The organism is Clostridia bacterium (assembly GCA_034926675.1).
Lineage (GTDB): Bacteria > Bacillota > DTU025 > DTU025 > DTU025 > JAYFQW01.
On record JAYFQW010000006.1, the window covers coordinates 173,014 to 230,684 of the forward strand.

The 57,671-nt window shown below is 59.4% G+C and carries 48 protein-coding genes (1 of these 48 running past the window's edge); 10 read left to right on the forward strand and 38 right to left on the reverse strand.

The window, feature by feature from the left end; all coding sequences use genetic code 11:
- The first annotated feature begins 567 nt into the window (after positions 1-567).
- Positions 568-864: a zinc-ribbon domain containing protein gene (locus VB144_03110; GenBank protein ID MEA4882646.1), complete on the forward strand. Its 297-nt coding sequence runs from the start codon at positions 568-570 to the stop codon at positions 862-864.
- Positions 865-1,037: 173 nt separating this feature from the next.
- Here the strand turns inward: VB144_03110 and VB144_03115 are convergent, their stop codons facing one another.
- The 10 genes from VB144_03115 to VB144_03160 form a co-directional block, all read right to left on the reverse strand.
- On the reverse strand, positions 1,038-1,946 hold the full coding sequence (locus VB144_03115; protein ID MEA4882647.1) for a radical SAM protein: 909 nt from the start codon (positions 1,944-1,946) through the stop codon (positions 1,038-1,040).
- 2 nt (positions 1,947-1,948) lie between these two features.
- Positions 1,949-3,202: a peptidase T gene (gene pepT / locus VB144_03120; GenBank protein MEA4882648.1), complete on the reverse strand. Its 1,254-nt coding sequence runs from the start codon at positions 3,200-3,202 to the stop codon at positions 1,949-1,951.
- Between the two features lie 17 nt (positions 3,203-3,219).
- On the reverse strand, positions 3,220-3,723 hold the full coding sequence (locus VB144_03125; protein ID MEA4882649.1) for a hypothetical protein: 504 nt from the start codon (positions 3,721-3,723) through the stop codon (positions 3,220-3,222).
- Between the two features lie 186 nt (positions 3,724-3,909).
- Positions 3,910-4,056, reverse strand: coding sequence for a hypothetical protein (locus VB144_03130; protein MEA4882650.1), 147 nt, complete (start codon positions 4,054-4,056; stop codon positions 3,910-3,912).
- A 21-nt stretch (positions 4,057-4,077) separates the two neighbouring features.
- Positions 4,078-6,027 (reverse strand): type I pullulanase, encoded by a 1,950-nt coding sequence (gene pulA / locus VB144_03135; GenBank protein ID MEA4882651.1) that lies wholly within the window; start codon positions 6,025-6,027, stop codon positions 4,078-4,080.
- A gap of 91 nt (positions 6,028-6,118) precedes the next feature.
- Positions 6,119-7,936: an oligoendopeptidase F gene (gene pepF / locus VB144_03140; protein MEA4882652.1), complete on the reverse strand. Its 1,818-nt coding sequence runs from the start codon at positions 7,934-7,936 to the stop codon at positions 6,119-6,121.
- A gap of 55 nt (positions 7,937-7,991) precedes the next feature.
- The gene (locus VB144_03145; GenBank protein MEA4882653.1) at positions 7,992-9,440 is read right to left on the reverse strand and encodes an MATE family efflux transporter; all 1,449 of its coding nucleotides are present in this window, start codon (positions 9,438-9,440) and stop codon (positions 7,992-7,994) included.
- 22 nt (positions 9,441-9,462) lie between these two features.
- Entirely contained in the window at positions 9,463-11,133 is a 1,671-nt protein-coding gene (locus VB144_03150) for a Na/Pi cotransporter family protein (protein ID MEA4882654.1), read from the reverse strand.
- Between the two features lie 4 nt (positions 11,134-11,137).
- Complete coding sequence (locus VB144_03155) at positions 11,138-12,394, reverse strand: HD-GYP domain-containing protein (GenBank protein MEA4882655.1); 1,257 nt, start codon at positions 12,392-12,394, stop codon at positions 11,138-11,140.
- Between the two features lie 288 nt (positions 12,395-12,682).
- The gene (locus tag VB144_03160) at positions 12,683-13,351 is read right to left on the reverse strand and encodes a hypothetical protein (GenBank protein ID MEA4882656.1); all 669 of its coding nucleotides are present in this window, start codon (positions 13,349-13,351) and stop codon (positions 12,683-12,685) included.
- Between the two features lie 136 nt (positions 13,352-13,487).
- Here VB144_03160 and VB144_03165 point away from each other — a divergent pair, with 136 nt between their 5' ends.
- Genes VB144_03165 through VB144_03175 form a run of 3 tightly spaced genes read left to right on the forward strand, consistent with a single transcriptional unit; the run spans position 13,488 to position 16,670 of the window.
- Positions 13,488-14,810: an ectonucleotide pyrophosphatase/phosphodiesterase gene (locus VB144_03165; GenBank protein ID MEA4882657.1), complete on the forward strand. Its 1,323-nt coding sequence runs from the start codon at positions 13,488-13,490 to the stop codon at positions 14,808-14,810.
- Positions 14,811-14,815: 5 nt separating this feature from the next.
- Positions 14,816-15,817 carry a GNAT family N-acetyltransferase gene (locus VB144_03170; GenBank protein MEA4882658.1) on the forward strand — a complete coding sequence of 334 codons (1,002 nt, stop codon included), beginning with the start codon at positions 14,816-14,818 and terminating at the stop codon, positions 15,815-15,817.
- On the forward strand, positions 15,795-16,670 hold the full coding sequence (locus tag VB144_03175) for an HAD family hydrolase (protein MEA4882659.1): 876 nt from the start codon (positions 15,795-15,797) through the stop codon (positions 16,668-16,670). The genes VB144_03170 and VB144_03175 overlap by 23 nt, the downstream gene beginning before the upstream one ends.
- Here the strand turns inward: VB144_03175 and VB144_03180 are convergent.
- The 3 genes from VB144_03180 to VB144_03190 are packed head-to-tail and all read right to left on the reverse strand — an operon-like array spanning position 16,640 to position 22,775.
- Positions 16,640-17,452 carry a VanW family protein gene (locus VB144_03180; GenBank protein ID MEA4882660.1) on the reverse strand — a complete coding sequence of 271 codons (813 nt, stop codon included), beginning with the start codon at positions 17,450-17,452 and terminating at the stop codon, positions 16,640-16,642. The genes VB144_03175 and VB144_03180 overlap by 31 nt on opposite strands.
- The gene (locus VB144_03185) at positions 17,449-21,924 is read right to left on the reverse strand and encodes an MG2 domain-containing protein (protein ID MEA4882661.1); all 4,476 of its coding nucleotides are present in this window, start codon (positions 21,922-21,924) and stop codon (positions 17,449-17,451) included. The genes VB144_03180 and VB144_03185 overlap by 4 nt, the downstream gene beginning before the upstream one ends.
- A gap of 26 nt (positions 21,925-21,950) precedes the next feature.
- Positions 21,951-22,775 (reverse strand): AMMECR1 domain-containing protein, encoded by an 825-nt coding sequence (locus tag VB144_03190; protein ID MEA4882662.1) that lies wholly within the window; start codon positions 22,773-22,775, stop codon positions 21,951-21,953.
- Between the two features lie 293 nt (positions 22,776-23,068).
- Here VB144_03190 and VB144_03195 point away from each other — a divergent pair, with 293 nt between their 5' ends.
- The 6 genes from VB144_03195 to clpB all read left to right on the forward strand — a co-directional run bounded on the left by VB144_03195 (position 23,069) and on the right by clpB (position 31,688).
- Positions 23,069-24,829: an alkaline phosphatase family protein gene (locus tag VB144_03195; GenBank protein MEA4882663.1), complete on the forward strand. Its 1,761-nt coding sequence runs from the start codon at positions 23,069-23,071 to the stop codon at positions 24,827-24,829.
- Between the two features lie 212 nt (positions 24,830-25,041).
- Positions 25,042-25,383, forward strand: coding sequence for a MerR family transcriptional regulator (locus VB144_03200; GenBank protein MEA4882664.1), 342 nt, complete (start codon positions 25,042-25,044; stop codon positions 25,381-25,383).
- 49 nt (positions 25,384-25,432) lie between these two features.
- Positions 25,433-27,376 (forward strand): molecular chaperone DnaK, encoded by a 1,944-nt coding sequence (dnaK, locus tag VB144_03205; GenBank protein ID MEA4882665.1) that lies wholly within the window; start codon positions 25,433-25,435, stop codon positions 27,374-27,376.
- Positions 27,377-27,492: 116 nt separating this feature from the next.
- Positions 27,493-28,002: a nucleotide exchange factor GrpE gene (locus tag VB144_03210; protein MEA4882666.1), complete on the forward strand. Its 510-nt coding sequence runs from the start codon at positions 27,493-27,495 to the stop codon at positions 28,000-28,002.
- A gap of 47 nt (positions 28,003-28,049) precedes the next feature.
- On the forward strand, positions 28,050-29,081 hold the full coding sequence (locus VB144_03215) for a J domain-containing protein (protein MEA4882667.1): 1,032 nt from the start codon (positions 28,050-28,052) through the stop codon (positions 29,079-29,081).
- Between the two features lie 15 nt (positions 29,082-29,096).
- The gene (gene clpB / locus VB144_03220) at positions 29,097-31,688 is read left to right on the forward strand and encodes an ATP-dependent chaperone ClpB (GenBank protein ID MEA4882668.1); all 2,592 of its coding nucleotides are present in this window, start codon (positions 29,097-29,099) and stop codon (positions 31,686-31,688) included.
- Between the two features lie 271 nt (positions 31,689-31,959).
- Here clpB and gatB read toward each other — a convergent pair whose 3' ends face one another.
- The 25 genes from gatB to acpS form a co-directional block, all read right to left on the reverse strand.
- A complete protein-coding gene (gene gatB / locus VB144_03225) occupies positions 31,960-33,408 on the reverse strand; it encodes an Asp-tRNA(Asn)/Glu-tRNA(Gln) amidotransferase subunit GatB (protein ID MEA4882669.1) in 1,449 nt (482 codons plus the stop codon).
- Positions 33,405-34,964: an Asp-tRNA(Asn)/Glu-tRNA(Gln) amidotransferase subunit GatA gene (gene gatA / locus VB144_03230; GenBank protein ID MEA4882670.1), complete on the reverse strand. Its 1,560-nt coding sequence runs from the start codon at positions 34,962-34,964 to the stop codon at positions 33,405-33,407. Before gatA ends, gatB begins: the two co-directional genes overlap by 4 nt.
- Positions 34,961-35,269 carry an Asp-tRNA(Asn)/Glu-tRNA(Gln) amidotransferase subunit GatC gene (gatC, locus tag VB144_03235; GenBank protein MEA4882671.1) on the reverse strand — a complete coding sequence of 103 codons (309 nt, stop codon included), beginning with the start codon at positions 35,267-35,269 and terminating at the stop codon, positions 34,961-34,963. The genes gatA and gatC overlap by 4 nt, the downstream gene beginning before the upstream one ends.
- Before the next feature lies 1 nt (position 35,270).
- Positions 35,271-37,307, reverse strand: a complete 2,037-nt coding sequence (gene ligA / locus VB144_03240) for an NAD-dependent DNA ligase LigA (GenBank protein ID MEA4882672.1) — start codon at positions 37,305-37,307, stop codon at positions 35,271-35,273.
- 9 nt (positions 37,308-37,316) lie between these two features.
- Positions 37,317-39,617, reverse strand: coding sequence for a DNA helicase PcrA (gene pcrA / locus VB144_03245; GenBank protein ID MEA4882673.1), 2,301 nt, complete (start codon positions 39,615-39,617; stop codon positions 37,317-37,319).
- A gap of 4 nt (positions 39,618-39,621) precedes the next feature.
- Entirely contained in the window at positions 39,622-41,100 is a 1,479-nt protein-coding gene (gene gltX, locus VB144_03250; protein MEA4882674.1) for a glutamate--tRNA ligase, read from the reverse strand.
- 23 nt (positions 41,101-41,123) lie between these two features.
- A complete protein-coding gene (locus VB144_03255) occupies positions 41,124-42,479 on the reverse strand; it encodes a TldD/PmbA family protein (GenBank protein MEA4882675.1) in 1,356 nt (451 codons plus the stop codon).
- Positions 42,473-43,918 (reverse strand): TldD/PmbA family protein, encoded by a 1,446-nt coding sequence (locus VB144_03260; GenBank protein MEA4882676.1) that lies wholly within the window; start codon positions 43,916-43,918, stop codon positions 42,473-42,475. The genes VB144_03255 and VB144_03260 overlap by 7 nt, the downstream gene beginning before the upstream one ends.
- A 4-nt stretch (positions 43,919-43,922) precedes the next feature.
- Positions 43,923-44,834 carry a DMT family transporter gene (locus VB144_03265; protein MEA4882677.1) on the reverse strand — a complete coding sequence of 304 codons (912 nt, stop codon included), beginning with the start codon at positions 44,832-44,834 and terminating at the stop codon, positions 43,923-43,925.
- Positions 44,835-44,844: 10 nt separating this feature from the next.
- Positions 44,845-46,383: a glutamine-hydrolyzing GMP synthase gene (gene guaA, locus VB144_03270; GenBank protein MEA4882678.1), complete on the reverse strand. Its 1,539-nt coding sequence runs from the start codon at positions 46,381-46,383 to the stop codon at positions 44,845-44,847.
- Between the two features lie 7 nt (positions 46,384-46,390).
- On the reverse strand, positions 46,391-46,942 hold the full coding sequence (gene hpt / locus VB144_03275) for a hypoxanthine phosphoribosyltransferase (GenBank protein ID MEA4882679.1): 552 nt from the start codon (positions 46,940-46,942) through the stop codon (positions 46,391-46,393).
- 134 nt (positions 46,943-47,076) lie between these two features.
- On the reverse strand, positions 47,077-47,589 hold the full coding sequence (locus VB144_03280) for a 4Fe-4S binding protein (protein MEA4882680.1): 513 nt from the start codon (positions 47,587-47,589) through the stop codon (positions 47,077-47,079).
- Positions 47,582-48,325 (reverse strand): 2-phosphosulfolactate phosphatase, encoded by a 744-nt coding sequence (locus VB144_03285; GenBank protein MEA4882681.1) that lies wholly within the window; start codon positions 48,323-48,325, stop codon positions 47,582-47,584. Before VB144_03285 ends, VB144_03280 begins: the two co-directional genes overlap by 8 nt.
- Before the next feature lie 72 nt (positions 48,326-48,397).
- On the reverse strand, positions 48,398-49,300 hold the full coding sequence (locus VB144_03290; protein ID MEA4882682.1) for an LCP family protein: 903 nt from the start codon (positions 49,298-49,300) through the stop codon (positions 48,398-48,400).
- 70 nt (positions 49,301-49,370) lie between these two features.
- Positions 49,371-50,420 (reverse strand): tRNA (adenosine(37)-N6)-threonylcarbamoyltransferase complex transferase subunit TsaD, encoded by a 1,050-nt coding sequence (gene tsaD, locus VB144_03295; GenBank protein MEA4882683.1) that lies wholly within the window; start codon positions 50,418-50,420, stop codon positions 49,371-49,373.
- Positions 50,410-50,937: a ribosomal protein S18-alanine N-acetyltransferase gene (gene rimI / locus VB144_03300; protein ID MEA4882684.1), complete on the reverse strand. Its 528-nt coding sequence runs from the start codon at positions 50,935-50,937 to the stop codon at positions 50,410-50,412. Before rimI ends, tsaD begins: the two co-directional genes overlap by 11 nt.
- Positions 50,913-51,656 carry a tRNA (adenosine(37)-N6)-threonylcarbamoyltransferase complex dimerization subunit type 1 TsaB gene (gene tsaB / locus VB144_03305; GenBank protein MEA4882685.1) on the reverse strand — a complete coding sequence of 248 codons (744 nt, stop codon included), beginning with the start codon at positions 51,654-51,656 and terminating at the stop codon, positions 50,913-50,915. Before tsaB ends, rimI begins: the two co-directional genes overlap by 25 nt.
- On the reverse strand, positions 51,650-52,123 hold the full coding sequence (gene tsaE / locus VB144_03310) for a tRNA (adenosine(37)-N6)-threonylcarbamoyltransferase complex ATPase subunit type 1 TsaE (GenBank protein ID MEA4882686.1): 474 nt from the start codon (positions 52,121-52,123) through the stop codon (positions 51,650-51,652). Before tsaE ends, tsaB begins: the two co-directional genes overlap by 7 nt.
- A gap of 77 nt (positions 52,124-52,200) precedes the next feature.
- Positions 52,201-53,259: an asparaginase gene (locus VB144_03315; GenBank protein MEA4882687.1), complete on the reverse strand. Its 1,059-nt coding sequence runs from the start codon at positions 53,257-53,259 to the stop codon at positions 52,201-52,203.
- 1 nt (position 53,260) lies between these two features.
- Positions 53,261-53,986, reverse strand: coding sequence for a gamma-glutamyl-gamma-aminobutyrate hydrolase family protein (locus VB144_03320; protein ID MEA4882688.1), 726 nt, complete (start codon positions 53,984-53,986; stop codon positions 53,261-53,263).
- A gap of 83 nt (positions 53,987-54,069) precedes the next feature.
- A complete protein-coding gene (locus tag VB144_03325) occupies positions 54,070-54,420 on the reverse strand; it encodes a type II toxin-antitoxin system PemK/MazF family toxin (GenBank protein ID MEA4882689.1) in 351 nt (116 codons plus the stop codon).
- A 1-nt stretch (position 54,421) separates the two neighbouring features.
- On the reverse strand, positions 54,422-54,694 hold the full coding sequence (locus VB144_03330; GenBank protein MEA4882690.1) for a ribbon-helix-helix protein, CopG family: 273 nt from the start codon (positions 54,692-54,694) through the stop codon (positions 54,422-54,424).
- 120 nt (positions 54,695-54,814) lie between these two features.
- Complete coding sequence (gene alr / locus VB144_03335; protein ID MEA4882691.1) at positions 54,815-55,930, reverse strand: alanine racemase; 1,116 nt, start codon at positions 55,928-55,930, stop codon at positions 54,815-54,817.
- A gap of 32 nt (positions 55,931-55,962) precedes the next feature.
- Positions 55,963-57,606, reverse strand: coding sequence for an NAD(P)H-hydrate dehydratase (locus tag VB144_03340; protein MEA4882692.1), 1,644 nt, complete (start codon positions 57,604-57,606; stop codon positions 55,963-55,965).
- Between the two features lies 1 nt (position 57,607).
- Positions 57,608-57,671, reverse strand: partial view of a holo-ACP synthase gene (gene acpS, locus VB144_03345; GenBank protein ID MEA4882693.1) — the final stretch only. The gene runs 344 nt beyond the window's last position; the window shows 64 of its 408 coding nt (coding positions 345-408); its start codon lies off the right edge, out of view; the stop codon is at positions 57,608-57,610.

Genomic DNA, 57,671 nt, shown 5'->3' on the forward strand with positions numbered 1-57,671 from the left:
TCTGAGCACATGTGGGGATTCGCGCGGGTTCTGTATGACGGCAGCGAGTGACGATGCAAGGCCTGGGTAGATGAACAGTTTGAGCTACTGGGCAATGGTCAGGTTGAAGAACTTGTGAGTCGGCTGAGCGCCTTGACGGACTTGGCCGACGAATCGGCAGCAGCGTGGTGGAGAGCGCATGCAAGAACGTGGTGCAGATACGGCACAAGAGGCCAGGGATGCGCTGGAGCGCGGAGGGAGCACAGGAAGTCCTGAACTTGAGAACAAGCATCTTGAACAGCAAGTGGGACGAATTCTGGCAGAGGCGAAGGCAGAGAACCAATTCGAGCATACAGAATCCAGTAAACATCCTACGGGCAGCCTGATGCGCCACCCACGAGGAAGAGATGCCAATCCTTGAGTGCTACAATCCTTACACGCACCCTCCGTGAACCGTGAACCCACATATTGCGTTTTGCGCCGCATCGTGGTAGTCTATTTGTGGCTGTTGTTCAAGGGCGAATATGCGCATCTTCCGCCGACTTGATCAAGAGTCTACTACCTACCTAGCAAAGGAGCGCGATCAAGTTGGCGTTTGAAGACAAGACCCTTGTTTGCAAAGACTGTGGCCAGGAGTTCGTATTCACCTCCGGCGAGCAGCAGTTCTACGTCGATCACGGTTTTCAGAACGAGCCTTCCAGGTGCAACGATTGCAGGCGCGCCCGCAGGAGCAACGCCGGATCAATGGGTGGCCCCCGCGAGATGCATGAGATAATCTGCTCGTCATGCGGCAAGCCAGCGCAGGTGCCCTTCCTTCCCAGCGGCGACAGGCCTGTCTACTGCAGCGAGTGCTTCGCAGCATCCAGGTCGGAAGGCCGCCGGTAGGCGCCTGAACCAAGGTCATCGACCTTATCGATTAAGGTCTGCGAGTTCAAATGCGCGGAACACCAAGCCCCGGGTTAACCCCGGGGCTTTCGCTTCTCTCATCAGGCAGCCAAATCGAATAGCCCTGCCAATCATCATTCACGCGTACGAAGGACCGGCTTCCTCCACTCAGATCACTTTGCCCCTAGCCCTGCAAGATCGAATGCAGGCACATAATCCCGCTCTCTCACGGCTCTCTCGCCTGACTGGCAGTATCCGTTGTGTAGCCCCAGCTCATCCAGGCGATCCGCCACCCAGCTATACTCGCGCGGATCGACTGGCTCGGATATCTCCGGGAACTGCCACGCCCGGTGAGTCGGGAAGTACTGTGACATAAGGCTGACCCAGGTGTCACGGCCCAAGTGAGTCCTCATCCATATCAGCACCTCGTAGGAATCCTGCGACAGCCCGGGAAGAACCAGATGCCGTATGAGAAGTCCTCTCCTGGCCAGGCCATCAGCGCCGATCACAATATCTCCCACCTGGCGCTTCATCTCGGTGATCGCTCGGGTCGCCACATCAAAGTAGCCTGGAGCATTGGAGTAACGCACCGCTGCAGAGTCAGAGCAGTATTTGAGATCCGGCAGGTATATATCCACCAGTCCATCCAGTAGCCGAATGGTCTCCACGTTCTCGTATCCGTTCGTGTTATACACCACTGGCACTCCTAGCCCCCTAGATCTAGCGATCTCAAGAGCGAGCCCGATCTGCACGGAATAGTGAGTCGGCGACACCAGGTTGATGTTGGCAGCGCGGGCGCCGAGGTCGAGGAAGATGTCGGCAAGCTCCTCGATAGAGACTTCCCTGCCAAACCCTCCCCAGCTGATGTCGTGGTTCTGGCAGAACACACACGCAAGGTTGCAGTGGGAAAAGAACACCGTTCCGGAACCCGCAGCCCCACTGATGCAGGGCTCCTCCCAATGATGCAGAGCTGCGCGAGCCGCTTTGGGCAGGGCCGCCGCCCTGCACCAGCCCGTCTCGCCCGAAAGCCTATCTACACCGCATTGCCTGGGGCATGCAACGCAGTGCGCCAAGGCATCCATACTCAGGCGGAGCATGCCTGCGAGGCCCACAGCCCAGCGAGGTTCACCATAACCTGCGCCGCCCTTTCCATTCCCTGAACCGAAACCCACTCACCTCTCGAGTGTGCATCGCCGCCCCCAGTGAAGATGTTCGGGGTGAGTATCCCTCCGAAACTCAGGCGCGCTCCATCGGTGCCGCCCCTGATCGGAATGGTGCTGGGCCTCATGCCGGCCAACCGCATTGCCTCGCGGGCAAACTCCACGGTTCTAGGATCGCGATCAAGCGCCTCCTTCATATTCCGATACCCGCCAGTGCGGGTCCACTTGATCTCAGCGCCTGTATTGTGAGCCCGCAAAGCCTCGATACTCCGAAGAAGAGCCTCCTCGCGCGCCTGGGCCAGTGTGGCATCGAAATCCCTTATTATCAGCTTGATCGCGACGTGCTCGACATTCCCCTCGATATCGTTGGGATGGATGAAGCCCTCTCTGCCGAAGGTAGTCTCAGGTCGCTGCCCTGCTGGTATCGACGAAATCAGCTGCGCCGCCAGGTGAATGGCATTCACCATCTTCCCACGAGCGGCGCCGGTGTGGCTGGATACGCCATTGATCGTGACTACGCCGTTCATCGCCTCGAAGGTCTCCTCACTCAGCTCGCCCGAAGCGCCGCCATCGAGAGTGTAGGCCACTCTTGCTCCGAATTTGTCATAGGGGAACCGTCCCACACCCTTCCCGGTCTCTTCGTCAGGCGTGAATGCAACCCACACTTCGGGCCTGGGCACATCGGGATGACTCGTCATCTCTGCCAGCGCCTGCACTATAGCGGCGATTCCGGCCTTGTCGTCGGCGCCAAGCAAGGTGGATCCATCGGATGTGATGATGTCCTCCCCCACCGCGCCCGCAAGGCTCGGAGAGTCAGCAGGCGAGAGAATGACACCGTGTCCGACGTGGATCTCGCCTCCCTGGTACTCCCTGTGCATCACGGGAACAACGCCGGCGCCCGGAACACCCGGGACTGTATCAAGATGCGCCATGAAGCCAACGGCTGGAGCAGGCTGATCCAGGTTCGAAGGAAGACGACCGATCACAAAACAGTGTTCATCCACACAGACGTCGGAGAGGCCCAGCCCTAGCAACTCCGTTTCGAGCACGCGGGCCAGGTCCCACTGCCCCGGAGTACTCGGCGTATCATCGGTCAGGTCGGAACTCTGCGTGTTGACCTTCACGTACTGCATGAATTTCTCGGACACGCCCTCTGCCAGTAGTGCATGATCTGTCATAGACTCCGCCTCCATACTCACCAAACCGACGGTCGGAGCAGTTGCTCCACGATGTCATCAGCTTTCCTCATGCATTGATCTGGGTTCATGACCATGGGCCTCTTCACAGCATCCTCATAGATGATCATCCCGCCCGCCTTCTCAACCTTGGCCTTGATCTGGCGCAGCTGACCCTCTGCGTTGGGCCCGCCCATAGTCGCAAACACGCCAACACGGCGTCCCACCGCATCCGGCATGCTGTTGAGAAAGGTATTGAGTTCGGCCGGGGCCCTTCCAGCGAACACCGGACCGGCGATCAGCACTAGCTCGTGCGCGCGGAGGGATCGCGGAGCTCCCTCCTTGAGCCGCGCTTCGCGTTTCCGAAATGCGGCCCACCCTGCTGCCGCGTAGCTCATGGCCTTAACAGGTTCAAGGGAGCAATATTCCACCTTGTGGCCGCGGGATTCGAGAGAAGCCCCTATCGCCTTCATCAGCCGTTCTGTTGCGCCGCTTCTGGAGTAATAAACAAGCAAAGCTCTCACTTGTGATCGCCCTCCTCATCGCCTGGATGCACACCTATATACAATTCGACGACAAGCCGGTCATACCTGTGTCAGCGGATATCGGAGGTGAATCAGCTAGCTGCATTAGGATGTCCTTGAATGGCATCATGCCTGGGACTGGCCTGATGGTCGCGAACGGATACGGCGCGACGACAACCTTCGCTTTCATGAGCTTGCCAACGAGTCGGCGCCCTTGTGCTTCGGGATAGCGCGAAGCATCTCTTCAAGGGCTGCAATCTTGTCTTCAGTCGCAGTGGCCCGCTTGAACGCCTCCCCAGCCTCCATGTACTGCGGCGTGAAGTTAGCAGGCATGCGCAACTCACCTCCAAGCTGTCACTTGAAGAGCACAGCAGCGCTGATCGGGGCGACCACCACCGACGTGTGTTGATCATCACAGGCGCCAACCGGCAGGAATCTGAATGCACCCCGCCTGAGCGATTGGACGCCGGCACGCATCCCGGCGACTGCCGCCTTCCAGGGCCCTCCTGACGGAAGGGCCAGTTCAACAGGGTTCCTGTTCGCGTTGTAGATCACAACGATGGTCTCCCAGTCATCCCCAGCTGCCTTTCCGTCGATGGAGAACGCGATTACGCCCGCGGGCACGCGAAGGAATCTCAGATTCCTGGCGATATCAGCGGTTGACGCCATGCGAAAAGCGGGGTGAGAGCGCCTCATCTGGATCAGGCCCCGATAGTAATCGAACACCGCCCGATACTCGCCCTTTCGACCCCAATCGAACCCGTTGACACTATCCCCTGCACAGTAGCTGTTTCGGTTGCCGCCCTTAGTGCGAAGGATCTCGGCTCCGCCCTCAATGAACGGGATCCCCTGAGAAGTGAGTATGATGGCCTGCGCCAGGAGATCCAGCCTAATCTGATCGGACTTCGAATCGAATGGACTAGATCGGACGATCTTGTCCCATAGAGTCAGGTTATCGTGACACGACACGTAGTTCACAGACTCCCCAGGGGCCTGTGCAAAATCATGTATCTCCTGGGAATAGCGGATCGCACCCACAACACCGCTCATCACCGCCAGTTCGCGCCCTGGCGCCCCAGTCGCATAGCCCTGTCCGGCGCCGTCGTTGTCTCCCTTGATCGCATTGCGGAAGCCATCGTTGAACAGTGCGACACCGAGGGAACGCTGTCGGCCTTTTGTGAACATTCTGGAGGTCGGCAGCCCCGAAGGACCGCCGGACCACGGTTCGCCGTAGATGAGCAGAGTGGGGTCAATGGTCCTCATGCTGGAGGCTATCTCCTTGACCGTCTCGTAGTCGATGAGAGCCATGAGGTCAAAACGGAACCCGTCCACACGGTACTCGCGCACCCAGTACTTGAGCGAGTCAAGCACAAGCTTTCTCACCATCGGTCTCTCAGTAGCGAGCTCATTTCCGCACCCGGATCCGTTGGTGAATCGGCAGGCTCCACCTGTACGATGATAGTAGTCGGGAACGATGAGGTGGTACGGCGAATCCTCCACTGTGTAGGTGTGGTTGAACACGACATCCAGTATCACCCTGATCCCTGCCTGGTGCATCGCCTGCACCAGGCGCTTCACCTCAGTGATTCTGGCCGTTCCACACTCCGGCGCGATGGAATACGAGCCCTCAGGGACGAAAAAGTGGTAAGGATCATATCCCCAGTTGTAGGCCTGTGAGTCTGACTCGTCCACAGATGCGTAGTCCATTATGGGCATGAGATGCACATGGGTGACTCCCAGCTCTACCAGATGGTCAATGCCTGTTCGGACCATACCTGGGCCTCGTGTGCCTCTCTCGGAAAGACCAAGGTACTTCCCGCGGTGGGCTGCGCCGGATGTGCGCGATACGGTGTAGTCCCGCACGTGCGTTTCATACACAACTGCATCAGTCGGTCGGCAGAACGGCGGGCGCTCGTCCCCCGCCCATCCCTGGGGATTAGTTGCAGCGAGATCGACCACAATGCCCCGCACACCATTGAGTGTGAGGGCGCGAGCGTATGGATCAACAGCCTCGTTCACGCCACCTCCGTGGCGAACTCTGTACGTATAGCAGATTCCAGCCAGATCGCCGGCAACCGACGCAACCCATGTTCCATCGCAATCCGGATGCATCTCCACGACCTCGCAGGCTAAAGAGTCCGGGGTAGCGTACAAAGCAACCCACGCTGCGAGCGCAGTGGGGGCGAACACCCGGAACTGCGTGGATGCAGACGAGTAGACTGCCCCAAGATCATCGCCCGGATAGTACAACTCGAAGAGCTCCTGACCGCCGACGGCAACAGCAGGAGATGCCCCAAGGCCCATATCGTCCACCTCCTCAAAACCCGCATCTAGCTGCCTGTTATATGATATACCACAGCCCGAACGGTGTCCACCCAACCGCGCGCACCTTTCCCTACCTGTTTGCGAAAAAGGATTCCATCTCAGTAAGGCATCTTTCGAACACATCGAGGGCCTTCACGACTGGCTCCGGGGAGGCCATGTCGACCCCTGCGCCTCGAAGCAGGTCAATCGGGTACTTAGAACTCCCTCCGGAGAGGAACTCGATGTACCTCTCGCGGGCAGGAACCCCCTCTGAAATGATCTTGTTGGCCAAAGCCACAGCGGCGGAGTAGCCTGTGGCGTACTGGTACACGTAGAACGCGTTATAGAAATGGGGTATCCTTGCCCACTCCGCAGCGATCGCCTCGTCGTGCACGATCTCCGGCCCGTAGTAGGCCCTGTTCAGTTCGATGTATTTCTCGCACATAGCCTCCGGGGTGAGCGCCTGTCCAGATTCGAACATCCGGTGGGCCTCGCGTTCGAACTCAGCGAACATCGTCTGCCTGAACACGGTGCCTCTGAACTCCTCAAGGCAGTGGTTTAGCAGATACATGCGGCGCACTGGGTCGGTTGTCTTCCTCAGAAGGTGCTCCATGAGAAGAACCTCATTGACGGTGGATGCCACCTCAGCGACGAAGATCGAGTAGTCGGAGTATACGAACGGTTGCCTGGACCAGGAGTAGTGGAAATGCATCGCGTGGCCCATCTCGTGAGCAAGCGTGAACGCATTGTTCAGAGTGTCCTGCCAGTTCAGCAACACATACGGATGCGCTCCGTAGGCGCCCCACGAGTAGGCGCCAGAGGTCTTGCCCCGGTTTTCCGCCACGTCGACCCATCCCATCTCAAGCCCCGCCGAGAGCTGGGCTCCGTAGGCCTCACCCAGGGGGTGCAGGCCCTCCTTCACCATCTCTCTCGCCTCATCATACGATACCTTCCAATCGATATCAGGAATGATCGGGACGTAGATATCATACATGTGCAGTTCATCGAGGCCTAGCGACCTCTTTCGCAGCGCCACATATCGATGCATCAGATCCAGCCTGCTCCTCACCGCATCGATGAGATTGCCATACACATCCACAGGGATGTTGTCACGGTCGAGGAACCCAGCCAGTGAGGAGTCATACTTCCGCACCCGAGTGTTGAAGGCATCTGCCTTCACCGACGCGGAATACGAGGCGGAAATCGTGTTGAGAAGAGATCTGTAGGATGAGTAGAGGGCATCGAACGCATCCTTCCTCACCCTCCTGTCACGGCTCTCCATGAACTTGATAAATCGGCCCTTGGTTACCTCCACGCTGTTCCCACCCTCATCAACGATGGATGGGAACCTGACGTCCGCATTGTTCAGCATTGAGAATATGGTCGACGCCCCGTGACCCATCTCGGCTGCCATAGCGATGATTCGCTCTTCAGCTACGGTAAGAGTATGGGCGCGTCGGCGCGCAACACTGTGAAGGTACTGCCTGTAAAGACCCAGACCTGGCGTATCACAGATGAACCGCTCCAAGCTCTCTTCGGGTATGGCCAAGATCTCCGGACTCACAAAAGAAGCAGCTGAGCCCACTTCCACCGCAAGGCTGGCTGCCCGATCATGCATCGCCTGGTATTTCGGATTTGCATTATCTTCGTCCTTACGCATATGGGTGTAGACGAATACCCTGGATGCGAGCTCCTCAATCTCGTCCTTAAGCTCCAGGCCTGCGAGAAGAGTCAATCCGTCCGTGCCCAGCCGTCCGGCGAAGGCGCCAAGTTCCGGCAGCTTGAACTTGATGATCGACATGTCAGCCTCGACCATCTCGTCCGATCCGTAGATGTCCTCAAGCTTCCACTTGAGCGAGACGGGAACATCCTTCCTCTCGGGGATATCCTCTACATTCTCATGTGACAACAAGCAATCATCTCCATTCATTGGTCAGTGGACCAGGATCACACACGCGCGCCGGTCAAGGTACTAGTTGTTCGTCCTCTCCCAGAGGAATTCCTGTTTCAATGTCTGGGTCGCCGTCAAGCCCTATGTCCGAAGGGACGGCGCGCCGAGCCACGGCCTTACCTTTCCACTTACCTGTCCGGTAATACAGGTATGTGAGCAACAGGCCAACATAGGGGCCCACTGCCATTCCAGCCCACACTCCCTCAGCTCCGAGGCTAGTGCGGGAGAGAACCGTGACCAGCGGGATTCTGATCAGCCACAGCGAGGCCAGGGTGATGAAGAAGGTGGGCAGAGTATCGCCCGCACCTCGCAACACCCCTGCCACCACGAACATCGCCGCCAATGGGATGAATGCCAGAGCGCTCCACCTCAGATACGCTGAGCCCGCAGCCAAGACCGCTGCATCCTTGGCGAACGACGCGAGGAGGACTCGTGGAATCAGAAGGGCCACAGCGGCCACCACGGCAGTGATCGACATCGCCAGAATGCTTCCCCACTTGACCGCCTGCTCCACTCTGTCCTCGCGTCCGGCGCCCAGGTTCTGCCCAACCAGGGCCGAAACAGCAAGCCCCACACTCATTGCAGGCATGAACGCGAACTGCTCAATGCGGCTGCCGGCGCCGGCTCCAGCCACCGCCACACTGCCGAATCTGTTCAGAATGGAGTTCACAACCATCATGCCCATAGACATCACAGTCTGCTGGGCGCCCGCGGGAAGGCCGATCTTCATGGTAAGCCATGTGAGATCCCAATCCAGACGCAGCAGGCCCCTGAGGCTGTCCGCCACGTGCATCTTGCGGATCAGGTGCATGATGGCAAGCAATGCGGAGAATGCCTGTGAGATTACGGTCGCCCAGGCCGCGCCGGCCACCCCCATCTTCGGGAACGGGCCGATACCGAATATCATGATCGGATCGAGTATGATGTTCATTATGGTTGCGGCCGCAAGGAAAGTCATCGGGGTTTGGGAATCACCCAGGCCCCGCAGTATGGAGCTGGAAACGCTATAGATGAATGTCGGCAGCAGGCCAAGCATGTATATCCCTAGGTAGACTGCCGCCGTTTCGATGATGTCTGGCGGTGCATTGAGCAGCCGAAGCAGAGGCCATCGAATGATGTAGCCGAGCCCTGCGAGGCCAAGCCCGAGAATGCTCAGGAGTGTGAGAGAGTTGGCGACCGTCGCATGGACCTTATCGTGAAGGCGCGCTCCGTAGTATTGCGACACCAACGTGGTTGTGGCCAGAGTAAGCCCCGTGATCAACGCTATGAGCGCGAATATTACGGGAAAACCAACAGAGACCGCGGCAAGCGCCTGCGGCCCCAGATACCTTCCAACCCAGATGCTGTCCACCGTATTGTACGCCGCCTGCAGCAGATTGCCTATGAACATCGGCATCGCGAACGCCAGCAGATGCCTTGGCATGCTTCCGGTGGTGAAGTCCCTCGCCCGCTTCGATTCCATATGGCCCGCGGTTCCTCCTAACTCACGCCTTCGGTTTGGACTCGGCCTTCTCCACCCGATCCACCCTTGGGCTCTTCCTGCCGAGTACTGCGTCGGCTAGATTCACAGCGAGGTCTCCCACACGCTCCAGGTTATTCATCAGCTCCACAAAGACCACGCCTGACCCTGACACGCACTTGCCTTCGTTGAGCCGGTAGATGTGGTTCACCCTAAGCTGGTCCGTCAGGTCGTCAAGCCGCCTATGCATGGAATACACTTCCGCGGCGGCTTCCTCGTCTCCGTCGGAAAGGGCATCGGTCCCTCTACGCACTATGCTATCAGCGAGGTCCATGACCTCTCGAAGTTCAACCGCTGCCTCGTCGGAAAACGACAGTTTCATGTCGTATTTCTGCCTGGCGTACGACATCATCTGCTCCGCCATATCGCCCATCCGTTCAACATCGCCCACGGAGTGCATGAGCCCGGTGAGCCTTGCGGACTGCTGCTCATTGAGCGAGCTCTTGGTTACCATGTCGGACAGATACAACACTACCTCCCTGTTAAGCCCATCGACGGTCTCCTCACGAGTCGAGATGTCCGAATCTAGCTGGGCAGTGTATCCATTGAGCAGAGCGGACCGCGCATTCCCAAGCATGGCGTGGACGATGTTCGCCATCCTCACCGTCTCCGCTGTCGCAAGGTCCAGCGCCACCGCTGGAGTGTTCAACATTCGCTTGTCCAGATACTTAGGTCCAGTCTCCTCCACAACATCGTGACCTGGGATCATCCTGGTCACGATCCTCTCTAGGAGCGCAGTGCCTGGCAACCAGATGCAGGTGTTTAGCAGGTTGAATATGGTATGGGCATTGGCAATCTGCCTCTGTATGTCGGAAGCGGGGGAAACTGACTTTACGAGCCAGCTGAAAGGAGTGAGGAACGGCATGACCACAACCGCGCCGAACACGTTGAACAGAAGGTGGGCGAGAGCCGTGCGCCTCGCAGTCCGATTCGTACCTATGCTCGCGAGCATTGCGGTGATGCATGTCCCGATGTTGTCTCCTAAGAGAATGGGAATGGCCACGTTGATGGTCACGATTTCAGGAGATGCGATGGCAACCGCCATGAGCATTCCGATGGTGGCCGCACTGCTCTGCACCACCAGGGTCATTCCAAGCCCCACGAGCAGCCCAAGAATGGGTCGGGCGCCAAAGGTCCTCATGGCGTTCATGAACGCCTGGCTTTCACGGAGAGGCGCAACGGCAGCGGTCATCGTGGAAAGCCCTAGGAATAGAATCCCGAAGCCCAGGATCACCTGGGCGACGCTTTTCCACACCTTTCTGCGGGCCAGCAAGTACATAAGGAAGCCGATGCCTATGGCCGGCAGCGCATAGTCGGCCAGGTTAAACGCTATGAGCTGAGCCGTGACTGTGGTGCCGATGTTGGCGCCCATTATGACTCCAAGCGTCTGCCTGAGAGTCATGAGGCCTGCGTTCACGAAGCTTACCAACATGACAGTTGTGGCGCTGCTGCTCTGCATCACTGCCGTCACTATGGCGCCCACAAGAACGCCCTTGATTGGGCTTGACGTGAGGACCTCGAGCACATGCCTCATCTGCTCGCCCGCCGCGCGCCGCAGGCCTTCGCCTGTGAGTGTCATCCCGTACAGGAATAAGCCCAGACCCCCAACTATCCCAAACAACATGCTCCGTCCCATACTACTACCACCCCTGAACCTTGCTGAGGAAGAGCGTCGCGAGTTTCGGGTCAAACTGCGTCCCGGCGCATCGCCCGATCTCTGCGCACGCCACGTCCTTGGGAACAGCAGGCCGGTAGACCCTCTCAGTAGTCATCGCGTCATACGCATCGCATATCGCCAGAATGCGCGCCCAGAGGGATATCTCTTCGGCTCTCTTGCCATCTGGATACCCGCCTCCATCGTATCTCTCGTGATGCTCGAGTATCGCGCGATAGTCTTTGTCGCCATATATCTTCTCCATACCTCGGATGAGTTCAGCGCCCCAGGCTGGGTGTTTGCGAATCTCGTCGAACTCCTCAGGTGAAAGCGACTTCGTCTTGGTTAGGATCTGATCCGAGAGGTTCACCTTTCCGATGTCATGGAGCCTGGCCACGTACTCTATCTCCTCAACCTCGCCTCTAGAGAGATGATAAGCCTCCGCGAGGCGCCTCGCAAGCATGGCAACCCGTTCGGAGTGACCTCCGGTGTAGTGATCCTTGGAATCGATGATCCGTGCCAAGGCCACATTGATCTGCTCCGCGTTCTCCTGCTTCACGAGGGCGCGCTGAGTGTAATTCTTGTTGGAGATGAAGAATGCCTCAGTTAGAATGTACGCAATGAGCCCGCCGTACTCGTAAAGCGCTGCGGCCATGAGGCCCATCAGAGCCGACGGAAGCACTGAGTTCAATGATGCGAACACCACGCCTGGATCCAGCCTGAACCTGAACTGCGGCTGTGAAAGCATCACGTGGAGATTGACCGTGACGCCAGACACAAGCACCCAGGCGAGACCAGAAGCGATAGCGGCGAGCAGAAACCTGATGCTGGAGAAATCTGGTGCAAGATACGGCCAAACGAGGTGGAACACGGCGTAGGATGCGAGAGCGCACAGGGCTATGATCGCTCGGTTGCACACCATCTTCAGCACAGCTAGCCCCGCAGGATTGCACTCGACCAGTATCCTGTACTCCTGAAGGCTCAAACTTCCTATAGCTGCGACAAGCGCAGTAGTGCCCGCATCGTACTTCATGACTGAGATCATCATCACTGGAAGCACCATGACCACAACAGTACTGTGGAGGTTGATCACAGACAGTGACGATGCCCACAGGAGGGCGACGAACACCGCGGCGGATCCGATAGGAATCTCCAAAGCCGAGTTCGTTGCGACTAGAATCACAGCTGCTGCGATAAGGCTGAACATGTATGAGATACATAGCCTGTTGCTATTCTCGGGCACATCGACACCCCCTTCGGACCAAGCAAGGCCTAGATATAGCGAGACTCGAGAAGGGGCCCGTCGCAGCAAGCACCCTGGCGCGTCGTCGCGCTACTTTATCAGGCAGGTCTCTGCGAAAGCCATGACTGACAGAACGAGTGTCATGGCGGCAGCTATGAAGCTGACGAGTGCGAACTTCTTCACACGCTTCACCTCCCACAATCAACCTAGCAAACGGGAGGCTCAGCTCATCTTCAGATCTCATCTCGTGCTGCGACGGGCAAACTCAAACCAGCAATCGCGCCGCTTCTACTGCAAATCGGCGGCGCGCTCTAGTTGCCTATTCAGTGCTTGGAGTATGGAACGGACAACGGAGGTCGGGAGATCGTCCTTCTTGTAAGCGGCTCCTATGTACCGTCTCCTCTCTCCTGAATCCCGGCCTATTATGGTGACTTCTGTGATGACTCTATCTCCGATGATGCTGCAGTCCGCCTGCAGCCGATACTTGGCGCCTAGCAGAGCCTGGACTGCCTCCAGGGCCGCGTGTTTCATCACCTGATCAACCGAATCGTTCACTGCACACCCGCAGGCAGTGCCGCAGAATGACTCGCCTTCATAGTCCAAGGTGACGTGGCCAATCATGCTGTGTTTCGGCCCGTACTCGATCGCCACTCTGCTCAAAACAGGCCGCCTCAAGGCATTTGTTCCGGATTCGGGCGCCTCGCCGACCTGCGCGATGCTCACCCGCCGGTAGTCGACCTTCTCGCCCACCTCCAGCAGGTACACAGTCTCTATGTCCTTCTTCATTCTCTTGATCTCATCCTGATCCAGCTGCCCTGCCACCATCACATGTATCTCATCGCCCTCGACGGCGGCCAGGACTCTCACCCTAACAACGCCCGGGAGCGTAAGCAGCCTCTCCTCGGCCCTCGCGAGCCTGGCTTCCCTATCGCCCCCGGCTTCACGGTTCTCTGTCACTGCACCACTCCCCCTGCACTATGTCTCGGCAAACCACGGATTTGAATTCGCCTTCCTCTCGCGAATCCCTTCAACTGCGCTGCCGCCATAGGGTATAATTGAATGGATTCTCACTCTGCACGCGGGAGGAATGGGCTTGAAGAGGTTTGCCAAAATCGCCATTCTGGCGGCGTTTATCGTCTTCCTTATGGGCGCCGCCGAGGCGACCGTTGCAGTCAAGCACGTCGTGCTCATCTCCCTAGACGCGCTTGCAGCGCGTGACCTCCCATTCATCGCAGGACTGCCGAACCTGGGCAGACTGATTTCCCAGGGTGCAACGGTGCAGTCAGTTGTGTCAGTGTATCCGTCCATCACCTACCCAGCACATGCGACGATCGTCACCGGAGTAACCCCCGACGTGCACGGCATCACAGCCAACTACCCACTGCAGGTGGGCAACTCCAATCCTGCATACTACTTCTACGCACGGGATATCAAGGCGCGCACGATATACCAGGCCGCCGCTGACAAACATATCCGCACTGCCTGCATCCTGTGGCCAACCACATCCCGCGCCGAGATCGACTACTTGATCCCAGAAATATGGCCTACCAGGCCGGGTGAGAGTCAGATGATGCTCATTCTCGCGAACGCGAGTCCGATCACGGCTCTGGTGCTGAATGCCAGGTACGGCCATATGCTGGATGGTTTCGATACCAGCCGGATCGATGACTTCATCACCGCGTCCACTGCCTATATGTTGAAGACCAAGAGGCCGGGTCTCACGATGCTCCACCTGTCCGATCTCGATACGGTGAAACACGCGCATGGAGTAGACGCGCCAGAGGTCCAGGCCTGCCTAGCCCAGGAGGACCTCAGGATAGGCCAGATCCTTACGGCAATCGACGATGCTGGAATTGCGGGTTCCACCGTTGTCATCATCACGGGAGACCATGGGCAATCGAACACCTCGTGGGTCATCAACCTGAATTCGGTCTTCGCACGCAATGGCCTTATCGCACTCTCGCCTGATGGGAATGTGCGGTCATGGAAAGCCGCACTGAACTCCTGCGGAGGATCAGCGCATGTTTACGTCTCCGATGAGTCAGCCAGGGATCGCGTGGCAGTTATCCTTGATGAACTGGCCGCCGATGGAGAGGCAACTGGCATCGAGTCGGTACGGGAATGCACCAAATGTGATGGCCCGGCTTTTGTGCTCGAGGCGCGTCCGGGATACTACTTCTCCGACTCCTTAACAGGCAATCTGGTGGCCCCAGCTCAATGTCGAGCCTACCATGGTTACCTGCCGGAGAAAAGCGACATGCACACCTTACTAGTAGCTGCTGGACCCCGCATCCAGGCTGGAACTTCTGTTCGCGAGGCACGCCTGATCGATATCGCCCCAACAATCGCATGGATCCTCGGCCTGTCGCTTCCCGGCGCTCTGGGAAGAATTCTCGACGAGATCGTGGTGAGGTAGAAGGAATGGAGATTGTGCTCAGACGAGTTCGACACGATGACATGCCTACAATTGTGCGAATCAGCTCTGACATATGGGATGGCAGCGACTACGTTCCAGCAATAGCCCAGGACTGGATAAACGATGAGAAAGGGATATTCATCGCAGCCGAGGTTGAAGGATTGCTGCGTGGATTCGGCAAGCTCACCCTCCAGGGACCCGATTGCGGCTGGTGTGAAGGGCTGAGAGTCGATTCCCACTTCCGAGGAAAGGGCACGGCTAGGGCAATTGCCATCGCCCTGATTGAAACGGCCAGGTCAGCAGGGCTGCGCACTCTGCGATTCGCAACATCTGTTGACAATATCGAGAGCATTCACCTCAATGAGAGTCTGGGTTTCCGCCGAATCAGCGGCTTCCGCTACCTGAGCATAGAAGGCCTCCGCGAGATGGAGGAAGCGCAGGCCAGAGCGGCCAGCCTCGCCGGCGGCGTCCAGGCCGTTCAAGTGAGCGCGCGCCGGGAGGCGGATTGCGCCGCACTGATTGCGCGCATCGCCGGATCCAGTTTCGTGGCGAAGGCCGGCGCCATGCTGCCCTGGGGTTTCATGTTCGAGCCTGCGACTCGCGGGAGCATCTCGACGTCGATAGCAGAAGGCGCGCTCTTCGCCGCGGGAGGCGACCGCGCGCATCCGGAAGCCCTCCTGCTGCTTCAGCCCAGCCACGAGGCTCCGCGAAATGATCCGAACCCGACCCAGCTATGCATTAGGTTCATGGAGGGTTCAGGATGTGCAGGCCTCGCTGCGCTATCCGCAGGTATTCGGCACGCGATGGAGCATGGCGCAAGGGGGATAGAGGCAAGTGTGCCCGTGGATCCCGAACTAATGAGGTTGCTTCATGAGGGTGGCTTCAAGGACTGGTGGGAGGAACTCGCCCCGTCGGCGCCAACAGTGCTCCTGTATGACTACCCCCAGGAGATGCTGAGAAATGAATCAGGGAGTGACGCGCCTGTTGTTCAAACTAGTTGCATGTGACATCGATGGAACACTGCTCAGAGGCGACGGGACAGCAAGCGACAGGTTGCGGCAGGCGATGCAGCTGGCAAAGGATCGCGGAGCTAGCACCACTCTGGTCACTGGCAGACGCATCGCAGCCACCACACCTGTGGCTGTTGATCTGGACGTTAACGGACCTCTAGTGGCCCACTGCGGAGCGGTAGTGTACAGCATTCCCGACGAGGAGATCCTCATGGCGAAGCACATGCCAAGAGAGGTCGCAGTTGAGATCTGCAACATGGCAAAATCGGTGGGAGCTCATGTATCGGTGTATGAGAACGCGCACCTTGGCCGGTCGATAACCGCGATCTCACAGGCGGAAGTAGAGGATATCCGGAGGTGGTTCCCACATCCTGTCGGCTGCGCCAAGTTGGCTGCGAGTTTCGAGGAAGCATGCTGCGCGGATCCAGTGCAGGTCAGTATCCAAACTCGGGGGCGCGGCGCTATGGCCTCTATCCTTGCGGAGCTTGCCACAACATACGCCTCTGAAGTGTCCTTAATGGACTATGGGGTTGACAGGTCGGGCACGGCTCTGGTGGATGTTTTCGCCCACGGAGTGCACAAGGGCCTGGGCCTTGAATACGTCGCCAGATGCCTGGATGTGGATCGAGCAGAGATTGTGGCCTTCGGGGATTCAGACAACGACATCGAACTACTAAGGTATGCCGGGCTCGGAGTGGCGATGGGAAACGCCTCCACGGGCGCAGCACGCGCCGCCGACATGATGGCCCCATCGTCAAATGATGATGGCGTCGCGGTCATTCTCGAGGATCTAGCGTGCCGGGGCATGCTTGGCTCTGATCACTTGACTACCGCGTTCACCGGCTCGTAGAGGTCGGTGGATACTAGCTCCCGGGTGCGTCCGCCATCGGACGACTGCCTCTCCGCCCAGACCTGGACCCTGTACCCCGCGGAGCCACGCTGAGCGATGGTGCGCGCACCAGGAGGCGAAGGCGTGGTTGCGCGGCCCGTAGGATCTGGAGGCGCCATCGGCCTCGGAGGAATCACCTCGACCGTCTGCGTGAACAGGCGGATTTCCGGTCCTTCCGAGTCCCCCTCTATCCATACCGCGACTCTCGGACCATCCACCGCAGCCCGCACTGTCACGGCTTCGGCGCGCGTGTTCACCCATCTCAAGTCCCGAGCCCCATAGGACACAGTGGCATCCAGCCCAGCCGGAAGGTAAGGCACTGGCCTGGAATGAGGGCGCCTTTCGGTTATCTCCATTCCTGCAAGCAGGGCCGCGTTGTACATAGTGGACGAGAGTTGGCATATGCCCCCCGCTATTCCGGATTCGCTTTTCCCGTCAACAATGACGCGGGCAGGCCCGTACCCCTGCTCCTCACCGCGCTCGCCCACGACCCCATTGAACGAGAATTCACCGCCAGGCTCAACAACAGCGCCATTCAGGCTCGCCGCGGCCAGAGCCACGTTTTGGTTTCTGCTCTTCTGATCTGGGTCCAGCGAAGTAGTGGAGCGTCCGAGAACGAACACAGCTGGAGAACTGCTCCGATTGCCTCGCCCACGCAACGACCCGAGTCCGACGATAATGCACACCCCTGCCGAAACCACCGCGAGAGCGACTCCCAGGGCAACCCGTGCGCGACGCCTCATCTGTTCCCGACCACCCTGATCTCGGCGCTATCTCCATGTGCCGTAAGGTCTGGATAGTACATCGACCACGCCCTGGTGGGCATCACTCTGTATATCCCTGGCCGCTCAGGGGCTATGACGTATTCGAAAACCCTCCGCTTCCCCGCATCAATCCAGGTGGAGAAGAAGACCATCCGATTGTCGCGCGCCTCGCGCCTGTCGTACCAGTAGTTCCAGGAGTACGGGTCAGCGAAATCCTCGACGATCTCGAAGCCGGATGGGACTGGGTCTTCGAACGCCATGTACTCAAGAGCCGACTTCGCATCAACGGTCACTCTGACCAGCAGTTCCTCCCCTACCTTCGCCTCCCCTGAAAAGGACTGAACGGAGTAGCTCTCTCCCTTGGGCGGCACTGCAGCGCGGTCCACTCTGAAGTATTCGCGCGTGATCGTGGCGCAGTCGCCGCTGGCCTTGATTTCGTCAGCTGGCGCGCACCACGATGCCTTCATCGAGTAATGCACCGCTCCGCCTGCGGATGTGATCTCCACCACATTCGCCCCAGGCTTGAGGAACTTGCGATCGATCTCGAGGGATGCTGCCGACGAGGAATCCACCGTTCCAGCGGCGCCCCCGCCTGCACGCAGCTTCCCGGCCTCCTGTCCGTTCACCATGACGGTGACCTCACGCTCCGCGGCAATGTCCTCGTGGGAATGGAGCATGTACTCGACCAGTGCGATCACTCCTGCTGCCGATTCCCTGGTGGAGCGCCACTGTGAACCGTCCCGGACAACGGCCAAATGCCTGGCGGCCTCTGGTATCAGCGGACTCGCAGGCTCTGCCTCAAGCATGGCCATCATGGCCCATGCCGTGCTCTCAGCGGTTTCACTCCTCCACCAGTAGGAGGAGTCTTCTGTCTTCCAGTATGTCTGGCCGGATGACCTCACGGCCAGTGCAGCCAGGCGCTCCGCGCCCTCTCTGGCGATCTCCATGTTGCCAGATGAAGCCGAAGCGAGAGCGGCGTAGGCTATGGCGAGTGGCGCCGGTTTCGCCTCTGAGAACTGGATCTTCGCGAACTTGGAAAGGGACTTCTCAGTCGCCTGGTCCAGAGTTCCCTGGGTAGCCAGAGCGTAGTAGGCATACGCCCGATCAGCGGGCTTCTCGATCTTTGGCAGCTCTGACCTGAGATAGGCTGCAGCCCGGGATATCGCTTCCTCGCTGACCTCGAAGCCAGCTCGTTTCGCCCTTGATAGCCCGTATAGCACGTACGATGTCATCCAGGGCATGCTCTGATCGAACTCCCACCATCCGAACCCGCCGTCATCGTGCTGGTACTTGTAGAGCCTGGCTAGTCCGGAGTTCACCATGGCGGCCAGTTCCTCCTGGCTTCTGGAGATAGACACTCCAAGTGAGGCGAATGCCTCATGAGCCAGGACATCTGGCATGAACGCACTCATGGTCTGTTCCACACAGCCATACGGATAGGCTGCCAGATAGTCAAGGGCTCCCTCGACCACCCCTGCGTACCCAGGTGAGACGTCCAGCGTCACGGCCTCAGTTCCACTCACCGAGTCGGCAGGCAGCTCGAACTCCATAACCGCGCTGGGCTGGCCCTCGGAAGGAGAGATCTCCCCCGCCCATGTCCCTTCGCCCTTCTCTCCAAAGGGAAGAACCGGCACTGATAGCTCGACACCGTCAGTGATGAACCAGGATCTCGCGCGGATAGTGAACTTGGCCTGACCGACGCCTGTGGGCTCCACATCCCACTCCACCGTAGCCTGGCCGCCTGGTTCTATAGACACATACTTCTTCACTCGTCCAATGACGTTTGCGCCCTCTGCTTTCAAGGTCACGCTGGCTCTTCTGGTAAAGCGCGTGTAGTTGTGGACCACTCCGGTCACAGAGCCACGATCCCCCATGGTGTAGTGACGCGGAAGCGCCAGCCTCGCCACGAGCGGCAGGCTGACTGTAACCTTGGCCTGCGCCTGGCCCACCACAGTCTCGCAGGTATGCGCCTTCACGCAGGCTCTCCACGTTGTGAGCGAATCCGGCATCTTCACCTGCACAACGGCGTGGCCGTTGGCATCTGTCACAATCGAAGGGATCCACATCGCAGTATCCGGGAAGTCCTTTCGGGTGGTCTCGGATCCGCCCTCCTTGTCTGCTCCTCCGTAGTACGTAAGCGGGAAGGAGTTCTCAGTCGTAACTGAGTTCTGACGCCGCCCGTGGAAGAACTTCTCGATCTCGATAGTGGTGTCTGGCCTTACGGCGTATATCGACTCGTCGACAAGCCCGAATGATACCTCAGCTGGCATTGCGTCTCCATTGGAATCCTTGGTGGTCACCAGGTATGTTGCGGTCTCACCAGGACGATAACTGGCCTTATTGGGCTGAATCTCCACACTCAGGATGCGCTCGGGAACATCGATCACGATTCCACGCGACGCAGTCTGCATGACCCGTGCCGCCACGGCAGTCGCACACACATATGTGTTCGGGGCGCAGTCAGCCACGATGGGCAGATCCACCAGCGCCGACCCGCTTTCCAACGCAACCACCTGCGAATGCCGGATCTCGCTATCTTCAACCGTCAGAAGGACTGAATGCACGTCTGAAGGCGCAGTCACCAGAATCTTCGCAGTATCGCCAATGGCATAGCGGGGCTTGTCGCACACGACTGTGATGTCATGCCGGAATTCGGCATCGCACCCCATTGCTCCGGAAGTCACCCAGATGTAATCCTCGGTGACTATTTCATTGCCCCGTTCATCGGCGCCTCTGGCCCGTAGCACCACGGTTCCTGGTTGCGCTGCCTCCATGGAGACCTCGGCGACGCCTGAGGTTGGAGTCTCCGCAGCCTTCGTCGACACTGGAGAGTCAGTGTACCCCTTCTCCGTGTAGGTTCTCTTCAGCATTTCTATGCTGAGCTTTCGTGACGCAGGAGAGCCATCAAGAGAGACAGTCCTCACCTTCACGTTGAAGCGCTCGCCCACGGCGGCCATGTATCTATCGGTGGAGATGTCGATATCGAAGGTCCCCATGGCAACCGTCGTGGACCCTCGTCCAGATGCCTTCTTGTTCGTGGCGTCGGCGACATCAGCCTCTACGATGCACTTGTAGTTGCCCGTTGCGGCCCTGGGCGCGATGAAGGAGACTTGGGCAACGCCTGAGGAATCGGTGACAGCGGTCCCCTGAGTGACGACATCTCCGTAGTACCCCCCGTACACGCCATCTTCGCCGCCCCAGTAGGCCTCGTCGAAACCGTCGTCATCGCGCTTTCCAAGGAAGCCCGCAGGCTGCGTGTACACGCGGTAGGTCACTTCGGCGTTCTGCACAGGCTCGCCGAAGTAGTACTTCGCCTCACATCGGGCCTCCACTCGATCACCTGCGACATAGGTTGAACGATCAAACGTCACATCGACAGACCATTCGGGCTTGCGGTATTCCGCCACACTGAAATCGCCCCAGTGTTGCTCCCCATCGATAGTCGCAACGATGGAGTACTCCCCGAGCGACGGTTCGGCGCCCAATGTGAACTCCCCGGAGAAGGAGCCCCAGTTGTTAGTGGTGAGCTCCCTACGATATATCGGGTTCGATCGTGCGTCGCGAATCTCCACCGACACGGTGCGATCCGCCAGTACCGAATAGCCCGCCTCTCCTTGCGATCTGGCGATGCCCTTGAAGTACACCGTATTGTTCGGCCTGTACACGGGCCTATCTGTATAGATGTATATCTTGCGGGATCGTGCATCCCACCAATTGGAAGAGTAAAGGAAGGCGAAATCCTCGCCGCGCGAGCCAGTGGCGATTGCCGACGCCACCCCGGGCTTGAGTACGGCAGTGAACAGCCCAAAGGCATCCGTTATACCTGATATGCCCGAGGAAGCGGACTTCGACCCTCCTGAATCTCCGCCATCTGAAGAGCCGATGGCGATCGGGCTGCCTTCAGTGTTCCAGCCTCTCGCGGCAATCGCGACGCCAGGCGCAGGCTGCCCAGTTTTCAGATCAACAGCGTAAACCAGGAGCTTCCCAGCTGACTGCTTGGATATCAGGCCTATCCTGCTCACGGTGAACCACGTGGTCTCCTTGCTTCTCAGCTGAGGAGAACGAGCGATCACCGCGTAGCAGCCCTCGGGCAACGGATCAAGCTTCACCGCAGCCTGAAGCGACTTGCCCGGGCGCGCGACCGGCACTCGTACAGTCTTCACGAGCCGCATCCCGGGGAACTGCGCACGGTGAAGCTCCCACACTGCATCGTGACCGCCCTGCCCGAAATACGCCCGGCCGTCGAACCGGTATACATCGAGGGTGAGCTTCTCGATCCCCCACCCCCTCACCCCCAACTCGGGACGATCCTCTGGAAGATAGGTGCGCGCGGTGGCGAACACCCACGCGTTCGCCTCTCTGGCCCCGTACACGGGCACAGTCGACATCATCAGGAGCATCACCGCGAAGAGCACTACTGCCGTTCCAGTAACGCGCGTCCTAAGTTCCATCAGACATACCTCCTATGGCCTGCCGCCTACCGCACGGCCAATGAGCAACCGTACTTAACGGTGCGGAATCTGTACATTTCGAACGGCGCGTCCGAAGGAATCCCTGCCTCCGAAAGCGCCCAGCTCACCTGCTTCGCATGGGTCCGAGCCTCCCGGGGGAGTATGAGCCCTGTTCTCGACCCTGACCTAACAAACACACCCCAGGTCGCCGGATCCCAGGCCTGCCCCCGCTGAACCCGTTCCAGCCTGCCTACGAAGGATATGGCATACTGGCACGATTCGAGCTCCTCTGGACGGATCGGGGGATGGCGGAAATCCCGGGCCGCCACGTCGGTGGCGGACTTCGCGATCTCATCCCACAACGCTCCACATTGTGGCCATATGGATCCGACGCACGCCCGGACGGAGTTGTTCCTCACGACTGTGACAACGACGCCCGCCGACCTGCGAGCGAAGAGATCCGCAGCTCCGTCGGGCGCGCCGTGCACGCGGAGAAGCTCCGCGATCTCGGAAGAGGACAGCACCGTCTCGCCTCTGACTGAGCGTTCAGCGGATTCGCGTGCAATGGCCAGCACCGCCCTTCCCAGGCCTGCCTGGTCAAACCGGGCGAGTTCCAACAGAGCATCACCAGCAGGCGCACGCGCAGATGCGGACCCGAGTGCAGGCCCGAGCGCGGACGCAACCGCGGGCGCAGCTGCAGGCGTTACAATGGGGGCTGCGGCCGCGATAGGCCGCTCTGCAAGCGATGGCTCTGTGAAACCGTGCCATGAACAGCACGCCCGCCACGAGATGAAACCTATGACCATCAGCAGCACTACAGCTGCGGAATATCGCCTCCAAGGACGCCCCACAGTGGACACTCCCCAATTCGTCCTCGCGTGCGAGTCAGGATAGTCTCAAAGGTGTTGCGAAGACGTTGCTTTCAGACTGTATTCGACACTCGAGAGCGTCAGTCCTACCGGGAATGCGAGCCTGGGCCGGCTGTTTGCGCCTTGCCTAGCATAGATAGCCTTCGCTGTGCACCCAACGACTGTGCTCCCCCGAATAGGGAATAGGCTAAGCCCTGATCGCGTATCATTCGAGAGCGGCGATACCGCAATTCGGGCAATTGCCGTAGTTCGACGCGAGCGAAAGGGGATTGGCCATGGGGAACGCCGTCGGGGGCCTCGCAAGAACGAAAGGTCTCCGTTGGCCCGTTATGCTCGCCTGCTGCACCATGGCTGCGCTTCTCATGGCTGCCGCAGCCCCGCGAGCGTCAGCGAAGGATGCAGAGACCAGACACACTTCTCGCGCGCCCTACCTGATAATCCACCTAGATGCACTCTCTGCTCAGTTGTTCTTCAGTGAATACGACGCAGGGCGACTGCCCAATGTGGAGCATGCCTTCTCCAATGGGAAGGTTGTGAGGAATGCCTCCAGCCTGTTCCCAGCTGGAACCGAGTCATTGTACCCCAGGCTGAAGAACCTGGGCAATATCGAGGACCCCTATCCGGTAGCCTGGGAGTACTACGACAGGAGCACGGACTCGGTCCACCCAGCGGCCAAGACTTTCATGAACCTGTTTCTGTCGGTTCCTTCATATGCTCGCGTGCAGTTCATCACGGGGATTCCGGGCATGGACGCACTCGCGGGCATCGCACTCTTGAACACGCCTCGAATGCTGCGCGACTATCCTATCGTGGAGTTCTTCTGGTTCGGAACCGATGCCTCGGGGCATGTGATGGGCATTGACGCACAGGTGCAGAGCATGCGAGTGTTCGACGAGTTTTTCGGCCTCCTCATGGACAGCTTAGGCGACGAACAGGTGAACCTTGTGATCTATGCGGATCACGGGATATCGACGCTCACCTCTCTGCTCCGTTGGGATGAGCCGGTCGAACGCGCCCTCGAAGAAGACCTGCTATTCGCCTACTACCCGAATGTGTACCTACGCAACCCCGCTTCGGCCGATGATGCAGCCCGGAGGCTCGCAGATCTGGAATCAGTCGATTTCGCGTTCTTCCGCCTAGCGCAAGGCGTGGTCGCCGGCTGGCACAAGGGCGGGAAAGTGGTGTTCACCTCCAGTTCGGAGGGCGTGTCGTATTCCTTCGAAGGGTCTGACCCATTCGGGTACTACGCCGCAGGATACGGCGGAGAAGCCATGCCAGACAGGGAGTGGCTCGAACGCACCTGCCACATGGACTACCCCGCTGTTCCAGTGGACATCGCTAGATTCATGGCCAATCCTTTGGCAGGTGACGTCGTCGTGGCCATCAACCCTCCGAACGGCCTGTTCGATGCGCTCAGACAGCGGGCAGGTCATTTCGGCTTCTCCCGCAGTGATCTCATCGTGCCGGTACTACTCACAGGACCAGACATCGACCTCGCCACGATCCCTGAGGCATTCTGGGTTCACACCCTATATCGGGACATTCTCAGAATCGAACCGCGAAACCAGAAGGCCACAGTGCGCGAACCCAATTCCATTGCCCTTTTTGCCAGTAGCGCCCTATGCGCCATGGCCCGAGAGAATCATCCGCCCGACGCAATCGCTCCGCCTTCCGGATCCGGAGTGGAGCTGCGGCTCTCGCCTGCACCGTCGGCCCGCATGATCCTGACGAAGGCGGATGACGCCTTGATCTGCTTGGCAGAGGCATCGATCCATCGCGATTTCCTGTCGCGCGTATGGGCAGGCGGCGGACTGGCGTGGTCTGACCATGGAATCCGCCTTGAAGGATGCCCATGCCCTACCCCCTGCCTCTCCGGCAGGTTTGAGCTATTCCTGGGCCCGCTTACTGCAGAACTATCCGTCGTAGCCAAGCCTTCATTCACATCAGCGTCATCGCGACTCAGGTACGACATCATCAGCGGCTTTGCCATTGAGTGGATCCTCCCCAAGAGCATCGGCATCAGCCTGTCGTGGTGATGGCGCCTCCCCCCTATTCATCCGCAATCCCAGTCCAGTGCGTCCATGAATTGCTCGCGCCCTCTCCGGGCAGAGTATCTGTCGGGCATGTGAGGGAAGGTTGTCGCCTTGATATAACTTTCTTATATTGAACGTTATAATGTCGTTGACAAAAAAGCGGCATCTGCCCTATACTGACAGTAGGAACCTAGAATACTCCGAGGTGACCAGAATTGAGGCTGCACGGACCTGATGAACCAGTTTACACCATCAGCGTAGCAGCACGTCTGCTCGGAGTGAGCCAGCAGACTCTCAGGGTCATGGAACGCGAGGGCCTGCTCCAGCCGGCCCGAACCGAGGCCAACATCAGGCTCTACTCCGAAAACGACCTGCTGCTCCTGCAACGCATCTGCTACCTGGTTCGCAAGGAAGGGGTCAACCTCGCGGGGGTGAAGGTAATCCTCGAAATGGAATCGAGTGATGGAACACTCAGGTTCCGCTACAGCCAGGTAACCCGCGGTCTGATTCGAGATGGCGGCAAGGCCGGCGGATCGGACGAGGGCAATGACCTCTAGATCAAGCATTGGTTTCAGCCAAACGGACCTACAGAGGGGGTAAGTAAGAATGGGTAAAGTTGTAGGAATCGACCTTGGGACCACCAATTCCGTCATCGCAGTTATGGAGGGCGGCAACCCCACGGTGATAGTCAACGCGGAGGGTTCGCGTCTGACTCCGTCAGTCGTGGGTTTCACCAAGTCGGGCGAGCGCCTCGTGGGGCAGCTGGCCCGCAGGCAGGCAGTGCTGAACCCGGAGAACACAGTTTATTCCATCAAGCGCTTCATGGGACGCAGATACGACGAGGTAGAGCAGGAGCGCAAGCGGGTCACATACAAGGTGAAGGCTGGCTCAAACTATGAAGCCAGGGTGGAGATACCCGCAACAGGCAAGGATTATCCTCCCGAAGAGATCTCAGCGATGACCCTTCAGAAGATGAAAACTGACGCTGAGAAGTACCTGGGGGAAACGATCACCAAGGCAGTCATCACTGTGCCCGCATACTTCAACGACTCTCAGAGGCAGGCGACGAAGGACGCTGGGCGAATCGCAGGCCTAGAGGTGCTCAGGATCATCAATGAGCCCACGGCTGCGGCTTTGGCGTACGGGCTTGACAAGAAAACGAACGAGACCATCCTAGTGTGGGACCTTGGCGGCGGCACCTTCGACGTATCCGTGCTCGAGGTGGGCGACGGCGTATTCGAAGTCAAGTCCACCTCAGGAGATACGCACCTGGGCGGAGATGACTACGATCAGCGAATAGTGGAGTATGTGGCGGACGAGTTCAAGCGCGAGCAGGGAATCGACCTGAGGAAGGACCGCCAGGCGCTTCAGAGGCTTATCGAAGCCTCGGAGAAGGCCAAGATAGAGCTTTCGCAGGTGTTCGAGACCAACATAAGCTTGCCGTTCATCACGGCCGACCAGTCCGGGCCGAAGCACCTAGAGGCAAAGATCACCCGGGCGAAGTTCGAGGAACTCACGGCAGACCTCACCGAGCGGTGCACCAAGCCGTTCCGACAGGCAATCTCCGACGCGAAGCTCACAGTGAATGACCTCGATGAGATCATCCTGGTGGGCGGGGCCACGAGAATGCCGGTCATTCAAGACCTGGTGAAGAGGCTAACCGGCAAGGAGCCCAATAGAGGCGTCAACCCCGACGAAGTCGTGGCGGTCGGCGCAGCCATCCAGGCCGGCGTGCTGTCTGGCGAAGTTAAGGACGTAGTTCTGCTCGACGTGACCCCACTATCCCTCGGCATCGAGACCTTGGGCGAGGTGTCGACCAAGCTGATCGAGAGGAACACCACGATACCAACGAGAAAGAGCCAGGTTTTCACCACGGCCGCCGACGGGCAGACAGCCGTTGAGATCCACGTGCTTCAGGGCGAGCGCGAGTTCGCGCGGGACAACAGGACCCTGGGTAAGTTCACTCTGCAGGGCATTCCCGCTGCTCCCCGCGGAGTGCCCCAGATCGAGGTCACGTTCGACATCGACGCCAACGGCATAGTGAATGTGACAGCCAAGGACCTAGGCACCGGCAAGGAACAGAGAATCACCATCACCGCCTCAACGCAACTCTCCAAGCAGGAAGTGGAGAAACTGGTGCGGGATGCGGAACGCTCCGCGGCCGACGATAAGAAGCGCCGTGAGGAAATTGAACTGAAGAACCAGGCGGATACGCTCGTGTATACGACCGAGAAGACAATGCGGGATCTGGGCGACAAGATCTCTGCAAGCGACCGCGCCAAGATCGAGGAAGAGCTAGGCAAGCTGAAAAAGGCCATAGCAGACAACGACACCGACTCGATCAGGCGTTTCATCGAAGAGGTCAAGCAGGCTTCTTACAAGATGTCGGAGGAGCTGTACAAGCAGTCTCAGGCATCCGCGAGCTCTGGCGCTCAGGCTGGGCCGGAAGCCGGCGGTGCGCAGGATGCAGGTCCACAGCCCCAGGCTCACGGGGATGGCGATGACGATGTGATCGACGCCGACTTCAAGCGGGTCGACGGCGACAAGTGACTCGGAAGGCGTTCGTAACGCGAAACTGACCGAAGGCCATACGGCGGCGAGTGGCCCGGGGAGAGACGGATTTGCCGCCTTCCCGGGCCGCCTACAATTAGCAACGAGGTGTTCATATGAGCTACGAAGACCGCAATGAAAACGGGCAGGCTGCGCAGGGCGCCGTTCCCACCGACGACATGGCCGCGAAGCTCTCAGAGGCTGAAGCGAAGGCTTCAGAGAACTGGAACCGATACCTTCGCACCCTGGCCGATCTGGACAACTTCCAGAAGCGCACCGCACGCGACCTTGCATTCAACGTAAGGTGCGGCAAGAAAGATCTCGTCCTAAGGGTGCTGGAGATCGTGGATGACTTGGAGCGGGCATTGGCGTCTGACGCCGACTACACTTCGCTCCGCCATGGTGTCGAGGTGATAACCAGGAAACTCCTGGAGGCTCTTGCCTGTGACGGAGTCAAGCCCATCGAGGCTTTGGGCAAACCATTCGACCCGCGATTCCATGATGCAGTAGCAGTGTGCGAGGATCCAAACCTCGAAGTGGAGACGATCGTGGACGAGCTCCGACGGGGATACACGTACGATGAAGATGTCATTAGGCCAACCATGGCCCGAGTGGCAAGGCCATAGCCGCGAATTCGGCGGATGACAATCGCGGTGCGCCTGGAGGATAGATGATGGATTTCAAGGATTATTACAAGATCCTCGGGGTGTCAAAGAACGCCACCGCCAAGGAGATCAAGTCCGCTTATAGGAAGCTCGCCCGAAAGTACCATCCCGATGTGAATCAGGGCGATAAGTCCGCCGAGGAACGCTTCAAGGAAGTATCAGAGGCAAACGAGGTGCTATCCGACCCTGAGAAGCGCCGTCGTTACGATGAGCTCGGGGCGAACTGGGATCAGTATTCCAGGGTGGGCTCGGCCGGCGCCTCAGGAAACGGCGCCGGATGGGGCGGCGCAGCAAGGCCGGGATGGCCGCCTGGAGGGCGCGGGAGAACCCAACCCGGCTACAGGCGAACCACATTCACGTTTGGAAACCTCTCAGATGGGGACTTCAGCGACTTCTTCAAGCAGTTCTTCGGCGGGTTCGATCTGGGAGGTTCGTACAGTGAATCTGCATATGCTCAGGGCGCAGCAGAGGCAGGACGAAAGGTGCGCAATGCGCGCTCAGCAGACACCGAGCACGAAATGGAGATAGACCTTGAAGAGGCTTACCGGGGCGGGCAGCGCTCAATCGAGATCTCAGACTCTCCAGACGGGTCAAGACGACGAATCGTTGTGGATATCCCTCGTGGCGTTAGGAGTGGTTCGAAGCTCCGAGTCGCGGGAGAAGGCGCCCCCTACCCCGGTGGCCGCGGAGATCTGTACCTCAAGTTGGTCATAAGGCCCAATGCCAGGTTCGAGCTGAGCGGGGACGACCTTCGCACGGAAGTGACTGTTCCACTCACCGATGCAGTTCTCGGCGGGGAGGTCAGCGTGCGCACCTTGGATGGAGGGTCCGCCGTTATGCAGTTGCCTGCGGAGACCAAGAACGGACAGACTCTCCGCCTGCGCGGGCAGGGCATGCCCAAGCACAAGGAGGACGGGAAGGGCGATCTTCTCGTCAAAGTTGCTGTGGAATTGCCCAGGAACCTGACTGAACGTGAGCGCGAGCTATTCGCGGAGCTAGCGAGGATCCGGCGCGGCAGCAATGCCACAGGCGCCAAGTGAAACGGGGGGAGCGTCATGAGATTCGACAAGCTAACCATCAAATCGCAGGAAGCGATAGCAAGGGCGAAGGCGATAGCAGAGGAACGCCAGCATCAGAGCATAGAGGCGCTTCACCTGCTTCTGGCCTTGCTTGAACAGAAGGAGGGCGTGGTTGCACCCGTCCTCGGGAAACTAGGAGCGACCCCAGAGACGATTTCCCGCGAAGTGGAGGACGCCCTGGGCAAGCTGCCTAAGGTGTACGGACAGCAGGCCGGGCAGTATCTGTCGACGAAGTCCGCCACACTCCTCGACGAGGCCGAGGGCGAGGCCAAGAGGCTGAAGGATGAATTCGTAAGCGTGGAGCATATTCTGCTCGCCATTGCCGGAAGCGACGATGAAGCAGGCAGGATCCTCCGCTCGCTCGGAGCTGGAAAAGATGACATATACAAGGCCCTCGTAGACGTGAGGGGAACCCAGAGGATCACCGATCAGAACCCCGAAGAGAAGTACCAGGCTCTGGAGAAGTACACTCGTGATCTCACCGCTCTTGCACGTAAGGGCGCCCTGGATCCGGTGATTGGCCGTGATGATGAAGTGCGCCGCGTGGTCCAGATACTCTCTCGCCGCACCAAGAACAACCCAGTGCTGATCGGAGAGCCGGGAGTCGGAAAGACTGCCATCGTTGAAGGCCTGGCTCAGCGAATCGTTGCGAAGGATGTGCCGGAGAGCCTGAAGGACAAGCGCATCCTCGCACTCGACCTGGGCGGAATGGTGGCCGGGAGCAAGTACCGGGGCGAGTTCGAGGACAGGCTCAAGGCAGTCCTCAAGGAGATTGAAGAGGCGCAGGGCCAGGTTGTCCTGTTCATAGATGAACTCCACACCCTGGTAGGCGCAGGGGCCGCGGAAGGGGCAATCGATGCATCGAACATGCTCAAGCCCGCCCTTGCCCGAGGAGAGCTCAGATGCGTGGGCGCGACAACGATCGACGAATACCGGAAGTACATCGAAAAAGATGCTGCCCTGGAACGCAGGTTCCAGCCGGTCATGGTGAACGAACCATCTGTTGAGGACACCATAGCCATACTGCGGGGGCTCAAAGAGAAGTATGAGGTTCACCATGGCGTGAGAATCAAGGACTCCGCGCTTGTAGCGGCGGCAGTGCTCTCAAACCGCTACATCTCCGATAGGTTCCTGCCTGATAAGGCCATCGACCTGATCGATGAGGCCGCGTCCAAGCTTCGCATGGAGATCGACTCCATGCCCGCGGAGATCGACGAGGTGGAGCGGAGAATCATGCAACTGGAGATCGAGCGGCATGCGCTGGACAAAGAGGACGACGAGGCGGGCCGAGCCAGATTCGCCAAACTCAATTCCGAACTCTCTGAACTGCAGGATAAATCAGGCCAAATGAAGGCTCACTGGCAGAAGGAGAAGGACGCCATCTCCCAAGTCAGAGACATCAAGCGAAAGGCCGAGGAGGCCAGGCTCGAGGAGGAGAACGCTGAACGCGCAGCTGACCTGGGCCGGGCCGCAGAGCTTCGATATGGGGTCCAGCGCACACTTGCGCACGAACTGGAACAAGCCAACTCCGAGCTGGCTTCTCTCCAGGAGGATGGGCGCTATCTCAAGGAAGAGGTCGAGGAGGAAGACATCGCTCAGGCGGTGTCCAAGTGGACTAGGATCCCCATATCTCGGCTGCTCGAGGGGGAAACCCAGAAACTTCTCCACATGGAGGAACTACTCGGGCAGAGGGTGATCGGGCAGGACGAGGCCATCAAGGCAGTGTCGAACGCAGTGAGGCGCGCCCGTTCGGGGCTGTCGGATCCGAATAGGCCGATCGGGTCATTCCTCTTCCTAGGGCCGACAGGAGTTGGAAAGACCGAGCTTGCACGGGCTCTGGCCCAGTTCCTCTTCGATGATGAGCGAGCCATGGTGAGGATCGACATGTCGGAGTACCAGGAGAGGCACACCGTTGCACGGCTCATCGGAGCGCCCCCTGGCTATGTAGGCTACGAAGAGGGCGGCCAGCTTACAGAGGCTGTGCGCCGCAGACCATACACAGTCATACTACTCGATGAGATCGAGAAGGCACATCAGGAAGTGTTCAACGTGATGCTGCAGTTGCTCGACGATGGGCGACTCACCGACGGGCATGGTCGAACTGTTGACTTCCGCAACACGGTAGTGATCATGACCTCCAACCTGGGAAGCCAGTACATCACCGAGCACTTCGGCCCCCAGGATGAAGCCGCATTGAAGCAGATGGTCACGGAGGTTCTGAAGCAGACCTTCAGGCCCGAGTTCCTGAATCGAATCGATGAGATACTGATCTTCAACCGCCTCGGAGCGGATGAGATTGCGAAGATCGTCCAGATCCAGCTGGAGCTGGTCCGAGGCAGGCTCGCCGACAAGGGATTCTCGATCACCTGGACCCCTGAAGTCCGCGATTTCCTCGCGAAAGCCGGGTTCGACCCAGTGTACGGCGCGAGGCCCCTCAAGCGAGCGATCCAGAAAGAGCTGGAGAACGCCATGGCGCTCGAGATACTCCAGGGCAAGTTCAAACAGGGCGACACGATCAAGGTAGACGCGTCAACTGATGGAGAGTCACTCCTGTTCACCACAGCGTAACGGGCGGGCCAGCGTCGACGAGCTGGACCGGTTGATTGAGAAGGCGCGAGGCGGCGGCCTCGCGCCTTCATCTGATCCATTAGCCGTCTGGCGTCATAGAGGTCTTCAACGCCTGTCACCCTGACGGCATGCCCCTCTACTTCTACCGTAAGCACTCGGTCGGGAGACCCTGGCCAGGCCATCGAGATTGATCCCCCGTCCACTGTCCATGGCCGCCATCTCCCCTCTGCCTGTCCCGACCGCGCTGTGCTTGCGAGCGACACGGCAATCCCTAGTGAGAAAGCTTCTCCTTGAGTATCCTGTTGACCTCGCCGGGGTTGGCCCGTCCTCGGGTCTCCTTCATCACCTGCCCCACCAGGAAGGTGATGGCCCTCTCCTTGCCTGCAGCGTAGTCCGCGACAGGGCCAGGGTTCGCCTCCAGCACCCGCGCGATCACCGCCTCAAGCTCCGATGTGTTGCTTATCTGCGAAAGCCCCCGCTCCTCCACCACCTTGGCTGGCGCGGCGCCGCTGTTGAAGGTCTCCTCGAACACCGATTTCGCGATCTTGCCTGATATCATGCCTGACGCTATCATCTTCAGCATCTCGGCGAGGTGCTCCGGCGTGAGCTTCGACGCCGATAGCTCAATCCCAGTCGCGTTCAGCGCCGCCGATACGTCTCCTAGGAGCCACTTTGCTGCCTCGCGCCCGTCTGGGTGCAGCGCCACGGTGGCTTCGAAGAAGCCTGCCAGAGCTGCCGAGTCCGCAATCTGCGCAGCATCACACTGGGGGAGCCCCCATTCGCGCGCATATCGCGCGGCTTTGGCATCTGGGAGCTCAGGCATGTTCCTGCGCATCTCCTCGACCCAGGATCTGTCGATCAAGAGCGGAACAAGGTCAGGCTCTGGGAAGTACCGATAGTCGTGAGCCTCTTCCTTGCTGCGCATGAAGGCGGTCTGCCCCTTTGCGTCGTCCCAATGGCGCGTCTCCCGCGTCACCCTGCCTCCTGCCTCGATCAGCTGGATCTGCCTTGCGGACTCGTACTGGATCGCCCTGTGAACGGCGCGGAAGGATGCTATGTTCTTCAGCTCAACGAGGGTGCCGTACTCCTTGGCGCCGACCGGCATCACTGACACGTTCGCCTCGCATCTCATGGAGCCCTCCTCCATCTTGCAGTCGGACGCGCCCACAGCTAGCAGCACCGACCTCAGTTTGGACAGGTATGCCCTCGCCTCATCGGCCGAACGGATATCCGCCTCCGACACGATCTCCATGAGTCCGATTCCGCATCTGTTGAAATCCATCAGCGATTGCGTAGCGGATATGATGTCATCCCCCGCATGCACTGACTTGCCGGTCTCCTCCTCCAAGTGCACGCGGCGAATCCGAACCCTCTTCGCCTTTCCATCCACGTCGATATCCAGATACCCGTCTCTCCCGATTGGAAGGTCGTATTGAGATATTTGATACGCCTTGGGAAGGTCAGGATAGAAGTAGTTCTTCCTATCGAACTTGCTGTACTCCGCAATAGTGCAGTTCAAGGCGAGCGCGGCGCGCATTGTGTGCTCAAGCGCCTTCTTGTTCAGCACTGGCAGGGCCCCGGGCATCCCCAAGCACACCGGGCAGGTCTGGCTGTTGGGAGGGGCGCCGAACTCCGTTCTGCACCTGCAGAAGACTTTGGATTCGGCAGCCAGTTCCGCATGGACCTCCATGCCTATAACGACCTCGTAGTCCTGGCTCATCTGCCATTCCTCCCCTCTTCCACATCGCCGCATCCACACGCTGCAGGCGGTCTCATGCGCGCCACACCGCACGCTTCCTCAAGCGCCCTCGCAGCGGAAAACAGCGTCTCCTCGTCAAAGAGCCTGCCCACCAGATGAATTCCAACTGGCAGACCATCGGAAAGCCCGCACGGCACGGAGATGGCCGGGACGCCGGTGAGATTCGCCGTGGTCGTGTACACGTCCGCGAGGTACATCGAGAGCGGGTCGTCGAACTTCTCGCCAATCTTGAACGGCAGGAACGGCACAGTAGGCGATACAAGCACATCGCATATCTCGAATGCAGCCTCGAGATCCCTCTTGAGCAACGTACGCGCCTTCATGGCCTTTGCGTAGTACGCCTCGTAGTACCCGGAACTTAACGCATAGGTTCCCAACATGATCCGACGCTTCACTTCGGCGCCGAATCCCTCGCTTCGGCTTCTCTTCATCAGGCTGGTGATATCCTCCGAGCCTGCCGCTCTGTGTCCATACCTCACGCCATCGAATCTCGCCAGATTGGAGCTGGCCTCCGCAGTAGCGACTATGTAGTATGCCGCGAGGGCGTACTCTGCGTGAGGCATTGACACCTGCACAGTCCTCGCGCCCCTGCCTTCCATGGCCGAGATTCCGTCCTCCACAAGCTTCCGAACTCTAGGGTCGAGGCCCGCTCCGAACAGCTCCGTCGGCACCCCGATGGAGAGCCCCTTAATGCCGCGATCCAGCGCACTCGCATAGTTGGGCACAGGCTTCGGCACCGAAGTGGAATCACACCCGTCTAGGCCAGCGAGCACGCCCAGAAGCAGTGCAGCATCTTCCACATCCTTGGCGAGCGGGCCGACCTGGTCCAGAGAAGAGCCGAAGGCCACTACCCCGTACCTCGACACCCGCCCATATGTGGGTTTCACTCCAACGACTCCGCAGAACGATGCAGGCTCTCTCACGGATCCCCCGGTGTCGGTCCCAAGAGCCATGATCGCCTCGCCCGCCGCCACTGCCGCAGCTGAACCGCCGCTGGAACCTCCAGGCACTCTCTGGCAATCCCATGGATTCCGCGTAATGTGGAACGCGGAGTTCTCCGTGGATGAACCCATCGCGAACTCGTCCATGTTGGTTTTCCCAATGATCACTGCGCCCGCATCCCGGAGCTTCTTCACCACGGTGGCGTCGTACGGCGGAACGAAGTTCTCGAGCATACGCGATCCACAGGTCGTGCGAATACCCCTGGTGCATATGTTGTCCTTCATGGCCACCGGGATGCCCAGAATGCCCGGGGCTTGCCCTGTTGCATCGTCTCCGCCCCTGCCAACTCCGCCGCACTGGCCGCCGCACCGGTTGCCTTGTTCCGCGCGAATCCTTGCATCAGCGGCATCTGCCTGTGCAAGAGCCTGCTCCGGCGTGATGGTGAGATATGCCCCGATCTTCTCCTCGACCTTCCCGATCTGGTCGAGCACCGATTCGGTGATCTCCCTTGATGTCACCTCTCCACGGACGAGCATGCCCCGTAGGTCGTGGGCAGTGCGCTCACACAGCCTCATGCTTCTCCCCCCTCGGCCGATTCGACGATCCTGGGCACTCGGAAGAACGCGCCGTCTCTTTCCGGAGCATTCGCCAGCGCTTCTTCCTGAGTGAGGGATGGCCCTACTTCATCTTCGCGGTACACATTCACCATCGGCAGAGCGTGGGCAGTGGGTTGCACTCCCTCGGTTGAAAGCTCACCCAGTTTGTTCACGTAAGCGATGATCACAGAAAGCACCGCTCCCACCTGCTCAAGCTCCTCCTCGTCGAAGCTGAGCCTGGCGAGGTCGGCAACGTGGGCTGTCTGTTCTCTGGTAATTGCCAATTCACTCACCACCATCAGCGGGAATCGCTCCCGCATCTTCAAGCATCTTGAGATAATCCTGCTCAGACATGATCGCGAGGCCCAGCTCTCTCGCCCGCGCGAGTTTGGACCCGGCATCATCCCCGGCCACAACGTAGTCTGTCTTCCGGCTCACACTCGAGCTTACGCGACCCCCGAGGGACTCGGCAGCCGCCTCGGCCTGCTGGCGGGTGAGGCGGGAAAGGGATCCGGTGAAAACGAAGACCTTCCCATCAAAGCTGTCTGCCCTGCTTCGTGTCTGTTCATCCTCATCTCGCATCCTTACACCAGCTGCAGCCAACCTTCCGATTGTCGCCCGGTTCTGATCGGACGAGAAGAACGACACGACACTCGACGCCACCACATCGCCCACCATGGGAATAGCCAGAAGATCCTCGTAGGCAGCGCCCTCAAGCGCATCCATCGAGCGGAAATGGGAGGCCAGGAGCTTCGCGGTGTTCACGCCCACATGGCGTATCCCCAGAGCGAAAACCAGCCGATAGAGTGGGTTCGCTTTGCTCGCCTGTATGGCCGATGCCAGATTCTCGGCGGACTTGCGTCCCATCCTCTCCACCTTGGCTAGCTGATCGACGGCTAGAGAGTATATGTCCGCCACGTCGCTCATCAGCCCGCAAGCAAGGAGGCGCTCCACACCCGATGGACCCAGGCCGTCGATATCCATGGCATCCCTCGATGCGAAGTGGATCATGCCCTCCCGTATCCTAGCCGGGCATGAGATGTTCACACATCTGGTGGCGGCCTCTCCTGCCTCCCTTACCACATCCGCCCCACATTCCGGGCAGGTGAGAGGCATTACGAACTCCCGCTCCTCTCCAGTGCGTTTCTCCAAAAGCACGCGCACAACCTCTGGAATCACGTCCCCGGCACGCTGGATAAGAACCGCATCTCCAATCCGCACATCCTTGGCCCGCACGTAGTCCTCATTGTGCAGTGATGCACGGGAGACCGTCACACCCCCGACACTCACAGGCTCGAACACCGCTGTAGGTGTGAGCACACCTGTCCTTCCCACCTGGATGACGACATCACGGACAATGGTCTGCGCCTGCACGGCCGGGTACTTGTACGCCGTCGCCCACCTCGGCGAGTGGGATGTGAACCCCAGCTCCCTCTGGAGGTCCAACCGATTCAGCTTCACCACGATCCCATCGATCTCATATGGCAGCGTGTTCCGCGCCTCAGCGATCCGGTCGCGGAACCTAAGCACATCGTCGATCCCTCGGCACACACTGATCTCCTTGTTCACCTGGAACCCAAGGGACCTGATCAGTTGAAGAGCCCCCCAGTGGGTGTCGATGAGGTCCACGGCCATTGGAACGTAGTAAAAGAACGCATCGAGCCTTCGCGAGGCGGTCACCTTGGGATCGAATTGCCTCAGAGAGCCCGCGGCAGCGTTCCGCGGATTTGCGAACATGGGCTCTCCGTTCTCCTCCCGTTCCGCGTTGAGCCGTGCAAAATCGGGCTTGCGCATGTATACCTCTCCACGCACCGTGATCGAGCTGGGGGCGTCCGCAGGAAGCACAAGCGGTATGGCCCGAATTGTCCGAAGGTTGGCCGTCACGTTCTCTCCCCGTTCGCCATCGCCCCTGGTAGCACCGACGACAAGCTTGCGGTCACGGTAGGAAAGGGAGATCCCAAGTCCATCGATCTTCGGCTCGGCCACGTACTCAACCTGGTCGAGACCGGTTCCTCGCCTGACCCTTGCATCGAATGAGCGAAGCGAACCCTCATCGAACACGTTGTCGAGGGAGAGCATGGGAATCTCATGGAAGACCGGCTCGAAGCCTGACGCTGCCTCCCCACCCACCCTGCGCGAGGGGGAATTCTCATCGGAAAGCTCCGGGTGAGCCTCCTCTAGGGCGATGAGTTCCCGCATCAGAGCATCGTATTCCGCATCGGTAATCTCCGGATCGTCGAGCACGTAGTAACGACAGTTGTGATGCCGGATGGCCTCTCTGAGCTCCTGCACTTTTCTGGACGGATCGATCAAATCAGTCACCCCCCAGCACTATGCCTTCTGTATCGGTGCGAAGCTCTGGGCGAACTGCTTGATGCCAAGGGGCGCCGGAAAAGCTATGGTGATGACCCAGTCGCCGCCACTGGCAACCACGGAAACAACAACACCGTCGCCGAACCGTGCATGCCTCACCCTATCGCCTGCCGAGTACTCTGCATCCCCGGCAGAGGCAGCAGCGGCTCTCTTGACCACCTCAGTTGCGGTTCCCCTGCGAGCATGGGCCTCGCCCGACGCCGCGTTGCCGAGAGTCCTAATTCCAGCCCTCGATGGGGGCAATCCGCCGGGAACCCCTGCGTATCTCCAGCTGAAGGCGTCCACCAGCAGATCCTCGGGAATCTCCCAGAGAAACCGTGAGGCCTCGTTCTGAGTCGTCGCTCCATATATGCTCCTCTGATTCGCCCGAACAAGGTAAAGCCGGTCCTTCGCTCTGGTGATTCCCACATAGCACAGCCGGCGCTCTTCCTCAAGCGCCTCCGGATCGTAGGCCGACCGCGCCAGGGGAAACAGGTTCTCCTCCATGCCGGCGATGAAGACCACGGGGAATTCCAACCCCTTTGCGGAGTGGAGTGTCATCAGCGTCACGGAATCTCCTGAAAGATCCGCTCTGTCCAGATCGGTGAGGAGCGAGACTTCCTCAAGGAATGCCCCTATGTCGGTGGGGCTCACTACGCGCACGGACCCGATCTCCGCCGCGGCATCGGCTGCAGCAGCAATTGCGGCCTGCCTAGCCTCGAACTCGAGAGTAACCGTTCTGAGTTCCCGGAGGTTCTCGATCCTGCTCTCGCTCTCGATGGTCTTCTCTAGCTCCAGCTCTCTCTGATATCCGGTTTCATCCATAATACGCTGGACCATGTCCGAGACGCTGAGCTGTCCTTTGCAGGATATGAGCTTTTCCATCGTGTCAACGAATTCCTGCATGGCCTTGCGCGCCCGCGCGGATAGCTCTGGCGCTTCGGCGGCCATTGCCACCCCTCCATACAGCGGCAGCCTGTTCCTCGCAGCTATGGCCCGCGTTGCCTCAAGGGTCGTGCCGCCTATTCCCCGCCTGGGAACGTTGATTATCCGTTCTAGGCTGATGGAATCCCCAGGGTTTTCCACCACTCTTAGGTATGCCAGTACGTCCTTGATCTCACGCCGCTCGTAGAACTTCAGTCCACCAACTATCCTGTAGGGGATGCCCCGGTTCAGGAGCACTTCCTCTATGACGCGGGATTGCGCGTTAGTCCGGTACAGCACTGCGAAATCCCTGTAGCCTCGCCTCTCGGCGACTGCCAGTCGCTGTGTCTCATCGGCGATGAACCGCGCCTCTTCCTTCTCGCTCCCGGCCTCGTATATCGCTATCTTCGCCCCCGCTTCCCGCGAGGTCCAGAGGGTCTTCTGCTTCCTTCCTCTGTTGTTGGCGATTACCCTGTTGGCGGCGTCTAGTATAGTGCCTGTAGACCGGTAGTTCTGCTCCAGCTTCACTACACGGGCATTGGGGTAGTCTCGCTCGAAGTCAAGTATGTTTCGGATATCGGCGCCTCGCCACTGGTATATCGACTGGTCGTCATCGCCCACCACGCATATGTTGCAGTGCTTTGCCGAAAGCAGCTTGATCAGCATGTATTGGGCGCGGTTGGTATCCTGGTACTCATCGACCATTATATATCGGAAACGTTCCTGGTGCTTCACCAGGACCTCCGGCCGTTCCCGGTAGAGCCTCACGGTGATCATGATCAGGTCATCGAAGTCCAGCGCATTGTCGCGGGCCAAGGCCTGCTGGTATCCGGCGTACACTCTGCCGATGGTGCGTGTTCTCTCATCCCGTGCGTTCGCCGCGTACTCCTCCGGCCCCACCAGATCGTTCTTGGCTGTGCCTATTGCACTGAGCACAGCCTGGGGCTTGAACATCTCTCCGGATATGTTGAGCTCCTTCAAACAACGCTTGGCCGCAGTAAGCTGGTCCGATTCGTCGAGGATAATGAACGATCTCTTGTATCCCAATGACTCGATCTCATCCCGAAGCACCCTGGCGCAGAACGAGTGGAACGTGGATATCCACACATACATGCCTGGGCGCCCCGCAAGGTCGACCACGCGGTTCTTCATCTCCGATGCCGCCTTGTTGGTGAAGGTCACAGCAAGGATGCTGCCTGGGGCCACTCCCGCCTCTGCAATGAGGTAGGCCACTCTGTGGGTGAGCACCCTGGTCTTCCCGCTGCCGGCGCCGGCCAGAATGAGAAGAGGGCCGTCGGTGTGAACGACGGCCTCCCGCTGAGGCGGGTTCAGCGCTTCAAGCAGGTCTCGGCCCATTCGCCTACTCCTCCATCAGGCTGATTGCCTTGCCAATCCGCGCCATCGCTTTCTCTCGCCCGAGAAGGGCGAGGCTCTCGAACAACGGCGGAGTGACTCGCCGTCCCGTTATGGCGACTCGAACCTGCATGAGGAGATCTCCGGCCTTCCAGGACATGGACTCCGCTGCGCCTCTGAGAGCAGATTCTATGTTCTCGTGTGTCCACTCGCCAACATCCGCCATGGCTGAGGCCGCGGCCCTCAAGGCGTCTGCGATCCTGGCCGGTGGTTCCTTGCTCTTGGTTCCGAACTCCTGCCGCTGCAATTCCACTTCATCAGCGAATAGGAAGCCCAGCATCTCCGGCGCCTCCGTGAGTAAGCCGAGTCTGTCGGTGACCAGAGACACCGCCTGCTCCAACCGGCGCACATCATCCACCTGGCGCCCAGCTTTCTCCATGAACGGGCGCACCCGCGAGGCTAGCTCAGCGACTGTGAGATTCCTTATGTACACCCCGTTGAACCAGTTGAGCTTCTTCATGTCGAAGATGGCGTCCGATTTCGAGAGCGTCTCCACTGAAAAGGCCTCGGTCAGTTCATCCATGCTGAATATCTCCTGCTCAGTGCCTGGATTCCAGCCGAGGAGGGCGAGGAAGTTGATGAGCGCTTCCGGAAGATAGCCCATGTCCCGGAACTCGCCGATGTACACCGCCCCTGCTCGCTTGGAGATCTTCGTTCGGTCGGGGTTGAGCATGAGAGTAAGGTGGCCGAACTCAGGAGGCGTCCATCCCAAGGCTCGGTACACACATAGCTGGTCGAAGGTGTTCGTAAGATGCTCCACTGCCCTGAACACGTGGCTTATCTCCATGTGGTGCTCGTCGATGACCGTGGCGAAGTTGTAGATAGGGCTCCCATCCGACTTAACGATCACGAAATCACCGCGCTCGCCCATATCTTTCCGCTGATGCCCACGGAGGAGATCAACGAACTCGAGAGTCTCCTCTGGCGCAGAGAGCCTTATCACGGGCTTCACGCCGAGAGCCTCATACCTGGCATGGTCGGAAGCGGTCAGGCCGCGGCATTTGCCGGAATAGCGAGGGGGCCTGCCGGCGGCAAGGGCCGCCTTCCGCTCTGCATCCAGCTCCTCCGGAGAGCAGTAACATCGGTACGCCTTTCCCTCTGCGAGGAGCCTGTCCGCAGCCTCCCGGTATGAGTCGGCTCGCTCCATCTGCCGGTAGGGAGCGAATGGGCCACCCACGTCCGGCCCTTCGTCCCATTGGATGCCAAGCCACCTCAGACCCTCTAAGACCCCTTCCTCCGACTCCTTGGTGTTCCTCTTGAGGTCGGTGTCGTCGATCCTGAGGATGAACTTGCCTCCGTACTTCCTCGCGAAGAGCATGTTGTAAAGAGCAGTGCGCGCCGTCCCCACATGGCAGTTGCCAGTGGGAGAGGGCGCTATCCTAACCCTGATGCGGTTTCCGTCTGCCGAATTGCTGTCTGCGGTCATATAGCCTGGTCAGCTCCTCTACGCTACGCGCTAGCCCCTGTGAAGTTGAGTCTACCTGTCTTGATGGCTGGAGCCGAGTAGAGCCCGCCGTCGCCAAGCGCTGGGATCAGCTCCGCTTCCCTGGATATGGCCTGAACACTGCCTAGGATGCCATCCAGTATCGACTCGGTGAACCTGAGGTTCCTCAGGGGCTTCGTGATTCGTCCATTCTCTATGAGGAAAGTGCCGTCCTTCGTCATTCCGGTGATTATGGTCTTGGTTGGGTGGACCGGGTTCACATAGTTGAACCGAGTCACGTACACTCCACGTTCGGTCTCTGCCACCATCTCCTCAACTGAGGAGATGCCTGTGGCCATCGCAAGATGGATGGGATACCCGCCTTTCTCTTCCCCGCCCGGAACAGCATGACCGGTGGATTTCGTGTGCGCCCTGGCCGCTATTGCCCTGTCGAACACCACACCAGCGGCGAGGCCGTTCTGGATCAGTGGCACACGCTTGCGGGGAACGCCTTCAAAGTCGAAGGGCAACGGCGCCATCCTGGGATGACGCCAATCGTCGATAATCGTCACCATCTCAGATGTGACCTTGGCGCCTAGTCGGCCTGAGGCGTAACTCCTGCCTTCGGTGAAGGATAACCCATTCATGCCCATGTATGCTAGCATCTCCATGGCTGTGGACACAGCCGATGGTTCCAGCACCGCCACGAACTCGCCTGGTTCGATTGCCACAGGGTTCATTGACGCAATGCACTTATCGACCGCTCGCGCGCCCAAGGCCTGGAAGTCGAGGTCTCCGACTCGCATCGCTCCCGCTTCCGCATATCCAGAGCCGGCATTCGCCTCGAAGCTCTCCATGACGACCGTGACGAGCGATGCGTCGGTACCCACGTGCCATGCGCAGACTCCCAACGTATTGGCGACGGCGATCTCCCTTACCCTGGTTCGGAGTGCGCCGGAAGCATTCAACTTGTGGGCGTCGGCCTGTCTGATGATTGACTGGACCGCCTCTGCCCGCTCCATCGGGCCGAAGGCGGCAGTCGTCTCGTCGTACCCGTGCGCGTCCTCGTACTGTGCCGGTTCCGCTAGCCCAGGGAAATCCGGATTCGCAGGTTGCACCGAGGCCATCTCCAGAGCGCGCGCGGCTGCATCGGCCAAGGCCTCCGGAGTGAGCTGGTTAGTGGAAGCCCATCCTTCTCTCGTTCCATCTATGGCTCTCACCATGATTGTTACATCATCCACCGACGTATTCTGGTGAATCTCGGAGTTGGCGAACCTCGTGAGAGAATCCCGCTCCGATATAAGCACGATCTCGGTCATGTCGGCGCGGGACGAGGCGAAGGCCTCCTTGATCGATTCGAAAGCTCGCTCCTTCCCTACCATCTTCCCACACCTACTTTCACATTTCTGAACCTGGCTGGGGCAGTGCCGTGTCCAACACGCATGATCTGCAGGGGTTCGCCCTTTCCGCAATTGGGCACTCCCCACAACACCCACTCATCCCGCCCAGCCACGCCGTCGCAGGATCCCCAGAACTCAGGGGTTATTCCCGTATATGTAGGATTCTTCACCATCTCGGCAAGCTCGCCATTGCGGATGCGCCAGCCAATTTCGGCGCCGAATTGGAAGTTCAGTCGCCGGTCGTCGATGCTCCAGCTCCTGATGCCATCCACGAAAACCCCATCCTCAGTTCCACGAATGAGCGATGCCAAGGACTCGCGCCCAGGTTCGAGGCATATGTTCGTCATCCTGATGATGGGCATCCGGTCCCATCCACTCGCCCTCATGGCCCCGTTGCTCGACGTGCCCAGAGCGGCCGCCGTCTCCCTCGACATCAGGTATCCCACGAACAAACCAGAGCGAACCAGGTCGCTTCTGCCGGAGGCAATGCCTTCGTCGTCATATCCGAAAGTCCCGAGGCCGCCTGGAATGGTGGAGTCTGCGTATAGGTTCACGTGTTTGGAGCCATATCTGAACTTGCCAAGCTTCTCTGGCGTGAGAAAGCTAGTGCCCGCGTATGATGCCTCCGTGCCGTACACGCGGTCGAGCTCCACAGGATGCCCGCAGGATTCATGGATCTGCAGTGCCATCTGGTTCGACCCGATGATCAGAGTAGTCTTCATGGATGGGCACTGCTCCGCAGAGAGCAGCGCCTGAGCCTCAGAGCCCACTGCGCCGGCGTGCGCCGGAAGATCGAGGCTCTCGACCCATTCGAACCCAGCTTGGCGCATGTTTCCGTCGAAAGTCCCCGGATAAGACCTGATCTGAACCTCTCCCCCGCCCACTGCCATCGCACTCACGGAGGAAGCTGTTATCACGGAATGCTGAGCTATGAATGATCCTTCGCTGCTCGCGAAGGTCTTCTCTTCGTCTATCGCGCGCATGCCCGCGTTGGCGATCCTCACATCTGCTCCGGAAGCCATGGCCTTAGCGCATGCCTCCCTGAGTATGTCGATCTTCCGCGCCCGCGGGACCGACCACGGGTCCACCACACATGGTGAACTCCACTCAGCCACCACGCGCTCGGCCGGTGCAAGCGCCGCGTCGTGCTTCCTCGCAACCGCACTCGCCCGTGCGATATCTGAAGCCTTACGAGCCACACTCGCGGCCTCGGCCTCGTCCACGCAGCCTGTGGCGGCGAAGCCCCATGCACCGTTCACAATCACTCTCACACCGAGCCCACTGAATGAGCCGCTGGATGCCTGATCCACACAGCCATTGCGCACAGATAGCTGCTCCTCAGCTCCGCGAACTACCCGAACATCCGCGTACGTCGCACCTGCCGCCCGTGCAGCAGAAAGTGCGATCTCAAGTTCTCTCACCGGTTCATGACACCTCCCGTTCTAGCATGCTATCGCCAATCTGACACACGAGTATGCCCGCGAATATCGTCACAGCGCCTGCATACTGCCTGCCCGACATCTGCTCGGCGATGAGTATGCGCGCGAAGATCGCGGCAAACACCGGCTCCAACTGCAGAATGAGCGCCGCCCGAATCGGAGGGGTGTATTTCTGCGCCACAGTCTGCACCAGGTAAGCGAGGGCAGTTCCGCCAGCCCCGAGATAGGCGACCGATAGAACCAGTTCTCTGTTGTATGACAGCACCTCGGTGATGTCCCTCCCAGCGACCAGAGCTGCCAAGAGCGCTGCCCACACCATCTGGGTGAACGAGAGGAGCACCACATCATGCCTAGGAGAGTAATGCGCGAGCATCACAATATGGACCGCAAATGCAAAAGCGCACGCCAGCACCAGAAGGTCTCCGGCGGACGGACGCGCAGAACCAGATAGCGTGAGCATGCCGAGGCCGGCGAGGGCCACCCCCACCCCGGCCGCCTCGTAGCCGTGGACTCTCCTGCGTAGAATGATCCACTGAAGGAGCGGTGTGAACACCACGTGCATCCCTGTGATGAATCCAGCCTTCGATGCGGTGGTAGCGCCGAGGCCGTGTGTTTGAAGTATGAACCCGGAGAAGAGCGGGATGGACAGCAGCAGCCCTGCTCGCCACGTCGCCCAGTTCAGTATTTTCACGCGATTCCAGGCCCCAAGCCCGATCAAGACCGCAGCCAGGGCGAACCTGGCGGCGATGAAGGCCGCCGGGTTTATCCCCTGCACAACAGTTTTGACTATCGCGAAACTCGTGCCCCATATGACGCAGATCCCCACTAGAGACAGATCTGCCATGAGCGACGCGCGGCGCCCGCGCGCCTCGCCATCTGTTCGACGCTCTACCAGCAAGGCCCCCGACCTACTCCCATTCTATAGTGGCCGGGGGTTTGGTTGTGATATCATACACGACTCGGTTCACCCCAGGCACTTCATTCACTATCCGCGTGGATATCCTGTCCAGCACTTCATATGGAAGCCTCGCCCAGTCCGCGGTCATCGCATCCTCGCTGATGACGGCCCGAACTACCGCTGGATACGCATAGGTGCGGAAATCCCCCATCACCCCAACGCTGCGCATGGCTGGCAGGATCGCGAAATACTGCCACAGACCCCTGTTCGCCCCGGAACTCTCTATCTCATCGCGGACGATGGCATCTGCTTCGCGGAGTATGCCGAGCCTCTCGCGGTTCACATCTCCGATGATCCTCACTGCAAGGCCCGGACCTGGGAACGGCTGCCTCTCCACAATCTGCGCTGGCAGGCCGAGCTCCCGACCGATCTGCCGAACCTCATCCTTGAACAGATCGCGAAGGGGCTCAACGAGTTCGAACTTGATATCCTCGGGCAGTCCGCCCACATTGTGATGACTCTTTATCGCAGCCCCCGGACGGCCTGTGGCGGATGCGCTCTCCACTACATCAGAGTACAGAGTGCCCTGGACCAGGAAATGCACGTTCCCTAGCTTCGCAGCCTCATCCTCGAAGACCCGGATGAACTCCTCGCCGATGATCTTCCTCTTGGCTTCAGGGTCCACCACACCACTGAGCCTTCCCAGGAATCGTTCCTGCGCATCAACGACGATGAGGTTCATGTGGAAGTGGCGCTTGAATACATCCTCCACTACCTGGGCCTCTTCCTTGCGCAGAAGCCCGTGGTCTACGAAAACGCAGGTCAGCCTGGCCCCTATCGCCTTCTGGACGAGCAGCGCAGCGACTGAAGAATCCACGCCCCCGGAGAGTGCGCACACTGCTCGCTCATCGCCCACCTGCTTCGCGATATGGGCCACCGACTCCTCTATCACGGATCCTGCGGTCCAGTCCCTGGAGCAGCTGCACGCCTTCATAAGGAAATTCTCCAAAATCCTCTTGCCATGCTCAGTATGGGCGACCTCAGGATGAAACTGCACCCCCCAGATCCTCCGCTCACGGTGCTCAATCGCGGCGACTGGGGTATTTGCGGACCATGCGACCACCCTGAAACCTGCCGGAAGCTCCTCCACCGAGTCGCCGTGACTCATCCATACTCTGGAGGCCGGCGGAACCCCATCGAACAGGAGCGAGTCATCAGTGTGCTCTAGTTCTGTCCGGCCGAACTCCTGCCTGTCGGCCTTGCGGACCTCGCCCCCAAGGGCGCGAGCCACATGCTGCATTCCATAGCAGATTCCGAGGATCGGCACGCCCATGTCAAGGATCTTCGGATCCAGCGATGGTGCGCCTTGCTGGTATACGCTGGCCGGACCGCCTGAGAGTATGATCCCCGATGGCGCCATGCCCCGGACCGCCTCTGCGGAAGCGGAGTAGGGGATGATCTCGCAGTACACATTCGCCTCTCGAACCCTCCTGGCGATCACCTGGGTATATTGGGAGCCGAAATCGACAATAAGGATCTTGGACTTCATAGACTTTCTACTCCTCCGCCTCGCCGTTCCATACGTAATCCTTAGGCACGCCCACGTAGGGCAGATTTCGGTATATCTCCTGATAATCCAGTCCATAGCCCACAACGAATTCATCGGGTATAACGAACCCGTTGTAGTCGGAGGATATATCGGCCTCGCGCCGGTCGGGCTTGTCCAGAAGCGTGCACACCTTCACGGATGCAGGTTTCCGGTTCCGGAGGCTCGCCGCCAGATAGCTCAAGGTGAGCCCTGAGTCGACTATGTCCTCCACTATCAGAATGTGCTTGCCCTCAACCGACGCATCGAGGTCCTTGATTATCCTCACCACTCCTGACGACCGAGTTGCAGCGCCATAGCTCGTTACGGCCATGAAATCGATGCCCACGGGAATCGTGATGGAACGCATCAGGTCCGACATGAAAACGAGCGCACCCTTGAGGATGCACACCAAGAGCAGGTCTTTGCCCTCATAGTCTCGCGATATCTCCGCGCCAAGCTCGGCGACGCGCGCCCTAAGCTGCTCTGGCGAGAAGAGTACCTCCTTGATGTCGTCTGCCACATGAGCCGAGAATCTCCCGGCCATTCTATAGGGCCCCCTTCAACCTATCGGGCCGGTCCGACCGCGAGTGCGGACCGGCCCGCGCAGGCCAATGGATTGTGATCAGCTCACCTAGTCTACCCAGTCGGCAATGGTCACCAGGACATGGCGATTCCGCGCGCCTCATGCACAAGCCTCTTTGGCACTGAGATGGTGACAACTGCAGTTTTGTTGCCGACCTTGGGCTGCTTGACGTCTACTACCGTCGCGTCGCAGATCTCCCGACCCTGCCGGTCAGTGGCGCGGACTCGTGCTCCTTTGAGGGGAACTGGGATGTACTCGAACGGAATGGTCACCTTGCCCTCGTCGCCGGAACCCGATGAATCCTCGATGAATATGGCGAGCCCAGGGCAGGCAGCGACGCATACTCCGCATCCGCGGCATTCTGCTTCGTCGAGCCGTGGCAGCCTGGTTATGGGATCTCCGACTGATATTGCGCCGAATGGGCATCCGGTCTCACATGGATTGCACGGAATCTCCTGCAGACACTCGATCACTGCCACAGCTCCGGAGGCCATGCGATCAGCGCTGGGACACCCCTCTGAGGCCTCGACATCCTCCCATTTCACAACACCGTCGCGTTCGACGTCCTTCAACAAGTCACTCACCCCTCTGGGCCTGCAGAGCCCTTCTGATCACCCTTCGGTCGTATACCTTAGGCACCACGCTCATCACAGAGCGCTGAGAACAGTAGGTCACATCCTGCTCGAACCCTATCCCCGCAAGGTAAGCTCCGTGTTCTGAACGGAACAGCTCGGTTTCAATCGACGCCTCGCACCGCTCATACAGAATCGACGCCGCCCGCGCCGCATCGGAAACGTCCGCCCCCAGTTCCCTCCCAAACCTGGATGCGAGGAGACCCGCGCAGATCGTGTCCTCCATGCAAAACCTGCCATCCTGGCCGGAGCAGACGATCAGCACGTCGGAATCGGGACAAGCAGCACAGGCGTCAAAAACGGCATCTGCATTCAGGAAGCATGCCGTGAATATCTCGCGTGCGCCGGAGTACTCCTTAATCGCGCGCGTGCCGTTCGTGGTTGTGATGATGACTTTGCGCCCTGCCACCTTCTCGGGCGTGTACTCCTGTGGAGAGTTGCCAAGGTCAAACCCCTCAACGGCAACACCGCGGCGTTCACCCCCGAGAACATAGTCGGGCCTTGCATAGCCCCGCGCGATCTTGATGGCTTCCTCGATGCTCTCGGTGGGTATGACTTCCTCACACCCGTTGGCAAGCGCAGTGGAAATGGTGGAAGTGGCCCGAAGAACATCCACCACCACTACTAGCAGGCGGGCGAGATCCTTCGGGATTGACTCGCTAGAAAACAAGGAAACGTCGACTCGCATTACGGCTCCCCTTTCAGAAGATCTCCCCGGCCCGCCTACGCATTATCGTACGCGGCCGCCCACGAAAGCCCATCATTTCGCCGATTTGCTCATGATCGAATTGACCATGGCCTCGATGCCTTCCCGGTCAGGCTCCCAGTAGGCTCCCTTGAAACGCCCGGGAAGGGTCGCTGAGTCGACCGCTGTGGAATCGAGTGAGCGAAAACGCCACCCGACTGCGGTCATCTCCTCCGTGGTGAGATCAGTGCGTGTATACTCCTGCAGCACTTTCAGAATAGTGCGGTAAGATCGAACCCCGTCCCAGGTTGCGAGTTCCTTCAGAATGGCCTTCAGGAACTGCTGCTGCCTGCCGGCGCGGGAGATGTCGCCTAGGGCGTCGTGGCGGAATCTCACGTACTTCAGTGCGGTTTCGCCATCCATGTGGTATACGCCGGGCTTGAGGTCGAGATCATAGCCGCCGGCCTTGTCTTCGTAATTCATGCGCTTGTCGACCGCGATCTCCACGCCGCCCATCGCATCAACCACCTCGATGAAGCTCTGGAAGTCGATAGCCATGTAGCGATGGACCGGGAGGCCCACCAGATCGGATACGCACGAACGGGCGAGTTCAATTCCGCCTGTCACAATCGACGCATTGATCCGATGCACTCCCCCGCTTGGAAATCTCACCAGCGTGTCTCTGGGGATGGATACCAGCGTGGCCCCTGTTCCGTCTCTGGGAACCACCATCAACATGATTGCATCCATCCGTCCGGCAGTGGACACGGCTGCGCCGCTTCTGGTGTAGTTCTTGTCCTCCCCTATCAGCAGGATGTTGAATGATGATCCCGTAACGGGGAACCGGGTGTAACGAAGCAGGAGATAGCAACCTACTCCCACAATGCCTGCTGCTATCGCCAGGACCACAAGCAAGGCGATGAACCATCGCGAACCGGACTTCCTGCGTTCTCTTCTCCGAATCGACTCCTTAGGCATCTCCACTACTCCCCGGGCTCACGGCCCAGATCTACTCGATTTAGTTCGACAGCAGATTCGTGTATCCTCCCTAACTGCGGGGCTCCGCATTGCCCTGCGGAGAGCCGAGTTTGGCGCCGGGAACCGCGTTCGCTGATAGTGACGACACATCTCCCCTGATCAGCCTGTAGTACCCGGCAGACGCGATCATGGCTGCGTTGTCTGTGCACAGCTCCAAGGGCGGGAAGACCACGTTGATCCCATGCTTCGACGCCAGGTCGTTCAAAGCTGATCTCAGAGCCGCATTCGCCGACACGCCTCCTGATACTGCCAGCGTACGCATCCCGGTCATAGCAACAGCAGGCACTATCTTCGACACAAGATGGGAAATGGCCGCACGCTGGAACCCTGCGGCCACATCAGCAAGGTTCACATCCTCGCCACGCTGCACACCGCTGTGGAGATAGTTGATCACCGCAGTCTTGAGCCCACTGAAGCTGAAATCGAACGGACTCCCGTGAACCTGCGGAAGTGTAAACGGGATCGCTTCGGGATCACCCTCCCGCGCCAGTTTCTCCAGCTCCGGCCCTCCGGGGTACGGCAGTCCCATGACTCTGGCCACCTTATCGAAGGTCTCGCCCGCAGCATCGTCTCTGGTGCGCCCGAGTGTCTCATAGGCGCCGTGCGCCCGCATGGCGATAAGCTGCGTATGCCCACCTGACACTGTAAGGCACAGAATCGGCGGCTCAAGCCCTGGGTGAGCCAGGAAGTTCGCGTATATGTGACCTTCGATATGATTCACGCACACCAATGGTGCACCAATGGAATACGCGATCCCTTTGGCAGCCGAGAGCCCTACAAGAAGGGCCCCTACAAGCCCTGGCCCACTGGTGACCGCCACCGCGCCCGTCTGCGCAAGGCCGATCCCCGCGCGCTCAAGGGCCTGTTCAATCACGGGGATCACCGCTTCCACGTGCCGCCTGGATGCGATCTCAGGCACCACTCCTCCAAATCTCCTATGCACCTCCACCTGAGAGGAGATCACGCATGAAAGGAGTTCCCGGCCGCCTCTCACCAGCGCAGCGGAGGTTTCATCGCAGCTAGTCTCGATACCCAGAACGAGTGCCTCGTCACGAGCCAAGCCGAACCCTCCCCACATCAGCACAGCTTGAATCGGTCTGGCAATGGCCCGCTGCCTGGAGCGCGATGGGGAGATCGTCGAGCCACATCACCATGGCATCCTCCAGGTTATCAAGGTAGTACCTTGGTCGTATTCCCGTAGAAACGAAGCCGAGCTTCTCATAGAGGGCCTGAGCAGAAGCATTTGACGCCCTCACCTCCAGCGTCATGCGAACGATGCCGCGTCGCGCAGCCATTGACATGAGAGAAAGCATAATGGCCATTCCCACGCCGCGCCTGCGGAAATCGGGGTGCACTGCGACATTCGTGACGTGCGCTTCCTCGAATATGAGCCACATTCCGCCGTAACCCTGAGCCTCCCCGTCCGTCCCTCTCAGAACAACATACACGGCTCGATCGTTTCGCGTGAGCTCATCGATGAACGCGTCACTGCTCCATGGGCTGCTGAAGGAAAGCCGTTCGATCTCGGCCACTCTATCCACATCAGCGATGGTCATAAGCTCCGCTGTTGGCCGCATGGGCGCTTTCCTCCCTGCCTCTGCTTGATCTCAGCCTCTGAGGCTCGCAGATACATCGGCGCCAAGTGACGTGGGTCCTGCCCGAGCCCTGATAACAGCAGGTGACGGCCGAGCAACCCGACCTGGGCAGGCCTGAGAATCGCGAAAGCCGGCGGCGGCGCCGAACCACGATCCCCCATGGCGGACAGGATAGAGTCACCGTACGCAATGGCCCCGTCGCCCACAAAGAGCAGCCGATCACCGTCGTGCGCCATCGCCCGCGCGGCATCCACAACCGAGGACACGTCCATGATAGCATAGTCGCTGATCTGTTCGGCAACGCCCCACGGCGTGAGTGGCCTGAACGACGCAGAGTAGCACCGTTCATGCCTGGCGTCAATCAGCGACCAGATGGCGGAGCACCCGCCTCCGCGTCCGTATGCCAGAGCATCGAGGGCGGACACTCCCGCCATCGGAACCCCAAGTGCATATGCCATTCCCTTGGCGGCCGACACGCCGATGCGAACTCCAGTGAAGGATCCAGGGCCGATGCCGCAGGCTATGGCGCCAATATCCCGGGGGACAATGCCTGCTCCGGATATGACCGATTCCACACAGGACATGAGCCTCTCGGAATGAGCGACACTCACATTCATTATCTGTTCAGCGACGAGGATATCGTCATCAAGCAGCGCGACGCCTCCGACCATAGTCGAAGTGTCTATGGCAAGAGTCAGCAAGACTGCATCTCCTCCAAGATACGCCTGTATCTACCGCCCTGAGGCCGAAACACTAGTACACGCGAGTCATCATCCGGGCCAGGCTCTATTCGAATCGAGAGATGATCGTACCCTTCCAACAGCCCATATGCTTCAGGCCACTCCACGACAGCGACCCCGTTCCCGCCGAAATACTCGTCGAGCCCCGCGTTCTCCACATCCTCGGCCGACGAAAGCCTGTACAGGTCCAGATGGTACACAGGCACTCGGCCCCTGTACTCCTGCGCCAGCACAAATGTGGGGCTCGATACCTCGGATGGGTCAACGCCAAGTCCAGAGGATATTCCTCTGGCAAGGCACGTTTTGCCAGCCCCAAGACGACCGGCGAGGCACAGAATGTCGCCAGCGTCGAGAAGCCTGCCAAGTCCGCATCCTATGGCGGCGGTCTCAGCAGGCGAATGCGATACGATCCGCATTTCCGCGCTCATCTACAGGCACCACCATTAGCCCGACATGTCGCCCACACTGAGGCGCCACTGGCACTCACACAGCATAACGTCGTAGATTATACTTCGCCGCAGCCAACCTGACAACCCGTTAAGGCGCCAGAGAACTCGTGCAGATAGAAACAGGCACTCATCCTTCCCACAGCGTCGCCTCTGTGATTCTGGATCGGACGCTCAACCGCGGTATCCGGCGCCGTCAGCATCTTTTCGTCTGCGGCCCCGATCTCCCGAAGAACCTCCATCACAGCTGTGGGAAGCGCTCTTGCCCCGCCATCCTCGATTTTCACAGCCACGCCGATCCCGAGTTCAGGCAGACCGAGGCAGAACAGGCCTTCCGCGCCTCCCTTGGCAAAGATCCTCCCATTCGCGCCTCGCATCAACTTGGACCCAAAATCCTGAGTGCCGCCAATCATGTTCGGATACCGGAGCATGGCCTCAACCACGAGGCGCGCAGGCTCGCGATATATAGCCGGCAAGCTGCTTGGCCTCGACATTCTGGCATAAGCGTACGCCATATTGGCTATCGGCATCCCGAACACAACTACCCCGCACCCGTCTACACCCCGTATGACGCGCTCCTTGCGGAGACCACACACTTGGGAAACGGCCTCCCACATGTCGACCTGCACTGGATGGTCACGCTGGAAGTAGCCATCGGTCGGATATCCCTTGTGGACAGCATAGGCCAGCATTCCCGCGTGCTTCCCCGAGCAGTTGTTGAACACCGGGGATAGGGAAATCCCATCTCGGATGATTCTCGCCGCCTGCTGAGAGTTGATCGGCTGATGGCTCCCGCACCTCAGGTCCGATTCGGAAAGCCCGATCTTGGCCAGGATGCTGGCAACTGCAGCGATGTGCATGTCCTCACCGTGATGGGATGCTGACATTGCAGCCACTTCCTCAGTGGTTATCCCGAACCTCTCCACCGCGCCTGATTGGATGATCGGGAGGACCTGAAGCGGCTTGGCTGACGACCTAAAGTAGGTGACATACAGCGGATCGCCCGCGTGGTGCAGTATCCTTCCGGAGGAATCCACCACAGCAACATGCCCTCTGTGTATACTCTCCACCAGCTCGCCTCTATACAGCGAAACAAGAGTCTCGGATGGAATGCCCATTCTACCACATCCCTTGTGCAGCTCTGACAAATTCGCTGAACAATTTCAAAAACTCCGGATGTCTCTCCACGAGGCTCTCCGGATGCCACTGAACCCCGATAACGAAATGGGCCCCGGGCTTCTCGATGGCTTCCACGATTCCATCATCCGCCCAGGCCGTAACCTCAAAGCCCGGCGCGACCGGCTGGACCGCCTGGTGATGGAAGCTGTTCACCCACACCACGCCTTCGCCGAGGATCCGCGAAAGCGCAGATCCGGGTTCCACTGACACCGAGTGCGTGGGATGCCATCTGGGGGCGGAGATGGCGTGTGCATGGGCGCCCTGGCAGGACGACTGGATATCCTGGATCAGGCCGCCGCCTGCCGCCACATTCAGGACCTGCATCCCACGGCAAATGGCAAGGATGGGAAGCCCAATAGACAGAGCAGCAGACGCGAGCGCGATCTCAAACTCATCACGAACAGGACTGATGGACCCAAGCGACGGGTGGGGAGACTGGCCGAAGAGACGCGGATTCAGATCCGCTCCACCTGTTAGAACCAGACCGCCTGCGACCTCGCATGTGCGCATCGCCGCCTCCTTTGGATCCGCGCAATCGAGAACCGGCGGAGCGATTAGAGGAAGCCCTCCAGCTCTATGAATCGCCTTGACGTAATCAGCGCCGAGCATGCATCTTTCCTTAGGCTCTGCCTCGAAATCAGCAGACACGACACAGACTGGCCTCAACTTCGTATCACCTCTGTGCGCAGTGATCCAGACCCTCTGGCAGTGCAATGAATAGTGGTTCAGTGCAGCCCGGCACGGCCCGGTCAGATCTCGATGAGCCCGAGGCTGATCTCAACTGCCCTCACAACTCGCTTCATCGTCTCATCATCCAACCTGCATATTCTGTCGCGGAGCCTGGCCTTATCAATAGTGCGTAGCTGCTCCATGAGTATCACTGAATCGACTGTGAGCGCACCCTCTCCTGCAGGCAGTTCCACATGGGTGGGCAGTTTTGCCCTCTTGATCCGGGAGGTGACCGCAGCAACAATGGTGGTTGGGCTGTAGTAGTTTCCAATGTCATTCTGGAGTATGAGAACTGGACGTATTCCTCCCTGCTCTGAGCCGATCACAGGGTTGAGGTCCGCATAGAACACATCGCCACGCTTCACGTCCAACCTAGTCACCTGCCAGGAACCGCTCATAGCCCGCAAATGCCTCTTCCTCGGCAACCGCGCATTCGCGCGCGGCATCGATGTTAACAGACGCCATCCTGAGATATCCGTCTCTCAGCTGCTCGCGGAGCTCCGCTCTGGCGTGCTCTTTCAGGTACATCCGCATCGCCTCGCGCACCACCTCACTTCGGTTGCGTCCTTCCTTCCTCACGAACAGGTCAACCTCATCCAAGAGGCCTGATGGAACGCTGACTATGATCTTGCGTAGTTCAGCCATGGCCCATCCCCCCGCGCGAGTCATGCTCGATGATATATACTCGTATGTACTCAGATTATATATGCGCGCCATTGTCACTGTCAACTAGAGGAGCTGCTGGCTGCGCCTGGATGTATTTCCTCACTGCTGCTCCTGCTCCCGACCGCCAACGTACACCCTTGGCACGCGCTTGCTAATCCCGCACACTACCTCATATCCGATGCTTCCTGTCCACCTTGCCAGATCTTCAGCGTAGATCGTATCATCGCCCTGGCAACCCATGAGAATGACCTCGTCGCCGACCTCCACATGAGCGTCAAGGGGCAGCGAGATCATAATCTGGTCCATGCAGACCTTTCCCACCACATGGCGCCTCTCCCCGTTCAACAGGACCTCGGCCTTGCCGGAGAGAGACCTCGAGTAGCCATCGGCGTAGCCCACCGGGAGAGTGGCAATGACCTCCGGGCCGCGGGAAACGTAGGCAGCGCCGTAGCTGACAGTGGTGTTCGCAGGCACGGCCTTCACATACGCCACCCTTGTATGGAAAGACATCGCTTGCGCCCACTCCGGTCCTGGCGGTGTGGCGCCAGTGGGCGAAAGCCCGTACAGCGCAGCGCCCACTCGAACCATGTCGAGCGCGGATTCCGGCACGGCCAGAGCGGCAGCGCTGTTGGCGGCATGCCTCAGTGGAATGGAATAGCCCTGAGCCCTCAGGCTCTCCGTGAGGTCGTGAAACTGCTCAAGCTGCCGGAGAGTCATGGCCTGATTACACTCGGCACACGCAAGATGTGTGAAGATGCCCTCGATGTCGATGCCTGGAAGGCGCGAGGCCCGGCGCACCAGGCCTGGGATATCGGCTGGCGTAAGCCCTATCCTGCCCATTCCCGTGTCAACCTTGATGTGAACTCTCGCCCTGCGCCCAGAGGCTACTGCTGCATCCGACAGGCACTCGGCCGACTCGACGGATGCGACCGTCGCGGTGAGTCCGAACCTGACCAGATCAGGCGCTTGCCAGGGAAAGAACGCACCCATGAAGAGAATCGGGGCTGCGATCCCGGCTCTCCGAAGCGCTACTCCCTCTTCAAGCAGTGCCACGCCTAGGAACGACGCGCCCTGTTCCAGGGATATCATGGCGACTGGCGCGGCGCCATGCCCGTAGGCGTCCGCCTTAACAACCGCCATGATATGTGTTCCCGATGGAACCGCCGCCTTCACGCGCTTGAGGTTGTTCGCGATATTCGTGGTGTTAATCTCCACCCACGTGGGCCTCATGCCCGGCTGATATGGTCCTAGCAGCCTGAGTCACCGCCCTCCGAATCTATGCACGCCACCGGCATCATCGACCATAGCTCCGCCGGCGCATCGGCGGCCTGCGAGAGCGCCTGAGGAAGACGGCCTAGGATGTCCCCTGCGATCATTCCATGCTGCCCAGCCTGGCGCCGTGCGATATCGCCGGCCAGACCGTGAACGTACGTGCCGCATATCCCTGCCAAGAATGGCGTCGACCCCTGTGCTATCAGGCTGCCTATGACTCCGGCAAGAACGTCGCCTGATCCTGCAGTGGCCATTCCGGGGTTCCCGGTCGGGTTCACATACACGCGCCCGTCAGATCTGGCTATCACTGTCCTTGCGCCCTTCAGCGCCACTACTGCACCTGATGCCTCCGCCGCGGCGCGCGCACGTTCGAGCCTGTGCCTGTTTATCTCATCTGCGCTGGCCCCAAGCAAACGGCCAAGCTCTCCAGGATGGGGAGTGAGAACCACTGGTGATGCAGAGTGCGCGACCACATCTGCCTTCCCCGCCAACACGTTGATCCCGTCTGCGTCGATGACCAGAGGGACGGGACAGCGCTCCACGAGAGCATTGAGGACCGCAGCGATGTCATCTGACACAGTAAGCCCCGGACCGGCAACCACAGCCTGGCATTTCCCGCACTCGTCCAGAATCATGTCAATGGCGGAACTTGAAATTCCACCTGCGGACGTGCCGGGCATCGGCCTCAGCACGACCTCCGGAGCATAGGCGCACGCCCGACTGGTCACCTCATCAGGTGCAGCGAGATAGGCGATGCCAGCGCCGGCCCGGAGTGCAGACAAGGCCGCCAGAACACCCGCCCCCGGCATTCCTCGGGACCCCGCCACAACGAGCACTCGCCCGCAATCGCCCTTGTGAGCGTATGGAGTCCGCCGTGGAAGTGCTGAGCTAACATCCTCGGGAGTAGTAAGGCTGACCGCTGCCTCAGATTCCCCCAGCAATGGACCTGGCAAGCCTATCCTATCTACGAGAATGCGTCCAACATGCGATGCTCCTGGGAACGTGACCAGGCCGATCTTGGGAAGCCCAAATGTCACTGTGGTATGGGCGGTGACACAGCCGTATCGAATTTCCCCTGTTAGAGCGTCCACTCCGGTGGGGACATCCACCGCTACGGCAGGAACTCCGGAATCGCGTATCAAACCGATCGCCCGCAGCACCACATCTGAGAGGCCTCCGCGCGCCCCGGTCCCGAGGATTGCATCGACCACAACCCTCGATCTGGCCAGAGAGGCCTCAGCCGCCGACCATGACGCCTCATCGGATAGGGCCACAACATTCGCGTCCATCCTGGTCAGAATGTCAAGGTTGGTTCTGGCGTCGCCTGATATCCCATCGAGCTCCCCCACTACGTAAATGGCCACATCCGCGCCACTGGCGATGAGGTGTCGTGCAGCCACAAACCCATCTCCGCCGTTGTTGCCCCTGCCTGAAAACACCGAGACGAAGAGCCTCCCACTTCCGCGGCCTTGCTTGGGGAAACGGCATTCAGAGCCTCCTGGCCGAGCTTCAGCCGCAACCCGAAGCACGACGCGGGCAACAGCAGCGCCTGCGTTCTCCATCAGTGCAATGCTCTGCATGGCGTACTTCTCTGCGGCCGCCCTGTCGATCTCCTGCATCTCAGAAGGACAAACCAGCCTCGTTGGAAACACCTCCTAGTGCAACGGCGGATGCGCACGCGTAG

What these genes read in the sequence shown, in the direction of transcription:
- VB144_03115 (MEA4882647.1), bottom strand. Translation starts at nt 1,946, where the DNA reads ATGGATGCCTTGGCGCACTGCGTTGCATGCCCCAGGCAATGCGGTGTA.
- pepT (MEA4882648.1), bottom strand. Translation starts at nt 3,202, where the DNA reads ATGACAGATCATGCACTACTGGCAGAGGGCGTGTCCGAGAAATTCATG.
- VB144_03130 (MEA4882650.1), bottom strand. Translation starts at nt 4,056, where the DNA reads ATGCCTGCTAACTTCACGCCGCAGTACATGGAGGCTGGGGAGGCGTTC.
- pulA (MEA4882651.1), bottom strand. Translation starts at nt 6,027, where the DNA reads ATGGGCCTTGGGGCATCTCCTGCTGTTGCCGTCGGCGGTCAGGAGCTC.
- VB144_03145 (MEA4882653.1), bottom strand. Translation starts at nt 9,440, where the DNA reads ATGGAATCGAAGCGGGCGAGGGACTTCACCACCGGAAGCATGCCAAGG.
- VB144_03150 (MEA4882654.1), bottom strand. Translation starts at nt 11,133, where the DNA reads ATGGGACGGAGCATGTTGTTTGGGATAGTTGGGGGTCTGGGCTTATTC.
- VB144_03170 (MEA4882658.1), top strand. Translation starts at nt 14,816, where the DNA reads ATGGAGATTGTGCTCAGACGAGTTCGACACGATGACATGCCTACAATT.
- VB144_03180 (MEA4882660.1), bottom strand. Translation starts at nt 17,452, where the DNA reads ATGAGGCGTCGCGCACGGGTTGCCCTGGGAGTCGCTCTCGCGGTGGTT.
- VB144_03185 (MEA4882661.1), bottom strand. Translation starts at nt 21,924, where the DNA reads ATGGAACTTAGGACGCGCGTTACTGGAACGGCAGTAGTGCTCTTCGCG.
- VB144_03195 (MEA4882663.1), top strand. Translation starts at nt 23,069, where the DNA reads ATGGGGAACGCCGTCGGGGGCCTCGCAAGAACGAAAGGTCTCCGTTGG.
- dnaK (MEA4882665.1), top strand. Translation starts at nt 25,433, where the DNA reads ATGGGTAAAGTTGTAGGAATCGACCTTGGGACCACCAATTCCGTCATC.
- VB144_03210 (MEA4882666.1), top strand. Translation starts at nt 27,493, where the DNA reads ATGAGCTACGAAGACCGCAATGAAAACGGGCAGGCTGCGCAGGGCGCC.
- VB144_03215 (MEA4882667.1), top strand. Translation starts at nt 28,050, where the DNA reads ATGGATTTCAAGGATTATTACAAGATCCTCGGGGTGTCAAAGAACGCC.
- clpB (MEA4882668.1), top strand. Translation starts at nt 29,097, where the DNA reads ATGAGATTCGACAAGCTAACCATCAAATCGCAGGAAGCGATAGCAAGG.
- gatB (MEA4882669.1), bottom strand. Translation starts at nt 33,408, where the DNA reads ATGAGCCAGGACTACGAGGTCGTTATAGGCATGGAGGTCCATGCGGAA.
- gatA (MEA4882670.1), bottom strand. Translation starts at nt 34,964, where the DNA reads ATGAGGCTGTGTGAGCGCACTGCCCACGACCTACGGGGCATGCTCGTC.
- pcrA (MEA4882673.1), bottom strand. Translation starts at nt 39,617, where the DNA reads ATGGGCCGAGACCTGCTTGAAGCGCTGAACCCGCCTCAGCGGGAGGCC.
- gltX (MEA4882674.1), bottom strand. Translation starts at nt 41,100, where the DNA reads ATGACCGCAGACAGCAATTCGGCAGACGGAAACCGCATCAGGGTTAGG.
- VB144_03255 (MEA4882675.1), bottom strand. Translation starts at nt 42,479, where the DNA reads ATGGTAGGGAAGGAGCGAGCTTTCGAATCGATCAAGGAGGCCTTCGCC.
- guaA (MEA4882678.1), bottom strand. Translation starts at nt 46,383, where the DNA reads ATGAAGTCCAAGATCCTTATTGTCGATTTCGGCTCCCAATATACCCAG.
- VB144_03285 (MEA4882681.1), bottom strand. Translation starts at nt 48,325, where the DNA reads ATGCGAGTCGACGTTTCCTTGTTTTCTAGCGAGTCAATCCCGAAGGAT.
- VB144_03290 (MEA4882682.1), bottom strand. Translation starts at nt 49,300, where the DNA reads ATGCCTAAGGAGTCGATTCGGAGAAGAGAACGCAGGAAGTCCGGTTCG.
- rimI (MEA4882684.1), bottom strand. Translation starts at nt 50,937, where the DNA reads ATGCGGCCAACAGCGGAGCTTATGACCATCGCTGATGTGGATAGAGTG.
- tsaE (MEA4882686.1), bottom strand. Translation starts at nt 52,123, where the DNA reads ATGAGCGCGGAAATGCGGATCGTATCGCATTCGCCTGCTGAGACCGCC.
- VB144_03315 (MEA4882687.1), bottom strand. Translation starts at nt 53,259, where the DNA reads ATGGGCATTCCATCCGAGACTCTTGTTTCGCTGTATAGAGGCGAGCTG.
- VB144_03330 (MEA4882690.1), bottom strand. Translation starts at nt 54,694, where the DNA reads ATGGCTGAACTACGCAAGATCATAGTCAGCGTTCCATCAGGCCTCTTG.
- VB144_03340 (MEA4882692.1), bottom strand. Translation starts at nt 57,606, where the DNA reads ATGCAGGAGATCGACAGGGCGGCCGCAGAGAAGTACGCCATGCAGAGC.